The sequence below is a fragment of the Clavibacter sp. A6099 genome (genome assembly GCF_021919125.1).
Classification (GTDB): domain Bacteria; phylum Actinomycetota; class Actinomycetes; order Actinomycetales; family Microbacteriaceae; genus Clavibacter; species Clavibacter seminis.
Genome location: NZ_CP083439.1, coordinates 2379992 through 2437662 on the forward strand (window position 1 = coordinate 2379992; position 57671 = coordinate 2437662).

Consider the following 57671-nt stretch of genomic DNA (forward strand, 5'->3'; position numbering starts at 1 on the left):
GCGCTTGGGGACGGACAGCTTGTAGAAGGCGCGGTCCTCCTCGTCGCCGACGCTCTCGGCGCTGGCCTGGCGGGCGTCCTGCACGAGGAGGTCGAAGAACCCGCGGCCGGCACGGTCGTCGGCCTCGGAGGCTGCAGGGGACCCGGCGTCGGCGCGTCGGGTGTCGGGCCCGACGAGCTGCGCGATCCCCGTGCTGCTCGTGCCGGCGCGGGAGCTCTGCGGCGGGAACATGCCGATCATCGAGATGTAGCCGCCGAGCGGGATGGCCTTCACGCCGTACTCGGTCTCGCCCTTGCGGCGGCTGAAGACGGTCGGCCCGAAGCCGATCATGTACTGCGTGACGCGCACGCCGAAGAGCTTGGCGGGCACGAGGTGACCGACCTCGTGGAGGCCGATGGACACGGCGACGCCGACCACGATGATGAGCACCCCGAGGATGTAGAGGAAGACGCCGTCCATGGTGGGAGAGGCTACCTCCCGCACCCTGGGCGGACGCCGCCGTGGCGCGGATCCGCAGGCTGGCCGCCGACCCGGCCGGGCGGGTGTCGCCCAGGAGCCCCGGGCTAGTCTGGGAGCCCGTGACGAGAGGTGCGCCCATGCCCGGAGAACGGCCCGACCCACTCGCCGGCACGCTGCTGGCCGGTCGCTACCGCATCAGCGGGCTGCTCGGACGCGGCGGCATGGCCACCGTGTACCGCGCATCCGACGAGACGCTCGGCCGTGAGGTGGCCGTCAAGGTCTTCGCGACCGACTCCGCCGACCCCGGCGAGGTCGAGCGCCAGGAGGGCGAGGTGCGCATGCTCGCGGGGCTCAGCCACCCCGGCCTCGTGACGCTCTTCGACGTGGGCGACGACGTCGTCGCCGACCGCGCGCTCGCCTTCATCGTGATGGAGATCGTCGACGGATCGACGCTCGCCGACCGCATGAAGGAGGGGCCGCTGCCCGGTCCCGAGGTGGCGCGCATCGGCGGGATCCTCAGCGACGCGCTCGGCTACATCCACCGCCGCGGAGTCGTGCACCGCGACGTGAAGCCCGCCAACGTGCTGCTCGCGCGCCCCGAGGAGGACGACGAGCCGGCGGTCGCCAAGCTCACCGACTTCGGCATCGCCCGGCTCGTGGACGGCACGCGCCTCACGTCGACCGGATCCATCATCGGCACCGTCAGCTACTTGAGCCCCGAGCAGGCGCTCGGCGAGGAGGTGGGCGCGCCCACCGACGTCTACGCGCTCGGCCTCGTGCTCCTCGAGTGCCTCACCGGCCGCCGCACCTTCCCGGGCACGGCCGCGGAGTCGACCATGGCGCGCGTGGTGCGCGACCCGGAGATCCCCGCCCGGCTCGGCGCCTCGTGGGTGGACCTCCTCTCCCGCATGACCCGCCGCGATCCCGCGACCCGGCCGACCGCGCGCGAGGTCGCCGCCGAGCTGCGCACCGGACGCGCACCCGAGTCCGCGGTGGATGCCCCGACCGCCACCTCGACGCGGGTGATGCCCGCTGCGGCCGCTGCCGGGTTCGGCGCGGCCGGGGCCGGGGCTGCTGCTGCCGCGCCGTCCGCGGATCCCGATGCCCGGACCGAGCGGTTCGCGGCCTCGCCGACGACGCCTCCCGCGCGCGGCGCGGACCCCACCTCCCGGACCTCCACGGTCGCCGCCGCGGATCGCGCCCCCGCGAAGCGCCGCGGCAACCGGGCGCTCAGCGTCGGCGTCGTGTCCGTGCTCATCGCCGCGGCCGCCGTCGTCGGAGTAGTGGGCGTCCAGGCGCTGCAGACCCGTGACACCTCGTACCCGTCCGTCCCCGGACCCCTCGGCGCGAGCCTCGAGGAGCTGCAGAAGAGCGTGGAGGACGCCCCGTGATCCGCACATCGACCCGCCCGACCGACGGTCCCCGGCAGCGCTCCCTCCGCGGTCGCGCCGCCGTGGGCCTCGCGGCCACGACCACGGCCGTGCTCCTCCTCGCCGGCTGCGCGGGATCGTCCACTCCGGAGGACCGCGCGCTCGACGACCTGCAGCAACGCACGCTCTCGGTGACCCAGTCGTCCGCGGACGGCGACTACGCCAAGGCGCTCGCGCAGCTCGAGGAGCTGCGCACGGCGGTCGAGGCCGACCTCGCCGACGGGTCCATCGACCAGGCGCGACGCGACGAGGTCATCGCGCGCATCGACGCGGTGCGCGCGCAGCTCGAGGCCGCCCGCGACGCGGCGGAGACGACGCCGACGCCGTCGCCGTCGCCGTCCGCGAGCCCCTCGCCGTCGCCGTCGCCCTCGCGGACGGCGACGCCGTCGCCCTCGCCCAGCCCGAGCCCGAGCCGCACGGCGACGCCCGCTCCCCCGGCCAGCCCGAGTCCGGCTCCGGGCGGCGGGAACGGGAACGGGAACGGCGGAGCCGGCAACGGCAACGGCAACGGCGGTGGGAACGGCGACGGCGGAGCCGGCGACCCCGGGAACGGGAACGGGAACGGCTGACCCGAGGGGCGGATCGACGTCCGGCCGCCTCGGCAGGATGTGCGGGATCGCCGCGGTCGACCTGGTCCCGACGGTCGAGGCGGTCGCAGCCCTCGGCGACGGTCAGGCCGGGAGGGTCAGACCCCGAGCACCCGGTCGGCCTCGGCGCGCGCCCAGCGCTCGGCCTCGGCCAGCGACTCGCGCGTGAGCGGCCCCGACGCCGGCTCGTGGGCGTCGACGACGCGGCGGATGGTGTCCACGATGTCGAGGAACCCCGCGCGCCCCGCGTGGAACGCCTGCACCGCCTGCTCGTTCGCCGCGTTGTAGACGGCCGGGTACGTGGATCCGGCGACGCCGACCTGCTTGGCCAGCAGCACGGCCGGGAACGCCTCGTCGTCGAGCGGCTCGAAGGTCCACGTCGCCGCGCGGGTCCAGTCGATGGGCACGCCGACGTCGTGCATGCGGTGCGGCCAGTTCAGCCCGAGCGCGATGGGGAGGCGCATGTCCGGCGGGGACGCCTGGGCGAGCGTCGACCCGTCGATGAACTCGACCATGGAGTGGACCATCGACTGCGGATGCACGACGACGTCGATGCGCTCGTAGGGCACGTCGAACAGCAGGTGCGCCTCGATGACCTCGAGGCCCTTGTTCACGAGGGTCGACGAGTTCGTGGTGATGACGAGGCCCATGTCCCAGGTGGGGTGCGCGAGCGCCTCGCGCGGCGTCACGTGCTCCAGCTCGGCGCGCGTGCGCCCGCGGAACGGGCCGCCGGAGGCCGTGACGACGAGCCGCCTGACCTCCTCGGCCGTGCCGCCGCGGAGCGCCTGCGCGATGGCGGAGTGCTCCGAGTCGACGGGGACGAGCTGGCCAGGCGCGGCGAGGGAGCGCACCAGCTCGCCGCCGACGATGAGGGACTCCTTGTTGGCGAGGGCGAGGGTCCGGCCCTCCTCCAGCGCGGCGAGCGTGGGGCCGAGCCCCACGGATCCGGTGATGCCGTTGAGCACGACGTCGGCGTCGACCGAGCGGATGAGCTGCTCCGCCTCGTCCGCGCCGAGGGCCGTGTGCTCGACGCCCGCGACGCGCGCCTGCTCGGCGAGCGCCTCGCGCTTGCTGCCGGCGCCGAGCCCCACGACCTCGAACAGCTCCGGGTGCCGGGCGATGACCTCGAGGGCCTGCACACCGATGGAACCCGTGGATCCGAGGATGATGACCCGGCGCACGGCTCGCCCTACTGGCCCGCGGCGGCGGGCTGGGTGCCGAGGATGTCGACGACGAACACGATGGTGTCGGTGCCGCCGATGTCGGCGCCCTGGCCCTTGTCGCCGTAGCCGTCGGCGGGCGGGATGATCGCGATGACCTGCGAGCCGACCTTCTGGCCGACGAGCGCCTTCGTGAACCCGGGGATGACCTGCGACGTGACGAAGGTCGCGGACTGGCCGCGGTCCCAGCTGGAGTCGAAGACCTTCTTGGTGTTCCAGTTGATGCCCGTGTACTGCACGGTGACGCTCGCGCCGTCGGCGACCTCGGCGCCGTCGCCGACCTTCAGGTTCGCGATCTTCGTCTCCGTCGGCGGGGCGGCGTCCGGGATGGTGATGGTGGGCGCGCCGTTGTCCGCGAGCGTGACGGCCGGGAAGCCCTCCGGCGCGGGCTGGTCGACGCCGTCGGCGCGGGTGGCGGCCTGGCTCAGCACGTCGACCACGATGACGATGGGGTCGTCGGCGCCGAGGCCGAGGGTCGTCGCCTGCTCGGCGGCGAAGCCGTCGGCCGCGGGGACGACCGCGACGATGCGCGATCCGACCGTGGTGCACTCGACCGCGCGGACGACGCCGGGGACCAGCGCGCCGTCGTTCATGGTGGCGGGCAGCGGCGAGTCGGCGTTGTAGGCCAGCTGCGCGATGGCCTCGCCGGTCTTCCCGTTGTAGGCGGCGAGCGCGATGTTCGCGGTGGCTCCTGCCGCGATCTCCGCGCCGTCGCCCTCCGTGACGATGGTGCGCTCGGTCGTGTCGACCGTGAGCGGACCGTCGACCGTGACGTCGGGTGCCTTGCCGAAGTCGCCGGAGACCTTGACGGACTTCGACGCGTCACCCGACGGGGTGTCGATGCAGGACGCCCCCGCGGTGCGTGCGCCGGCCGTCGGGCTCGCGGACGGATCCGCGTTCGGCGTGCCGCTGCCGGAGCAGGCGGACAGCGCCAGGACGGCGGCCGCGGCCAGGGTGAGGGGGATGCGTCGCTTCACGTGAGTCGCTTTCATCGGCGCGGCGGACGCACCAGGTATGTGGGAGGGACTCGCACAGTCTGCCCGAACCGGCCGGGGACCGCCTGACAGGGCGCGAGCCGAGCCCGGGGTCAGGCGCTCGCGGCAGCCGCGGGGTCCGCGGGGGCCGCGAGCACCGTGCGCGGCTCGTGGTGCACGGGGAAGTTGACGGAGCTCGCGATGAAGCAGCGCTCCGAGGCGCCCCGGTGCAGCGACGTCGCGAGGTCCACGTGCGCGGGATCCCGCACGGTGACGACGGGTCGCAGCGTGACCTCGACGAAGTGCCCGCCCCCGTCGTCCGTCTGCCGCATCGTGCCGGTGGGCTCGTCGCTGTAGCCCACGACCACGACGCCCGCCATGGCGGCGGCGTGCAGGTAGCTGAGCAGGTGGCACTGCGCGAGCGCGGAGATGAGGGTCTCCTCCGGGTTCCAGCGGTCGACGTCGCCGCGGAACGGGCGGTCGGCGGATCCCAGGAGGTCGGGCTTGCCGGCCGCGCGGACGACGTGGTCGCGGCCGTAGGAGCGGTAGTCGGACGTGCCGGATCCGCGGTCGCCCGTCCACTCGAGGGACAGGGCGTACCGGTGCTCGATCTGCATGGGATCACGCTAGCGAACGGCGCCGCGGCCCTTCCGGATCCCGCTGCCCGCGCGGGTAAACTCGCCGGATCATGACAGACACCCTGGACTCCGCCCGCGTCGGCATCCCTGCCGGCTCCGCCTCCGACTCCCCCGCCGCGTCCGCCCGCGACGCGCGCCCGCAGGTGCCGCAGGAGCGACGCATCGTGACGGAGATCCCCGGCCCGCTCTCGCGTGAGCTGCACGAGCGCCGGAAGCGCGTGGTGCCGCCCGGCGTCTCCTCCCTGCTCCCCGTCTACATCTCCCGCGCGCACGGCGCGATCGTGGAGGACGTGGACGGCAACCGCTTCATCGACCTCGGCGCCGGCATCGGCGTGACCACGGTCGGCCACACGCGCCAGGAGGTCGTGGACGCGGCGACCGCCCAGCTCGGCGACGTGATCCACACCCTCTTCACCGTGACGCCGTACGAGGAGTACGTGCGCGTGGCGGAGCTGCTCGCGGAGCACACTCCCGGCACCCACGAGAAGCGCACGGTGCTCGTGAACTCGGGCGCCGAGGCCGTGGAGAACGGCGTGAAGATCGCGCGCAAGCACACGGGCCGGCGCGCGGTGGCGGTGCTCGACCACGGCTACCACGGCCGCACCAACCTCACGATGGCGATGAACTACAAGGCGTCGCCCTACGGCACCGGCTTCGGGCCCTTCGCCGGCGACGTCTACCACGCGCCGAGCTCGTACCCCTATCACGACGGCCTCTCGGGCGCCGAGGCCGCGGCCCGCACCATCTCGTACCTCGAGAAGCGCATCGGAGCGACCGACCTCGCCTGCGTCGTGGCCGAGCCCATCCAGGGCGAGGGCGGCTTCATGGTGCCGGCCGACGGCTTCCTGCCCGCGCTCCAGGAGTGGTGCACGGCGAACGGCGTGGTCTTCATCGCGGACGAGATCCAGTCGGGCCTCGCGCGCACCGGCCGCTTCTTCGCGAGCGAGCACCTCGGCCTCGTGCCCGACCTCGTGCTCACGGCCAAGGGCATCGCGGGCGGCCTGCCGCTCGCGGGCGTGACCGGCCGCGCCGAGATCATGGACTCCGCGCTCCCCGGCGGGCTCGGCGGCACGTTCGGCGGCAATCCCGTCGCCGCGGCCGCCGCGGTGGCCGTGTTCGAGGCCATCGAGACGCACGGGCTGCTCGACGAGGCCACGCGCATCGGCGACCACCTGCACCACGCGCTCGCGGACCTGCAGGAGGAGCACGACATCATCGGCGACGTGCGCGGCATCGGCGCGATGGTCGCCATCGAGCTCGTGCAGCCGGGCACCGGATCCACCACGAAGGAGCCGAACGCGGACGCGGTCGCCGCCATCGCGGCGTACTGCCACGCGCACGGCGTGATCATCCTCACCGCCGGCACGTACGGCAACGTCCTCCGGTTCCTGCCGAGCCTCGCGATTTCCGAGGAGCTGCTCGACGACGCGCTCGGCGTGATCGCCGACGCGTTCCGGGCGCTCTGATGGCGGCGGCCGTCCAGACGATCCCCGTCCAGGGCGCCGTGGAGCTCGCGGTGCTCGAGCGGAGCGGCTTCGTGGAGTCGCGTCACATCGGCGCGGCCGTCGTGCTGTCGCCCGAGGGCGAGGTGCTGCGAGAGGTCGGCGACGCGACGACGCCCGTGTTCCCGCGCTCCAGCATGAAGCCGTTCCAGGCCCTCGCCGTGCTGGCGAGCGGGGCGGAGCTCACCGAGGAGGAGCACGTGCTCGCCACGGCCAGCCACGCCGCGACCGCGCGTCACGTGGAGGTCGTGCGGGGGATCCTCGCCAAGGCCGGGCTCGACGAGTCCGCGCTGCGCTGCCCCGCCGACTGGCCGCTCGACCGGGCCGCGCGCGACGAGCTCGTGCGCGCCGGGATCCCCGCCTCCCCCGTCCACATGAACTGCTCCGGCAAGCACGCCGCGATGCTGCTCGCCTGCGTGACGAACGGGTGGTCGACCGAGGACTACCTGCACCCGGACCACCCCCTGCAGGTGCGGATCCGCGACGTGGTCGAGCGCTTCACGGGAGAGCGGATCGCCACGACGGGCGTCGACGGGTGCGGCGCACCCGTGCACGCGATGTCGCTGACGGCGCTCGCGCGCGGGATCCACCGCATTGCGACATCCGCGCCCGGCTCGCCGTTCGCGCTGTACCGGCACGCGGCAGCGCTGACCGCTGCGGTGCGCGCCCACGGCTGGGCGATCGACGGCCCTGGCCGCGCGAACACCGTCGTGATCGAGCGGCTGGGCCTCTTCGCCAAGGGCGGGGCCGAGGGGATCATGATCATGACGGCCCCCGACGGCACGACGGTGGCCTCGAAGACGCTCGACGGCAGCCTCCGGGCGTCCACCATCGTGGCGCTCGAGCTCCTGGCCGAGGCGGGCGCGATCACGCGGGACGACGTGGAGCGCGTGCGCCCCGAGCTCGACCTCCAGGTGCTCGGCGGCGGGGTGCCGGTGGGCGAGATCCGGGTGTCGCCGACGCTCATCGGCTGATCCCGGCGGGCTGCGCGCGTCGCGGCGGGGCGGCGGGGCGCGCTGCGGGCAGCGCAGCTTCCGCGGGCAGCACGGGCACCGCGGGCGCCGCCCCCTGCGCCGGCGCGTCGGGCTGCCCCGCCGTCGCCGGCGGCCACGAGCAGCGGCGCACGTCGCCGTCGGGGGCGACGAGCCAGGCGCGCCCGGCGATCGGGGCGAGCGGCGGCGGCACCGCGCGGACGCGGAGCAGCGTGCGGGCGTCCCGCGGGGTGCAACCCTCCAGCACGACGTCGCCGGCGCGGCGGATGTCCGCGAGGAGCGGACCGCGCATCAGCCAGGCGTCGGGATCCCCCACCACGACCCGGGGACACGCCGCGCGGCCTCCGCCTCCGTGAACGCCGCGGCCGACGGCGGCCCGCCCCGAGATCCCGCTCCCCTCCGCTGCCGCACCGGGGAACGGCTGGTCCGCGGACCAGCCCGGCGGGATCCGGGCGGCCTCGATCGCGTCGACGCCCCGCTCGCGGAGTCGCGCGACCGCGGCGACGGGCGACGGCGTGACGAGCGCGTGGACGGCGTCACCCGAGAGGACCACGATGGGCGCGGGGTCCGCCTGCCCCGGCGCACGGGAGCCCTCCGCGTGCCGGGTGGACGCGCTCTCGACCTCGGGCGGCGTGGCCACCTGGATCCGCTCGCCGCGCCACTCCCCCGCTCCGGGCATCGCGCGGGCATCGAAGAGGCCGCTCTCGCCGCCCGCCAGGACGTGCTCCTGCCTGCTGGGGAGCGGGAGTAGCACGGGCGGTCCCGAGGCGGTCGCGACGCACTGGAGCGGCCCGCCCGCCCGCCGGCCGGCGACGGCGAGCGCCACCCCGGCGTGCGGCCCCTCGCGGACGATGGCGCCCAGCCCCTCGAGCAGGGCGGCCTGGTGCTCGGGTCCCAGGCGGGAGACGGCGACGTCGAGGTCGTCGGCCAGCACGACGAGCGGATCCCACGGGCCGTGCGGGTCGCGGATGCGGGCGACGACGCCGGCGACCGCGTCCCAGCAGCCCTCCGCGTCCGCGGGCATGTGGATCACCTCGACGCCGGCCACGGCGGCGGACGCGGCGATGGTGCGCAGGCACGTGCTGCGGCCGGATCCCGGGCCGCCGACGACGAGCAGGTGGCCGTCCGTCGCCGGGCACCACACGGCGGTCGCCCGCCGCTGCTCCGCGGGCAGGTCGACGAGGGCGAACGGGATGGCGGACGCGCCGGGTGCGGGGATCGCGGATCCGCGCCGGGAAAGGGGCGGCACCGCGTCGAGGTCGGCGAACGGGATGGACGCGGGCAGCGGATCCAGCCACGGCCGCCGCACGAGGACCGGCGTCGCGCGCACGGCGGCGACGCGGGCGAGGTCGTCAGCCGTCGTGACGGCCACCTGGAACGGTCGCGTGGGCGCGCCGTGCGCCCCCACGAGGCACCGGCCCGCGGGCGCGTCGGCGAGGCGCGCCGCCTCGCCGGTGCCGAGGAGCGCCCGGCTGTCGGCCTCGTTGTTGACGCGGAGCGAGAGGCGGAGGTCGCAGTTGGCGAGCACCGCGTCGCGCACGACGCCGGCCGGGCGCTGGGTGCAGAGCACGAGGTGCATGCCGAGCGAGCGGCCCCGGGCGGCGATGTCGGCGACGACCTCGTGCAGCCCGTACTGGTCGGCGAGGAGGGCGGCCAGCTCGTCGACGACGATGACGAGGCGCGGCAGCACGCCCGCCGCGGCGGGGTCGTCGACGTCGCGGGCGCCGGCCTCGCGGAGGACGCGCTCACGATGGCGGATCTCCGCGCGGAGGCTCTCGAGCGCGCGGCGCGCGCCCTGGCCGTCGAGGTCGGTGACCAGGCCGACGGCGTGCGGCAGGACGAGCAGCGGGTCGAACGCCGCGCCGCCCTTGAAGTCGACGAGCAGCACGGTGACCTCGTCGGGCGGGTGCGCCGCCGCGAGCGCCGCCATCCACGTGACGAGGAGCTCGCTCTTGCCGCTGCCCGTGGTGCCGGCGACGACCGCGTGCGGGCCGTCGGCGACGAGGTCGACCGACACGGGACCGTCGTGCCCGACGCCGATGACCGCCGCGAGCGTGCGCGGACGGCGGGGGTGCGGCAGGCGGTCCCGCTCCGTGACGGATCCGTCGCCCGCCGCGACCCCGTGAGCCGACGGGGCCGGGTCGCCCGCGGCCGGCTCGTCGACGTCCGGCGGCTCCGCGAAGTGCAGATCCGCGAACGGCACGCGCGACGGGAGGGGCGCCCGCGCCGCCGCGAGCCCGCGCCGCCGCGCGAGGTCGGCCAGCTCGTCCGCGAGGCGCTCCACCTCCGTGAGGGACACGAGGTCGGGATGCACCAGGCCGGTGCGGGTGAGGCGCGGAGCCGGGATGCCGTCGCCGTCGGGTGAGAGGACGGGCGCCGCGGGATCCGCGGAGGCGCCGGGGCCGAGGGCGGCCGGGGCGTCGGGCGCCGGGTCGGCCGCGAGGATCCGCGCCGTGCCGGGGCTCCGGACGTCGAGCACCGTGCGGCACGCGGCCGGGAGCGACTCGACCCGCGGCGCCGCAGCGAGCACGACCTCCCGACCGCCGAGCGCGAGCCGGATCGCCCAGGCGCCCGGCTCGCCCGTCGCGGTGACCTCCGCGGCCGATCGGTCGGCGCCGGCCCGCTCCTCGCGGAGCCCGTCGGTCGCATGCGGGAGCCGCTCGAGCCAGTCCCACTCGGGCCCGGCCGGGCGGGACGCGATGCGCAGGTCGTCGGGCGGGAGGGCGTGCACGAGCTGGACGACGACGCCCCGGAGCACGGGCGCGACCAGGGCGGAGGCGCCCCGCACCCCGAGGCCGCCGGTGACGGAGACGAGGACGGGCCCGTCGGGGACCCAGCGGACGAGATCCGCCCACCGCGCGGGGTCGTGCGGGGAGGTGACGGAAGCCGAGCGCGCGCCGGCGGAGACGCGACGGGCACTCCGCCGCAGGATGCGCAGGAGCGGACGGCGCAGCAGCGTGCCGCGCCCGTCGCGGGCGTCGGAGTCCGGCACCCGCGCGTCCGGGTCGCCCCGCCAGACCATGCCGCTCGGCACCTCGCCCGTGCCGAGCGCCATCGGGAGCGGGCCGGCACCGCCCGGATCCGCCCGCCAGAGGAGCGCGGGGTTGGCGCTGCCGTCGAGGATCTCGCGCGCGGACGGCGCCCGCGACCGGAGGGCGACGCGGACGGCAGCGATCCTCGCCCGCACCTCGGCGTGCAGGTGCGCGACCGCGGCGCGGGACTCGCGCTCCGCGCGGCGGGCGGAGCGCCGGCCGGAGATGCGCTGGTCCGCGACGCCCGCGACCGCGACCACGGGCCCGAGCGCCGCGAACAGCAGCGCGTACGGCGAGCGCGTGACGGCCCAGACGGCGACGCTGACGACGAGGGGCGCCGCGACTCCGAGCACGGGGAACGGGGGCGGCGGCGCGGGAACGGGTGACGGGGGCGGGGAGATGTCCACCGGGCGAGGACACCACGGACGTCGTGCCCCCACGGGGCAGCGCCCGCACCTCGTGGACGCCGCGCGCGACGGGATCCTGGGGAGGAGCCGTCAGGGGCGCGGGCGGCGAGGCCGGGCACGCGCTCCCGAGGAGCGCGCGCGGCCGTCGCCATCGCCGCCCGCGGCGCGCCCGCGCCCGCGCCCGTGACGCAGCGACGCCAGCGACACCATCGCGCGGAGCCGCTGCCGCCGGGTCCGCCCCGCGTCCATGCGCGCCGCCAGCTCGTCGACGCGGCGCCAGGAGGCGTCGGCGAGCGCATCCGGCACGTCGCCCGGCGCGAACGCCGACTCGTCGGCGACGTCTGCGAGCCCGCGCGCACCGCCCACGCCCACGCGCCGCGCCACCTCGCGCCGCGTGGCCGCCACGGGCGGCACGAGGCCGCGGTCGAGCGCGCCGTCGCGGAACTCATCCCACGCGCCGCCGACCCGGTCGCGCGCGGCGGCCGCCCCGCGACGTCGACGCCGCCGCGTGGCCTTCGCGCCCACCACGGCGAGGAACGGCGACGCCGCGAGCCCGAGCCCGAGCAGCGACCAGCCGGCCACGCGCACGGCGGCGAGCACGGCCTGGAGCGCGGGATCCGCCTCCGGCCGGTCGTCCCGGCTCGCGTCCGGGGGCGTGCGGTCCTCGGGCTCGGCCTGCTCCTCGACGGGCGGCGGCAGCACCGTCTGCGGGCGGGCGACCTCGGTGGGCTCGTCGGGCAGCGCGTCCGGCACGTCGCGGACGGGCGGGTTCGGATCCACCGCGACCCAGCCGGAGGACGCCGTGTCGACCTCGATCCAGGCGGTGACGTCGGATCCCCGGATGGGCACTGGCCCGCCGAGCGCCTCCCGCACGGCCGCCTCTCCGGGCGCGAAGCCCATCACGACGCGGACGGGGAAGCCGAGGTCGTCGGCCATGAGGGCGGCCGCGACCGCGTACTGCTCCGCGTCGCCGAGCATGGGGCGGGTGGTGAGGAGGTCGGCGATGCGCTCGGCCGAGTGGCCCGACCTGCTGAAGGGCGCGTCGCCGACGCCGTGGCTGACGTACCCGTCGGCGCGGAGGGCGGAGATCGCGGCGACGAGCTGCGCGCCGGGCGACGCCGAGGTGCCGGCGCCCGCGTCCGTGCCGCCCGCGGTCGCGCCGTCGGGTGCGGCGGTGGACGCCTCCACGCGCGCGGCGACCTCGTCGGGCACGCCCGTGGGCCGCGGGGCCACGGCGTCGCCCGGGCGCTCGTCGGCGAGCGCCTCCAGCGGCGGCGTCGACGCGACGACGGCCTCGATCTCGTACGCGTCGCCCGCGGTCAGCCCGCCGATCACGGCGCCGGTGGCGGTCGCGTCGTCGTAGTAGAAGGAGTCGGCGAGGCGTCCGCCGTCGTCGCCCGCGAACGCGATGCGCTCGAGGCGGCCCGCGCCCGGCAGCCACACGCCGCGGTAGGCGTCGACGACGACGTCGAGGGTGACGTCGTCGCCGGGGACGCCCGTCTGGTCGAGCCGGTACGGCACGCGTGCGAACGTGCCGGAGGCCTGGCCCGTGCGCGACGCGTCGACGCTGCCGCGCGCGCCGCCCGTGCCGTACACGACGCCGTCGTAGGTGTCGAGCGCGGCGAGGCGTACCCGGCCGCCGACGGGCAGGCCCGCGACCGTGAGCAGCGTCTCGTCGGCCGTCGGCGTCTTCCAGTAGGTGCGGAAGGACGAGAGCGGGCTGACCTGCTCGCGCGGGTCGAACGGCTGCTCGACCGTGGAGCGGAGGCCGGCGCGGGACGCCTCGGGCGGGGCGGTGCCCGTGGCGGCGACGCCGGCGGCCAGGGCGGCCGCGAGCACGACGACCGCGGAGACCCCGGCGCGCGTGCCCGAGCGTCGCCGGTCCGACGCGGACTCCACGGGGATCCCCGCCTGCCGGCCGAGGCGGCGGACCGCGCGGTGGCGTCGGCGCCAGCGGCAGCGCGCGATCCAGAGCAGGGCCGTCGCGAGCCAGGCCAGCGCGACCGGGACGAGGAGGCCCGCGGCGTCGGGCGCGTCGGGGCCCTGGCTGCGGTCGGGGCCGAGGGCGGCCGCGGCGACGAGGATCACGAGGGAGGGGATCACCGCGAGCTCGGGCCGCCGGGAGCGCAGGGCCACGGAGACGCCGATCACCGATCCCAGCAGCACGAGCGCGAACGCGGGCACGAGGAGCGCCTGGTAGTCGCCGACCGGGAGAGCGATGGTCACGAGCCGCACGATGCCGAGCGACGCGCCCTCGACGAGCTCGCCGAGGCCCGCGAGCGTCGGGCGCCAGCCGTCGACCGCGCCGGAGGGCACCGCGAGCGGCACGCCGAGCGCGAGGAACGCCACGAGGATCGCGGACGCCACCACCGCGCTCCCCCAGCGGAACCGGGCGCCCGCGACCGCGACGAGCGCGCCGACGACCAGCGTGATCCCCGCCATCCGCACGAACGACGCGTCGCGGTAGACGGGCCAGAACGCGGCCGCGGCGAGGCCGGTGAGGAGGGCGATCGCGAGGACGGGGACGAGGGTGCGGCCGGGGTCGCGGGATCCGGCCGGGATCCGGGGGCGGGCGGCGGCGCGACCGGGAGCCGCGCGGCGGGCGACGCGGGCGCCGGCGGAACCCCGCGCGCTCACGTCGCGCTCCGCTGCAGGGCGCCGCGCAGGTCGTCGAGGTAGCCGATCGTGAGGACCGACAGGTCGCCGAGGCGGCGGAGGCCCGGCTCGACCTCGGGGTCGCAGACGACCGCGACCACCTGCACGCCGGGCGGGAAGCCGACGGCGGCGGCGCGGATCGCGGCGGGTGTCGCCCCGGTGCCGCACACGAGGAAGACGACGGACACGCCCGCGACCTCGTCCGCGGCCGCGCGGGCCAGCTCACCGAGCGACGCCGCCCGGTCGGAGGCGCCGATCTCGGCGAGGTCGTCGAGGAGGCGGTCGCGCGTGACGGTGGCGAGGCGGCGGAGGCGGGCGGACCGGGATCCGGGCGGGCCCTGGCGCGCGACGGTGCGGGCGAGCCCGGGCAGCGTGGGCGCGGTCGGGAGGCGGCGCGTGCGGCGGCCCGCCCGGTCGGCGCTCGCGACGACCTGGAGGGTGCGCGCGTCGACGATGGCGCGGGCGCCCAGGGATCCGACGACGCTCACGGCCAGCTCGAACTCGGCGTCGGCGGTGGATCCGGCGAGCGCGCCGGCCGCGGATCCGGCCGCGACCGTGGTGCCGCCCGCCGGGATCGCCGCCGCGTCCTCGACCGGGCCGGGTGCGCCGCCGCCGTAGTCGCCCGCGTGCAGCGACAGCGCGACCATGATGTGGCTCCGCCTGGTCTCCTCGAACCGCCGCACCATGTGCACGCCGGTCTTCGCGGTCGAGCGCCAGTGGATGTGCCGCACCGGGTCGCCGGGCACGTACTCGCGGAGCGACTGGAACGACACGTCGCTGTCGGTGAGGTCGCGCGTGGCGCGTCCCTCGAGGTCGCGGACGAAGCCCGTGCTCGTGCTGGGCATCGCGAGCGTGCGCGGGTGCACGAGCAGGCGGGTAGCGGCGGCCTCGGCGGACTCGCGGCGCACCAGCCCGATCGGGTCGCCGCGGACGATGCGCGCGGGGCCGAGCGCGATCACGCCGCGGCGCGAGGTGGGCACGACGAACACGTCCTCGTGCGAGTGGCCGTGCGCGAGGGAGGGCACGTGCACCTCGGCGAGACCGGATCCGACGGGCACCTCCACCGTGAGCCCCACGGCCCGGCGGCGCAGCGGGTTCCGCACGGCGACCGTCGCGGGCGCGCGCTCCCCCGCGACCACGCGGTCGCGAGGCAGGCGCAGCGACACCTCGACCCCGGAGGATCCGACGAGGTGCAGCAGCGCGATGACCCAGAGGGCGGCGGCGGTCCAGGCGACCGCGACCAGCTCGCGCCAGCCGAGCGCGTAGCCCAGGGCGCCCGCGACGACGGCTGCCAGCGCGACCACGCGGCCGAGCGGCGTGACGACACCGACGAGGCGCGCGATCGCGTGGCGCGGCGGGGCGGTTTCGGGTTCGAGCGGGGACGCGACGGCGGCGGGATCCGGGGCGGCGGCCGCGCCGCGCGTCCCGACCGCGCTCATCCGCCCGACCGCGCGCCGGCGGCGGAGGGCCCGGCGGCGGAGGGCCCGGCGGCGGAGGGCTCGGCGACGTGCGACCCCGCGGCGGCCCGGGCGCCCGACGCCCCCGCGTGCCCGTCGCGCGGCGGCGCGGTCTCGATGAGGATCTGCGACAGCACGCTCGTGGGCGTCACGCCGTCGAACTCGGCCTCGGGATCCAGCAGCAGGCGGTGCGCGAGCACGGGCTCGGCGAGCGCCTTCACGTCGTCGGGCACCACGTAGTGCCGGCCGTCGGCGGCGGCCCAGGTGCGGGACGCGCGCACGAGCGCGAGGGCGCCGCGCACGCTCGCCCCCAGCCGCACCTCGGGCGCGGTGCGGGTCGCGTCGACGAGGCGCACCACGTAGTCGGCCACCGCGGGATCCACGTGCACGGTCCCCGCGCGCTCCTGCAGCGCCCGCACGGCGGCGGCCGACGCGACGGGCGCGAGCGTCACGTCGTGCGCGCTGACGGAGGCACCCTGCAGGATCCGCAGCATCGACTCGTGGTCCGGGTACCCGATGGAGGTGCGCAGCAGGAACCGGTCGAGCTGCGCCTCGGGCAGCGCGTAGGTGCCGGCCTGCTCGATGGGGTTCTGGGTGGCGATGACCATGAACGGGTGGCCCACCTCGTACGGCGTGCCGTCGACCGTGACGCGGCCCTCCTCCATCACCTCGAGGAGCGCGGACTGCGTCTTCGGGCTCGCGCGGTTGATCTCGTCGGCCAGCACGATGCTCGCGAAGACCGGCCCGCGGTGGAACTCGAACTCGCCCGTGCGCTGGTCGTAGACGCTGACGCCCGTGATGTCGCCGGGCAGCACGTCGGGGGTGAACTGCACGCGGCTGTGCGTGCCGTCGACGGTCTGCGCCATGGCGCGGGCGAGCGAGGTCTTGCCGGTGCCGGGCACGTCCTCGAGCAGCAGGTGGCCGCCCGTGACCATGGCCGTGAACGCGAGGCGCACGACGTGGGACTTGCCCAGCAGCACCTGCTCCACGTTGCGCACGAGCCGCGCGAACTCGTCCTGGAAGGCGCGGGCCTCGTCGGCGGTCATCGTCATGGGTTCGTGCCTCTCGGGTGCGGCCTCGGGTCCGGCGTCGGAGCCGCGGGAACGGCCGTCATCCACGGTGGGCGTACGTGTACAGCGTGCCCGAGTTCGCGGTGACGCGCACCTCGAGGATCCGCTCGCCGCCGGCCGGGACCGTGCAGGACCCGGCAGCGCCCGAGGACGCGTCGGTCCACGCGCCCTGGCCGCCGCAGCGCCACTCGCTGCGCGCGTACCCGCCGCCGTCGGCGACGCGCGCGCCGCGTCCGGCGGCCGGCGGCATCGAGGTCCACGAGAAGGTCGTGACGCCCGCGTCGTCGGTGGCGGACCGCACGTCGCCCGCGCGCGCGTCCACCGCGGTGCCGGCGGAGACCGGATCCGACCAGCCGCTCGAGCGCGGGCGCCCGTCGCCCGAGTCCTCGACGACGCGGACCTGGATCGTCGCGCCGACCCCGGTGCGCGGCAGCGTGAGGGCCTGGCCGACGCCGATGGGAACGCCGTCGCCCTGGCCGTCGACCCGGTACAGCAGCTGCGCGGACGCGGACGCGCTGCCCGGCCGGTAGCGCGCGTCGGCGAGCACCGCGCGGAAGACGCCGTCGCCCGGCCGGTCGGGGCTCGGCAGGTCGACGCGGACGACGGGCGTGGACGGCGCGGTGCGCGGGGTCAGCTGGCCGGCCTCGACGACCGTGCAGCCCTGGCTGTTGGCGGCGAGCACGGCGAACGCGACGGGCTGGTCGGTGGCGAGGCCGGTGAAGACGTGGCTGGTCGCGCCGCCCACCTCGACCGCGGGACCGTGCTCGGCCGACCACGGCGACACGCCCTCGGTGGGCACCGTGCAGCCGGGCGCGGATCCCGGGGCGTACGCGGCGACGAGGTAGCGGATCCCGTCGACGCCCTGGCCCTGGAACGCCGGCCACGAGACGGTGACGCGCGTCTCGTCGGCCGCGTCGGCGACCGCGGCGGGCGCGCCGGTGGCGGTCGGGGCGCCGCGCGGCGTGCCGGTCGCGGTGGCGGCGAGCCACGCGGTCCCGTCCTGCACCTGGGCGCTGTTGCGCGCGGCCACCGAGACCGCGACGGGCACCTCGGCGACGAGCGACGGATCGCGCACCTCGACGCTCGTGGCGTCGGAGGCGACCTGCCGCGTGAGGCCGCCCACCCCCACGACGTACTGCGTGACCGGGCTCGACGACGACGGCACGGCCGACGGCTGCCACGAGAGGCGCAGCCCGTCGACGAGCGGCTCGACCGCGAGGCCCGCGGGCGCGGCCGGGAGCACGTCCGACCACAGGCCCGAGATCGAGACGGGGTCCGAGGTGCCCACGCCGTTCACCGCGGAGACCTCGACCTGCACCGGGTTCGCGGGCCCGTTGCCGGGGGTCGGCACGGTGCAGGTCGTCGACGGGCAGGTGACGGTCGCGGTCGCGGTGCCGCCGCGGAGGACGCGCAGCTGGTAGCCCGTGATGGCGGATCCGTTGAAGGCGCCCGGCTCGAACGCCACCGTCAGCGACCGGTCCGCGAAGCCGGAGGCGCGGAGGGCCGAGACCGGTCCCGGGCGGTCCTGCACGTGGATCACGACGGTGCCGAACGCGGCCCGCCCCGCGTCGCCCGTGGCGTCGCGCACCTCGTACTGCACGCGCACGTCGCCGGGCTCGGCGTCGGCGGACGCGCTCACGGCGAGCGTCGCGCGGTCGGCCGACGGCGTGACGGTGACGCCCGCGGGGAGGCTCGCGCCGTCGGCACCGCGGATGGACGCGACCGTGAGCGGCGTGCCCGGGAAGGGGTTGCCGGCCTGGTCGTTGGCGAGCACGTCGACGGAGGTGGAGGATCCGCGCGTAACGGTGCCCTCGTCCGTCGCGGGCTGCGCGAGCGGGCGCGTCGACGGCACGACGCGGAGGTCCACTCGGCCCGCGCGCCCGGTCTGCGTGGCGTCGCGCACGCTCACCGGGAACGACGCGGCCTGCCCCGTCGCGACGCCCTCGTCGGCGGATATGCGGAGCGTGCCGCCGTCGACGGACGCGCGGAACCCGGCGGCGACGGATCCCTCCAGCGCGAAGGCGAGCTGCCCGCGGTCGTCCTGGTACGGGTAGGTGGTGAGGCGGCCGAGGTCGACGTCCTTGGACTGACCCGGCTCGAGGTCGATGACCGCGCCCGTGAAGACGGGCGGCTGGTTCTCGGTGGGCGTCACGGTGATCGGCAGCACGAGCGCTGCCGTGCGCCCGCCCGCGCCCGACCCGTCGGTCACGGTGAAGGAGATCGCCGCCGGCCCGAAGTACCCCGGCTCGCTGCGGTACGCGATGGTGTCCTCGTCCACGAGCTCCACGGGCCCGTCGGCGTGCGTCGCCGACAGCGAGTTCGGATCCGCGATGCGCACGGCCCGGCCGCCCGCCGCGACCACCTGCCGGTCGAGCTCGACCACGAGCCGCTCGCCGCTCGGCACGGTCGGCCGCGGCTCGCCCACGCGCAGCTGCGGCAGCGTGTCCTCGAAGCCCGGCACCCAGACGAAGGCCGTCGCGGAGACGGACGGGTCGTCGGGCTGCGCCACCGTGAACGGGACGATGCGGCGCTCGTCGCCGACCTCGACGCGGATCCGGCCGTCGCCCGTCACCAGCGCCACGTCCTCGTAGCCGGCACCGACGGCGAGCACGAGCGACGACGCGTCGCCCTCCGCGGAGAAGACGTTCCGCATGACGTCGACGTCGACGCTCGACCGGTCGAGCACGTCGGAGAGCTGGAGCACCGTGTCGCGCGCGATCGGGCGGGTGGGCGGCGCGGCGGGATCCACGATCACGGTGAGGAACGCCTCGTCGCTGCCGCCGCGCGCGTTGCGCACGCCGTACACGAAGCCGTAGCGCCCGGCCGCGTCGGGCGCGACGACGCGCACGGTGTCGCCGTCGAGCCCCGCGACGAGGCCCTCGGCCTGCGGCTGCACCGAGACGAGCGAGAGCGCGCCGCCGTCGGGATCCGTGTCGTTCGCGAGCACCTGCACGCGGAGCACGCGGCCGGGCCGCACGGTCACGGTGTCGGCGGTGGCGACGGGGTTCCTTGCGCCCTCGACGCGCGGGCTGATTCCCACGCGGATCGTCCCGGTCGCCCGCGCGCCCAGCCCGTCGACGACGGCGTACGCGAACGCGTCCGTTCCCGTGGAGTAGTCGCCCGCCTGGTAGTCGATCCAGTCCGGGCCCACCTCGACGACCTGGCCCTTCTCGGGCCCGGTGTCCTGCCCGAGGAGCCGCACCGAGTCGCCGTCGGGGTCGATGCCGGTGAGCGGCACGGGGATCCGCACGGTCTCCCCCGCGAGCACTCGCGCCGTCAGCGGTCGCGGCACGGGCTCGGCGTTGGTCGCCACGTCGGCCTCGCGCACGGAGACGGTGAGCGTCGCGGTCGCCCACTGCCCGTCGGGCGCGACCGCGCGGTAGACGGCGGTGTAGTCGCCCGTGCGCTCGGGCGCGAGGTAGCGCAGGCGGTCCTCGCTCGCGAAGAGGAGGCCGGCGCCCTCGGGCAGCGGATCCACGAGCACGGGGTCGAGGCGCAGCCGGTCGCCGTCGGGCTGCTGGTCGTTGGCGAGCACGGGGATGTCCACGGCGTCGCCCACGCGCACGGCCACGCGGTCGTCGGTCGCGACGGGCGGCTGGCGCACGGCGGGCTCGGGCACCTCGATCACGGTGATCACGCCGGTCGCCTCGGCCACGCCGTTGCTCACGCGGTACTCCACGTCCACCGGACCGTCGAGCGGCCTGGTCAGGCTGATCCGCACGAGCCGCTGCCCGACGACCTCCGCGCGCACGCCCACCGCCTCGTCGGGCGCGACCGCGCCGGTGATCACGAGCACCCCGCCCGCGGGATCGAAGTCGGTCTGGAGCACGTCCACGTCCTGCGCCTGGAGGGCGCGCACGAACACGGTGTGCGGCACCGTCACGGGCCGGCCGTCGGACGCGGGGGCGCCGCGCACCTCGACGCGCACGACGCCGGTCGCCGTCGTCCGCCCGTCGGTCACCGTGTACTCGAGCAGGTGCGTGCCCGCCTGGCCGCCCTCGAGGCGGAAGGTGCCGGCCTCGAGGTCGGGCGTGATCTGCAGGCCGGCCCGCGCGGGCACGGCCGCCAGCCGGATCGCGCCGCTCCCGCCGCGCGCGTGCGTCAGCGGCTCGACCGTGATCTCGCGCCCGATCGCCGCCTGCACGACGAAGCCCTCGGCGACGAGCGGCACGTCCCCGGCGCGGCGCACCGTGACGACCAGCTCGCCCGAGCCCTCCTCGCGCCCGTCGGACACCTGCAGCGCGACGGTCCGCGTGTCGCCTCCCGCCCCGGCGTCCGTGTAGACGACGCGCCCCTCTGGCTTCCAGCTGACGGCGTCGGGCGCGGGGACGCTCGCGCGCGTGAGGTACATCGGATCCCCGTCGGGGTCGTACCAGCCGCCCAGCACGTCGGTCTGCAGCCGGTCGCCCTCCGCGACCGTGCCGGTCGCGGGCCGCGCCTGCTCGGGCGGCGCGTTCTCGTCGGCCCCGCGCACGGCGACGCGGACGTCGGCCGTCGCGGTGCCGCCGCGTCCGTCGCTCACGACGTAGGAGAACCGCACGGTGCCGGATGCGCCCGCGGCGAGCGCGAGCTGGAGGCCCTGGCCCTCGTCCACGATGTCGACCGCCCCGACCGCGGCGTCCACGGGCGTGACGGAGTCGATCACGAGCACGTCGCCGTTCGGGTCGTGGTCGTTGAGGAGCACGGGCAGCGCGGTCGTGCGGCCGGGGCGCGCGCCGAGGTCGTCGTCGACCGCGACGGGCGGCTGCTGCACGCGGTCGGTCTCGGGCGGGGTGTCCGCCGTGTTCTGCTCGACGACGGTGTCGGAGCGGTCCCGGTCGATGAGGTCGGCCCAGTTGTCGATGAGGCCCGCGTCGCGCTGCACGGCCCATGCGGTGCCGCCGCGCATGTCGTTGAGCACGACGCGCGTGCCGTCGACGAGGAAGCGCAGGGCGGCCTGCTGCGGCATGGATCCGAGGTCGCCCGTGGCGCCCGCCGTCGTGCGCCTGGCGTCCCGGTCGCCGTCGCCCCCACCCGCGAGGACCGCGGGCGCGAGGCAGCGCTGCCAGCCGGATCCGTCGGCCCAGCCCGCGTACTCGCAGCCGGCGACGCGGACGGGACGCGCGGGGTCGCCGCGGACCGCGTCGCTCACGACGACCGGATCCCCGCCCGCGACCGGCACCTCGACCAGCCCGCCCGAGTGCGCGACGAGCACGCCGCCGGCATCCGACGACGCGCGCTGGAGGGCGACGCGCGCGTCCGCGGCCACGGATCCGGCGAGGTCGACCGTCCGCCCGTCGACGAGGAGGGCGCGCGCGTCGGCGTCGTACAGCGCCCACCGGCCGTCGACGGACGTGAGCGCGAGGCGCTGGCCGGCGGGGCGGCCGGGATCCCCCGCCTGGACGGTCTCGCCCGCGACGGCCGCCGCGGGGTCGGCCGGTGTGTCTGCCGCGGCGTCCACGGGCGCGCCGACGGGCCCGACGTCGACCGTCTCCCGCACGGTGTCCTCGGTCGCGGCCTGGATGCGCGACAGCGTCCCCGTCGCGGCGGAGTACACGAGCAGCGTGCCGTCGTCGCCCATGGACGCGACGGCGTCGGCCCCGAGGATGAGCGTGGGCGCGCTCGCGGCGTCGAACGCGGAGAGGCCCGCGACCGGCACGAGCCACAGCTGGCCCGTCGCCGGCACGAGGATCGCCGCGCGGGACCCCGCGAGCATGACCTCGGCGCCCGCCGGCAGCGGCGCCGTGTCGACGACCTGGCTCGTCGCGTCGTCGACCACGTCGAGGCGCGAGCTGCCGCGGTCGGCGAGCAGCACGGTGGATCCCGTCTGCAGCACGTCGATGTCCTCGCTGCGGGAGTCGACGACGCTGTCGAGCTCGAGCACGGCCGTGTTGGCGCGGCCGATCGCCTGCTGCGCGGAGTTGACGACCCACACGGATCCGTCGTCGAGGTCGACGCGCTGCGCCTGGTAGCCGTCGGAGACGAGGGCGAAGCCCGTGAGCAGCGCGAGCACGACGGCGCCGCCGGTGACGGTCGTCGCGGCCTGGCGGTGGCGGCGGATCCACTCGCGGATCATCGCGGGAGCTCCGCGCACTTCTCGGTCGATGCGTCCCCGGCGATGCCGTCGCGCGTGACGGTGACGCGGATGCAGGCGCGGCCGTCCGCTCCGGCACCCGCGGTGCCGCCCGATCCGGACGTCACCCGGAAGGTCGTGTCGCGCTGGGTGCTCGGCAGCCCGCCATCGCGCACCACCTGGTACGCGTCGTCGGCGCCGAGGCCGGGGTCGCTCCAGGAGAACAGGACGCCGTCGGCGGCGGCGGACGCCTGGATCTCGCCCACCACCGGGATGTCGCGCGTCGCGGTGCCGCCGCCCGACCCGCCGAGCAGCACGCCCACGCCCACGCTCGCGGCGATCGCGCCGGCGGCGGCCGCCGCGAACGCCACGCGGTGCCGTGCGAGGAACGCGCGCCGGCCGGCGACGGCGGGCCGGGCCGGGGCGGAGAGGCCGACGGGCCCGGAACCGGACCGGCCGAGGGAGGTGGACGCGGATCCCGCCCGCACCTGATCGGACGCGGTCGCCGGGGAGCCGGGACGCGCCGCGCCCGCCGTCTGCCGCGCCACCGCGGACGTCGCGGGTGCCGCCTTCCGCCGCGCGCGCCGGACGCCCGCCGCGCCGCGCGCGCCGCCCGGCCCGGTCGTCCCCGGATCCACCTGCGCGATGCCGCGCACGCGCGTCGGGTCGTCGTCCTCGTCGACGCCGGCCGCCACGGCCGACGCCCACTCCTCGCTCGCGACCTCGAGCGGCGTCTGCGCGAGCCGCAGCTCCGCCTCCACCGCCTGCAGCTCGCGCACGAACGCGAGCGCCGACTCCGGCCGGGCGTCCGGCTGCCGCGACATCGCGCGGCGCAGCACCAGCTCGAGCCGCTCGGGCACGTCGGCGCGCCCGGTCGGCAGGGGCCGCGCCCGCTGGATCCGCGCCACGAGGTCCGCGGGCGCGTTCTGCCCGCCCGGCACCTCGAAGGGGCTGCGGCCCGCGAGCAGCGAGTACACGGTCGCGGCGAGCGACCACACCTCGCTCCGCACGGTGCCCGGGCTCTCGTCGGCGAGCACCTCGGGCGCCGACCACGGGATCGACAGGCCCACGGCGTCGGTCGCGGCGGCGTCCTCGAGCGTCGAGGCGATGCCGAAGTCGCTGAGCACGGGGTGCCCGAACGCGGTCGTGAGGATGTTCGCCGGCTTGATGTCGCGGTGCAGCACGCCCGCGCGGTGGGCGGTCTCCACGGCGCTCGCGATGCGGATCCCCACGCGCAGCACCTCCGCGACGCCGAGCGGCTCGCGGCGGTACCGGTCGCTGAGGCTCGACGAGCACAGCTCCATCACGAGGTACGGGCGGCCGTCGGCGGCGACGGACGCCTGGTGCACGGTGAGCACCGACGGGTGCGCGCTCAGCTGCGCCATGAGGTCGGCCTCGGCGCGGAACATGGCGCGGAGTCGCTCGGTCACGATCTCCGCGAGCATCACCTTCACGGCGACCTGGCGGCGCGGCATGTCCTGCTCGTAGAGGAACACGTCGGCGAAGCCGCCGGAACCGAGGACCGTCACGTAGGTGAACCCCGGCAGCACCGGCGGGGCGGACGGCAGGCGTCTGGCCATGGCCCCCTCTTCGGGTCGGGACCGACGGCAGGGGCTGTTGCGGGCGGCGGATGGATCTCTCGCTGTGAGACGAGTCTAGGTCGCCGATCCGCGCGGGTACACGGGTCGGCGACCTCCGGACGCCCCCTGTTCGGGAGCGACGGTCGTGCTGGTCGGGCTAGTCGCGCGGCGGCAGGTCGCGCGCGGGCCGGCCGATGTAGAGCTGCTGCGGGCGGCCGATCTTGGTGGCCTGGTCCTCGTTCATCTCGCGCCAGTGCGCGATCCAGCCGGGCAGGCGCCCGATGGTGAACAGCGCCGTGAACATGCGCGTGGGGAAGCCCATCGCCTTGTAGATGACGCCCGTGTAGAAGTCCACGTTCGGGTAGAGCTTCCGCTCGATGAAGTAGTCGTCCGCGAGGGCGACCGCCTCGAGCTCCTTGGCGATGTCGAGCAGCGGGTCCTGGATCCCGAGGGCCGCGAGCACCTCGTCGGCGCTCTCCTTCACGAGGCGGGCGCGCGGGTCGAAGTTCTTGTAGACGCGGTGCCCGAAGCCCATGAGGCGGACGCCGTCCTCCTTGTTCTTCACGCGCTCCACGTAGCGGTCGACGCCCTCGCCGGAGTCGCGGATGCGGCCGAGCATGGCGAGCACGGCCTCGTTCGCGCCGCCGTGCAGCGGGCCGAAGAGCGCGCCGATGCCCGCGGAGACGGAGGAGAACATGTTCGCCTCGGTGGATCCGACGAGCCGCACGGTCGACGTCGACGCGTTCTGCTCGTGGTCCTCGTGCAGGATCAGCAGGCGCTCGAGCGCGCGGCTGACCACGGGATCGACCTCGTAGCGTTCCGCGTTGTTGCCGAAGTTCAGCCGCAGGAAGTTGTCGACGAAGCTCAGCGAGTTGTCCGGGTAGAGGAACGCCTGGCCGAGGCTCTTCTTGTGCGCGTACGCCGCGATGACGGGCAGCTTCGCCAGCAGGCGGAGCGTGGAGATCTCGACCTGCTCGGGGTCGTGGACGCTCAGCGAGTCCTCGTAGTAGGTGGAGAGGGCCGAGACCGCGCTCGAGAGCACCGACATGGGGTGCGCGTTCGTGGGCAGCGCGCGGAAGAGGCCCTTGAAGTCCTCGTGCAGGAGCGTGTGGCGACGGATGTCGTCCTCGAACCCCGCGAGCTCGTCGCTCGTCGGCAGCTCGCCGTGGATGAGGAGCCAGGCGACCTCGAGGTAGCTCGACTGGCGCGCGAGCTGCTCGATGGGGTAGCCGCGGTAGCGCAGGATCCCCTGCTCGCCGTCGATGTAGGTGATGGCCGAGCGGGTCGACGCGGTGTTGACGAAGCCGTTGTCGAGCGTCGTGAGGCCCGTCTTCTTCGTGAGCGCCGAGATGTCGATGCTGGACGCGCCCTCGACCGCGGGGAGGATGGGGAACTCCACCCGTCCGCCCGGGTACGTCAGGGTCGCCGTGGGCTTCTGCTCCGCCTGGGGCTCGTCCGCCTTCGGCCGGTCGTCCGCCTGCTGCCCGCCATCGGTCACGGCGCCTCCTCGAGTGTGTGGTGGATGACCCGGGGGGATGCGCGCCGTCGAGCGCTCGTGGCGCCGTCGCGGCGTCGGGATCCGAGCCGACTACAGCCTAAAGGGCTGACAGGGACACTGTCGCCTCCGCCAGCATCCGGCCGGATCCGTTGGAGGTCGCGCTACGCGGTGGAGGAGGCGCGGAGCCGGGCGGCGGCTTGCGCGATGCGCTCGTCCGTCGCCGTGAGCGACAGGCGCACGTGCTCGGGAGAGGCGTCGCCGTAGAACGGGCCGGGGCCCGCGAGGATCCCGATGTCGGCGAGCTCCGCGATCCCCTCCCAGGCGTCCCGGCCGCGGGTCGCCCAGAGGTAGAGGCCCGCCTCGCTGCCGTCGATGCGCCAGCCGGCGTCCTCGAGCGCGGGCCGGAGCGCGTCGCGGCGGGCGCGGTACAGCTCTCGCTGGGCGCGCACGTGGTCGTCGTCGCCGAGCGCCACGGTCATGGCGTGCTGCAGCGGCGCGGGCGGGAGGAGCCCCGCGTGCTTGCGGACGCGGATCAGCCGGGCGATGAGGTCCCGGTCGCCCGCGACGAGGGCGGCCCGGTACCCGGCGAGGTTCGACTGCTTGCTCAGCGAGTAGAGCGCGAGGACGCCCGCGTGGTCGTCGCCGACGACGCGCGCGTCGAGGATCGAGGGCGTCGGGCCCGAGGCCCACTCCCCGTCCCAGCCGAGCTCGGCGTAGCACTCGTCGCTCGCGATGACGGCGCCGAGCTCCCGGGCGCGGGCCACGGCGGCGCGCAGCGCGTCGACGCCGAGCACGCGGCCGTCCGGGTTGCTGGGCGAGTTCAGCCAGACGAGGCGCGTGGACGCGGGCCACTCCGCCGGGTCGTCGGCCGGCACGCTCTCGGCGCCGGCGAGCGCGGCGCCGATCGCGTAGGTGGGGTACGAGACGCGCGGGTGCACGACGGCGTCGCCCTCGCCGAGCCCGAGCATGAACGGCAGCCAGGCCACCATCTCCTTGGAGCCGATGGTCGGCAGCACCTGGTCGACGTCGAGCGTCGCGTTCCGGCGCCGGGCGTGCCAGTCGACCATCGCCCGCCGGAGCTCAGGCGTGCCGACCGTCGTCGGGTACGCGTGCGCGTCGGTCGCCCAGGCGAGCGCGTCGCGGATGAGCGTGGGCGTCGGATCCACGGGCGACCCGATGCTGAGGTCGACGATGCCGTCCGGGTGCCGCCCGGCCCGCTCGGCGTACGGGGCCATCTGGTCCCAGGGGTAGTCGGGGAGCTCGCCGAGGGCCACGCGCGTCAGCCGTTCTGGACGGGGAGCGCCGCGATCACGGGGTGGTCGCCCGCGGTGACGCCGACCTTGGTCGCGCCGCCCGGGGATCCCATCTCGGCGAAGAACTCGACGTTGGCCGTGTAGTAGTCGGACCACTTCTCGGGCAGGTCGTCCTCGTAGTAGATGGCCTCGACCGGGCACACCGGCTCGCAGGCGCCGCAGTCCACGCACTCGTCCGGGTGGATGTAGAGCGACCGCTCGCCCTCGTAGATGCAGTCCACCGGGCACTCGTCGATGCAGGCGCGGTCCTTGACGTCGACACAGGGCAGGGCGATGACGTAGGTCACTTCGGGCGGGTCCTTCCGGGAGCGGTGCGGCCCGACGAGTCTACGCGGCGCGCGAGCCCGTCCCGGCCGGGGCCGGGGCGTCGGATCCCGCGGCGGCGGCGGGATCCGGGCGGGCGTCGGCGCCGGGCGCGCGCGTCGAGAACCGGGGCCACACGACCACGGCCGCGACGAGGATCGCGGGCGCAACCGCCCACACCTGGCTCAGCCCGTCGTCGGGGAACAGCACGGATCCGCTCGGCCCGCGCGTGCCGAGGACCGCGACGGCCGCGACCACGCCGAGCCCGAGGCAGAGCGCGTGCAGGCGGTCGACGAGGAGCAGGCGGAACGCGACCAGCAGGCACGCGAGCGTCGCGAGCGCGAGGACGAGGCCGACCGGCAGCGCGATCCCGCCCACCGGCAGGGTCGCCCGGTGCGCGGCCGTGCCGACCGCGCCCACGAGCAGGCCGAGCACGAGCGACGCGACCGCCGTGCCGATCCGCTGCGCGCCGCGCGGGGGACGCGGGGTCCCGTCGGCGGCGGCGGCGCCGGCCGGCCGGTGCAGCCGGAACAGCTCGACGGGCGCGATGGGCGCCCCGATGCCGTGCGAGAGCGCGAACTGGTCGCCGTCGACGACGGTCTGCGTGCGGTGCGCGGCGATCGCGCGGATCTTGGCGTCGAGCACCTCGGACGCGTCCACGGCCAGGTCGACCTGGTCGTCCGCCAGCACGAGCGTCCCGGCCGGATCCGCCTCGGGCGCGGGGAAGCGCCCCCGCGCGGCCACGAGCTCGTGCGCCTCGCGCGCCGAGGACGCGGTCGTGGTGATGAGGTACGCGGGGATCCCCGCCTCCTCGGCCGCCCAGGTCGCGATGACGTGCGTGCGCACGTGGTCCGGGTGCCCATAGCCGCCGTGGTCGTCGTAGGTGATGACGCTCGTGGCGTCCGTGTCCGCGATGACCGCGAGCACGTCGCGCGCCTCGTCGGCCTCGTCGCCCGCGCACAGCGAGTCGGGATCGAGCGGCCGCAGCGCCACGGGCACGCCCTCGTCGCCCCACTCCATGCCGGAGTCGACGTAGCGGCGGGGCTCGAGGCCCTTCCAGCGGGCATCCGGATCCCCGAGGAAGCGGTGGTCGGTGACGCCGAGCGCGGCCATGGCGTCGGCCAGCTCGGTCTCCCGGTGGTCGGCGAGCGCGCGCAGGTCGCCCTCCAGATGGCGGAGCTCGTCGGGGATCACGTCGCCGCGCTCCCCCCGCGTGCACGTGAGCACGGTGACGGGGACGCCGTCGCGCACGAGCCTCGCGATGGTGCCGCCCGTGACGATGCTCTCGTCGTCGGGGTGGGCGTGCACGAACAGCACGTGCTCGCGCTCGGGACGGGCGGTGCGGGCGGCCCGATCGGGGCGTCGGGACGTGCCGGAGGTCATCCGGCGATCCTAGCCGCGGGCCGCGGGCCGCTCCCTGGGCACCCGCCCGGGACGGTCGACTGGACGCGATCCCGCCCCCGCGCTACTGTGCACGAGGTAAGGCAAGCCTCACCTACATTTCCCCACACTAGCAATAGGGCGCGTCCCGTCGCGTCCGCCGCCCGGAGAGGCGCACGCGTGTTCGCGAACTACCTGATCGGCCTGCGCGAGGGCCTCGAGGCCGCGCTGGTCGTCACCATCCTCATCGCCTACGTCGTCAAGATCGGCCGCCGCGACGTGCTCGGCCGGCTCTGGCTCGGCGTCGGGCTCGCCGTCCTCCTCGCCCTGTCCGTCGGCGCGATCCTCACCTACGGCGCCTACGGCCTCACCTTCGAGGCGCAGGAGGCCATCGGCGGTTCCCTCTCCATCGTCGCGACGGGCCTCGTCACCTGGATGGTGTTCTGGATGCTGCGCACCGCGAAGGACATGCGCTCCGAGCTGCAGGGCGCCGTCGACCGGGCCATCGCGGGCGCGGCGTGGGGCCTCGTCGCCGTGGCCTTCCTCGCCGTCGGCCGCGAGGGGATCGAGACGGCGCTGTTCCTCTGGTCGGCCGTGCAGGCCACCGGTGCCACCACCATGCCGCTCGTCGGCGCGGGCCTCGGGCTCGTCACCGCCGTCGCGCTCGGCTGGCTCGTCTACCGCGGGGTGCTCCGCATCGACCTCGCGCGCTTCTTCACCTGGACGGGCGCGCTCCTCATCGTCGTGGCGGGCGGCGTGCTCGCGTACGGCGTGCACGACCTCCAGGAGGCGGGGATCCTGCCCGGGCTCGGCGCGCTCGCGTTCGACGTCTCCGGCGCGGTCCCGCCCGGATCCTGGTACGGAACGCTGCTCAAGGGCACCGTCAACTTCTCCCCCGCCACCACCTGGCTCGAGGCGATCACGTGGGTGCTGTACGTCGTGCCCACGCTCACCGTCTACCTCCGGCTCGCGCGGCGAGGACAGCGGGCGCGCCCGGCACCCGTCGCCTCCGCTGCTCCCGCCGCCTACCCCGCCCGCGTCGCCGACGCGCCGGCCGCCCGCTGACCCGTCGGCTCCCCCGCACCTCCCGCTCTCCTCCCCATCCACCGCCCGGCACCGCCGGCCCGCTCCCCCGAGGACACATGAAGCGCTCGACCCTCCCCGCCGCCGCCCTGCTCGCCGGCGCCGCCCTCGCCCTCTCCGGCTGCGTCGCGAACACCCCGACCGGATCCGCCGACGCCGGCGCAGGTGCCGCGTCCGCCGACTCCGGCGTCACGCAGCTCACGGTCGACAGCTCCGCCGACGCGTGCACGGTGTCCGCCGCGACCGCCCCCAGCGGCACGGTCTCGTTCCACGTCACGAACTCCACCGACCAGGTGACCGAGTTCTACCTGCTCGCGGACGACGGCCTGCGCATCGTCGGCGAGGTCGAGAACGTGAGCCCCGGGATCGAGCGCGACCTCGTGCTCACCGCCCAGCCCGGCAGCTACTACACCGTCTGCAAGCCCGGCATGGTCGGCGACGGCGTCGGCCGCGCGCCCTTCACCGTCACGGGTGACCAGGTCGCGCTCGCGGGCGACGCGGAGCAGCAGGGCCAGGACGCGGCCGCCGCGTACCTCGCCTACGTCAAGGACCAGGTGGGCCGCCTCCTCCCGGCCACGCAGGAGTTCGCCGCCGCGTACCTCGCGGGCGACGACGACAAGGCGCGCGCGCTCTACCCCACTGCCCGCGCGTACTACGAGCGCGTCGAGCCCGTGGCGGAGTCGTTCGGCGACCTCGACCCGGAGATCGACTTCCGCGAGGCCGACGTCGAGCCCGGCACCGAGTGGACCGGGTGGCACCGCATCGAGAAGGACCTCTGGCAGCCATCGCCCGACGCGAACGGCGGCGACGTCTACACGCCGCTCGCCGCGGCGGACCGCGCGCACTTCGCCCAGGAGCTCACCGCCGACACGCAGAAGCTCTACGACGCCGTCCACGCGGACGGCTTCTCGGTCGACATCTCCACGGTCTCCAACGGCGCCGTCGGGCTGATGGACGAGGTCGCCTCCGGCAAGATCACCGGCGAGGAGGAGATCTGGTCGCACACCGACCTCTGGGACTTCCAGGCGAACCTCGAGGGCGCGCGCGTCGCGTACGAGGGCGTCCGCGACATCGTCGCGCCCAAGGACCCGCAGCTCGTCGCCACGCTCGACGCGCAGTTCGCGTCGCTCGAGAAGGACCTCGCCGCCTACGGATCCCTCGAGAAGGGCTTCACGACCTACGACGAGCTGACCACCGAGCAGGTCAAGGGCCTCGCGGACGGCGTGAACGCGCTGGCCGAGCCGCTGTCGAAGCTCACCGGCGCGCTCGTCGGCTGATGACGGACCACGAGACCACCACGGCCGCCGACGCCCCCGCGACCCCGGCGTCCGCCGGCATCTCCCGCCGCGGGATCCTCGGCCTCCTCGGCGCGGGCGCGCTCGGCGGCGGCCTGGTCGGCTCCGCGGGCGGCGTCATGGCCGATCGCGCCTTCGCGGGCGCGCGCCAGGCCGCGGGCGGCGCCACGTACGCGTTCCACGGCGCGCACCAGGCGGGGATCACGACGCCCGCCCAGGACCGCCTGCACTTCGCCGCGTTCGACGTCGCCGACATCGACCGCGCCGGCCTGATCTCGCTCCTGCAGGACTGGAGCGCCGCGGCCGCGCGCATGACGGCAGGCGGATCCGCGGGCGCGCTCGGCGCGGTCGACGGACCGTACGACTCCCCGCCCGACGACACGGGCGAGGCGCTCGACCTGCCGCCCGCCGGCCTCACGATCACGTTCGGCCTCGGCCCGTCGCTGTTCACGACGGCGGACGGCGTCGACCGCTTCGGCATCGCCGACCGCCGGCCCGCCGCGCTCGTCGACCTGCCGCGCTTCCCGGGCGAGGCCCTCGTCCCGCAGGCCACGGGCGGCGACCTCTGCATCCAGGCCTGCAGCGACGACCCGCAGGTGGCCGTGCACGCGATCCGCAACCTCTCGCGCATCGCGTTCGGCCGGGCCTCCATCCGCTGGTCGCAGCTCGGCTTCGGCCGCACCTCGTCGACGAGCCGCGCGCAGGTCACGCCGCGGAACCTGTTCGGATTCAAGGACGGCACCGCCAACGTCAAGTCCGAGGACACGCGCCAGGTCGACGACCACGTCTGGGCCGACGCGGGATCCACCCCCGCCGAGGCGTGGATGCAGGGCGGCTCCTACCTCGTCGCCCGCCGCATCCGCATGACGATCGAGACCTGGGACCGCTCGTCGCTCCGCGAGCAGGAGCGCGTGGTCGGCCGCACGAAGGGATCCGGCGCGCCCCTCAGCGGCGGCACCGAGATGACCGCCCCCGACTTCCACGCCACCGGGCGCGCGGGCGCACCGCTCATCGATCCCGCGTCCCACGTGCGCCTCGCGCACCCGGACGCCAACGACGGCGCGGTGCTGCTCCGCCGCGGCTACAACTTCGTCGACGGCAACGACGACCTCGGCCGCCTCAACGCGGGCCTGTTCTTCCTGGCGTTCCAGCGGGATCCGCGCACGCAGTTCATCCCCATCCAGCGGAGCCTCGCCCGCGACGCGATGAACGAGTACCTGCGGCACGTCGGCGGCGGGATCTGGGCGGTTCCGCCGGGCGCCTCGCGCGACGGCTACGTCGGGGAGACGCTCCTCGCCTCCTGATCCGGCGCTCGCCGCCGGGCTGGCCCTGGGGCCCCCGGTCTCAGCCCGCGGGCATCACCACGTACGTGGCGACCGGGGATCCGAGGTCGGCCGAGACCGTGACGATGACGGAGTACGCGTCGGTCGTGAACCGCCCGTAGCCGCTCTGCGCGTCGCTCGCGATGTCGCTCGACGCGTAGCCGGCGGCCTCGAGGCGCGCCCGGGCATCGGTGAACCCGCCCTCGACGTCCGGCACCGCGACCTGCGCCACCCAGCCGGCGTCCTCGGGGGCCGCTCCCCCGCCGAGCAGCTTCCCCTCGGCGAAGGGCACGGCGTCTGAGGGGAACGAGTCGGGGACGTGGCCGTCCGTCGACACCTGGACCTTGCCGAGCGTGTCGCCGATCACGTCCTCGACGCTGTGCCGCACCTGCTTCACGCCCTCATGCGCGGCGTCGCGGACGACCTCGCCCACCTGGCTGCATCCGGTGAGGACGAGGGCGGGGACGAGGACGAGCCCGGCCGCCAGCCCCCTCGTGCGGAGGGACCTGGTGGACGGGCTCGTCGGGGTCATGCTGCGCTACGCGTTCTGCTTCTTCAGTCGCGACGTCTTGCGCTGTCGGGCGTTCGCGTCCAGCTCGACCTTGCGGATCCGCACGAACTCGGGCGTGACCTCCACGCACTCGTCCTCGCGGGCGAACTCGAGGCACTCCTCGAGCGTCAGGCGCCGCGAGGGCGTCATGCGCTCGAAGGAGTCGGAGGTCGACTGACGCATGTTGGTCAGCTGCTTCTCCTTCGTGATGTTCACGTCCATGTCGTCGGCGCGCGAGTTCTCGCCCACGACCATGCCCTCGTAGACCTCCTGGGTCGGCTCCACGAAGAACGACATGCGCTCCTGCAGGGCCACCATGGCGAACGGGGTGGCGACGCCGGAGCGGTCCGCGACGATCGAGCCGTTGACGCGGGTCGTGATCTCGCCCGCCCACTGCTCGTAGCCGTGCGACACGGCGTTGGCGATGCCCGCGCCGCGCGTGATCGTGAGGAACTCCGTGCGGAAGCCGATGAGGCCGCGCGACGGGACGACGAACTCCATGCGGACCCAGCCGGTGCCGTGGTTGCTCATGCCCTCCATGCGGCCCTTGCGGGCGGCGAGGAGCTGCGTGATCGCGCCGAGGTACTCCTCGGGCGAGTCGATGGTGAGGTGCTCGAAGGGCTCGTGCACCTTGCCGTCGACCTGCTTGACGACCACCTGCGGCTTGCCGACGGTGAGCTCGAAGCCCTCGCGGCGCATCTGCTCCACGAGGATCGCGAGCGCGAGCTCGCCGCGGCCCTGGATCTCCCAGGCGTCCGGACGACCGATGTCGACCAGCTTGATGGAGACGTTTCCGATGAGCTCGCGGTCGAGGCGGTCCTTGACCATGCGGGCGGTGAGCTTGTGGCCCTTGACCTTGCCGATCATCGGCGAGGTGTTGGTGCCGATGGTCATCGAGATGGCCGGGTCGTCCACCGTGATGGTGGGCAGCGGGCGGACGTCGTCCGGGTCGGCGAGCGTCTCGCCGATGGTGATGTCCTCGATGCCGGCGACGGCGACGATGTCGCCGGGGCCCGCGGACTCGGTCGGGAAGCGGTCGAGCGCCTTCGTGATGAGGAGCTCGGTGATCTTCACGTTCTTGACGGTGCCGTCGTGCTTGACCCAGGCCACCTGCTGGCCCTTCTTGATCGTGCCGTTGAAGACGCGGAGGAGGGCGAGGCGGCCGAGGAACGGCGACGCGTCGAGGTTGGTGACGTGGGCCTGCAGCGGGTGCTGGTCGTCGTAGGTGGGCGCCGGGACGTGGTCGAGGATCGCCTTGAAGAGCGGCTCGAGGTCGTCGTTGTCCGGCAGCGTGCCGTTCTCCGGCTTGTTCGCGCTCGCGGCGCCGTTGCGGCCGGAGGCGTAGACGACGGGCACGTCGAGGATCGCGTCGAGGTCGAGGTCCGGGTGCTCGTCCGACATGTCGGAGGCGAGGCCGAGGAGCAGGTCCTGGCTCTCGGCCACGACCTCGTCGATGCGCGCGTCGGGGCGGTCGGTCTTGTTGACCAGGAGGATCACGGGCAGCTTCGCCTCGAGCGCCTTGCGGAGCACGAAGCGCGTCTGGGGCAGCGGGCCCTCGGACGCGTCGACGAGGAGCACGACGCCGTCGACCATGGACAGGCCGCGCTCGACCTCGCCGCCGAAGTCGGCGTGGCCCGGGGTGTCGATCACGTTGATGACGATGGGCGAGCCGTCCGCGTGCTTCCCGTTGTAGAGCACCGCGGTGTTCTTCGCGAGGATCGTGATGCCCTTCTCGCGCTCGAGGTCGTTCGAGTCCATCATGCGGTCCTCGCCCTCGAAGTGGGCGTCGAACGAGTTCGTCTGCTTGAGCATGGCGTCGACGAGCGTGGTCTTGCCGTGGTCGACGTGGGCCACGATGGCCACATTGCGGAGGTCGTTGCGCGCGACTAGCGCCATAGTGCTGTCCTTCAGTGGAGAGGGTGCCGGCCTTGTCATCAAGGGAGGAGGGCGAAGAGCCGCCGTCTGCTATTCCCAGCGACCACCAGCCTACCGTGCCGATGCAAACCGGGTCAGGGAGCGTCGCGTGACAGCGTCCAGCGCCAGGCGTCGTCGAGGATCCCCGCCTGGTGCGGCGACACCTGGACCCCGCCGATCCCGTCGCGCACGGCCGCGAGCGCGGGCAGCTGGTACAGCGGCAGGCCGGCGCGGTCGCCGTACATGCGGCGGTCCAGGCGCAGGAGGAGCTCGTCGCGCGCGTCGGCGTCCTCGGTGCGGCTGAGCGACGCGAAGAGGGACGCGACGTCGGGGTCGGCCGTCGCCTGCCCGTCGCGGGCGTCGGCGCGCGACTCGTGCGCGGCGCGGATCCCGGCCACGGACGGGTACGCGTCCTGGGAGGACAGGAGCGCGACGTCGTAGGCGCCGGGCTGGTCGAGCACGCTCTCCCACTGCGGGGTCGAGCAGTCGGTCACGACGAAGCCGGCCTTCTCGGCGGAGTCCCGGATGGCGTCGAACGCGGCCACGCGGCGGGGGTCGGCGGGGTCGTAGAGCACGCAGACCTCGGGCGCCGTGCGGCCGACCGACGCGAGCAGCTGCCGCGCCTCGTCGATGTCCACGTCGTCGAAGCGGCTGGATCCGTTGGCGCGCACCTGGTCGTCGTAGCCGTCGGATCCGGGAGCGAGCACGAACGAGTCGCGCGTCGTGGCGTCGGGATCCGCCGGCAGCGCGGCCTGACGGACGATCGTGTCCCGCGGCACGGTGGAGAGGAACGCGGTGCGGACCGCGACGTCCGACATGGCCGGGTCGCGTGCGCCGAGGGTCTGCAGGTCGAGCCGCTCCCAGGTGTCTGAGGATCCGCGCACGACCTGCACGCCGGCGATCCCGGACAGCGCGTCGGACACCTCCGCGTCGGCCGCGGGCGCGATGACGTCGACCTCGCCCGCCTGGAGGGCGGCGACGGCGGCGGCGGGATCCTCGATGGCGGACACGACGATGCGCTCGACCGACGGCCGGTGCAGCCCCGTGTAGAAGCGGTTGGCGCGCAGCGTGATGGAGGTCCCCGGGTCGATCGACTCGATGGCGTACGGGCCGGAGCCCACGGCGCGATCCGGGTGCGCGGCGATCTCGGCCACGCCGAACCCGCGGTTCCACGCGTCGGAGATGGGCGAGAGGAGCTCGGGCGCGCGATCCTGCACGGCGTCCACGAGCGTCTGCTTCGCGCGGCCCGGGCTCGACATGTCGAGCGCGAGCTGCACCACGCTGTGCGCGGGCAGGCCCACCTCGAAGGCGAGCCGCCAGTCGGGCGCGTACTCGTCGAAGACCATGGTGATCGACCGGCCGCCGTCGCCGATCTCGGGCGTGCGGGTGACGTGCGAGAGCGTCTCGTCCGCGGCTGCGTCGAAGTAGACGGTCTGCTCCGGCAGCGGGCCCGTGTAGCCGCCCGTCGTCTCGTCGACGTACCCGGACGGGTCGAAGCCGGGGGTGTCGAGCGCGCCGGATCCGGCGGCCCAGGCGAGCAGGAGGTCCGCCGCGTCGACGGGCTCGCCGTCGGACCAGCGGACGCCCTCGGCGACGGTGTACTCCACCGTGAACGGGTCGCGCGAGACGACCTTCGCGGTCCCGAAGCCCGGGTCCGCCGCGACGGTGCCGTCCGCGGCGACCTCCGAGAACCGTGAGTTCGTCGCGTGCACGATCTCCTCGTTGCCCACGGTGCCCCCCGTGCGCGACGCCGCGTTGTAGGAGGTGAAGGAGGTGGGGACCGCGGCGCGGATCTCGGTGTCGGCCACCATCCCGGTGGTCGGCGAGCAGGCGGCGAGGCCGGCGACGAGCGCCAGCGCGACGGCGGCGGACGCACCGCGGACGGCCCGGCGGATCCCTCGCGGGCGCCGGGCTCGAGCGGCCCCGGGGCCTCGCGTGTCGCTGTCCATCGCCGTCGATCCTACGCGAGCGGCACGACGAGGCCCGCCGCCCGCGCGCCCCCGCGAGGGGGTGCGTCGGACGGCGGGCCGGGTCGTGCGGGCGCGGATCAGGCCGCGGGCGGCTGCTGGTCGCGCAGCGCCTCGCGGAGCTCGCGGCGCTCCTTCTGCTGGTCGGGATCCGGCAGCGGGACCGCGGCGATGAGCTTCTGCGTGTACGGGTGCTGCGGGTTCCGGAGGATCGACTCCGTCGGCCCCTGCTCCACGATCTTGCCGTGGTTCATCACGACGATGCGGTCGGCGAGGAGGTCGACCACCGCGAGGTCGTGGCTCACGAACAGGCACGCGAACTGGAGCTCCTTCTGGATCTCCTGCAGCAGCGCGAGCACGCGGGCCTGCACCGACACGTCGAGCGCCGAGGTGGGCTCGTCGGCGACGAGCACCTTGGGCCGCAGCGCGAGCGCCCGCGCGATGCCGACGCGCTGACGCTGTCCGCCGGAGAGCTCGTTCGGGTACCGGTTGCGGAAGCTGCGGGGCAGCTCGACCTGCTCGAGGAGCTCCTCGACCCGGTCGCTCTGCTGCTTCTTCGAGAACTGCCCCGAGAGCTCGAGCGGCTCGCCGATGCTCTGGCCGATGGGCCAGCGCGGGTTCAGCGAGGAACCCGGATCCTGGAACACGATGCCGATCTCGCGGCGCACGGCCCGGAGGTCCTTCGCCGAGATGCCGGTCATGCGGCGTCCGGCGACCGTGAGCTCGCCGCCCGCGACGGGCAGGAGGCCGACCGCGGCGCGCGCGATCGTGGTCTTGCCGGATCCCGACTCCCCCACGACGCCGACGACCTCGCCCGGGTGGATGTCGAAGGACGCGCCCGAGACCGCCCGGAACGCCGGCACGCGGCCGAGCTTCGGGTAGTCGATGTCCACCTCCTTGAGGGAGATGGCGGGTTCCGTCGTGCGCTCGACGACCTCGACCTGCGTCGCCTCGCCCGTGCCGAGGTGGGGCACCGACGCGAGCAGCTGCTTGGTGTACGGGTCCTTCGGCGACTGGAAGATCTCGCGCACCGAGCCGCGCTCGACGATGCGGCCGCTCTTCATGACGATGACGTTGGTCGCGAGGTCGGCGACCACGCCCATGTCGTGCGTGATGATCACGATCGCGCTGTTGAGGCGCTGGTGGAGGCGGCGCAGCAGGTCGAGGATCTCGGCCTGGATCGTCACGTCGAGCGCCGTCGTGGGCTCGTCCGCGATGAGCATGTCGGGGTCGCACGACAGCGACTGCGCGATCATGGCGCGCTGGCGCTGTCCGCCGGACAGCTGGTGCGGGTAGGAGTCGAACGCCTTCTCCGGGTCCGGCATCTCGACGAGCTTCAGGAGCTCGAGCGCGCGCACCTTGGCGGCCGACGGGATGATCGAGTTGTGGACGCGCAGGGCCTCCACGATCTGGAAGCCCACCGTGTAGACGGGGTTGAGCGCGGTCATGGGCTCCTGGAAGATCACGGCGATGTCGTTGCCGCGCGCCTTCCGCAGCGTGGCCTGGTCGGCGCCGACCATCTCGACGCCCTTGAGCTTCGCGCTCCCCCGCACCCGGCCGTTCTTGGGCAGGAGGCCGAGCAGCGACATCGAGCTGACGGACTTGCCGGAGCCGGACTCGCCCACGATCGCGAGCACCTCGCCCGGGTTGACCTTGTAGTCGAGGTCGATGGCCGCGGGGATCCACTCGTCGCCGACCCAGAAGTCGACGCCGAGGCCGGAGACCTCGAGGATGGGGACGATCTCGTCCGATCCGTTCGCGTGAGCGGTCATGCTGCGGCCTCCTGGCTGCTGGAAGTGGGGATGTCGAGGGGGGTCCACGCGGGCCGTGGGACGATGTGGCCATGGATCAGCCCGTCGTCATCCGCCCGTCGTTCGGACGCCTGCTGACCGTGATCGTCTCGGCGATCGCGGTCCTGGTGCTCGTGAGCACCGTGGTCGGGGGTCGGGCCGACCTCCTGCCGACGGCGGTGTGGGGCCCGGTCATGCTGGCCTACGCGTCGTGGCTCGTCTTCTGGCACCCGTGGGTGCGCATCGCGACCGAGGGCGTGCAGATCCGCAACGTCTTCCGCACGCATGACATCTCGTGGCCCGCGATCCGGGACGTGGACACCAAGTGGGCCCTGAACATCACGACCGCGCACGAGCGCGTCACGGCCTGGGCCGCTCCCGCGCCCGGTCGACGCTCCAATGCCTACATCACCACGAAGGAGGAGAAGATCCAGCCGTACCTCAGCGCCATGATGCAGGACGCGCGCCGCGGCGACCTCCCCCGCACCGACTCCGGCGACGCGGCCACGGTGATCCGCCTGCGCCTGGCCGAGCTCCGCGAGGCGGGCCACCTGGGCGGTCCGGTCGAGGAGGAGGGCCGGCGCGTGCGCACGCACTGGGCCGAGATCGCCGTGCTCGCGGTGCTCGTCGTGGCCACGGTGCTGACCGGCCTGATCTGAGGCACGACCTGCGGCGGTCCCGCGGCTGAGGGCCCGGCTCGCCGCCGGGACCGTCATCGGCCGTCCGTGCTGTCGGGCGCCTGGCCGTCGGCGGGACCGTCGGCCTGTGCGTCCGGTCGCGAGGAGCCGACGGGCGGCGGGACGCGGACGCCCTCGGCACCGGAGCCGGTCGACGGACCTGCGTCGCGGCGGGTGCGCCCGGTGAGCATGGCGAACATCTGCTTGTAGGGGCCCTGTCCACCCGGCATGCGGCGCTGGCGCGGGTCGAACGCGTCGCGCAGGCCGTCGCCGATGAAGTTGATCGACAGCGCGATGATGATGATGAAGAGGCCCGGGAACCAGAACAGCCACGGTCGGGTCGCGAAGGCGCCCTGGTACTCGTTGATGATCTGGCCGAGCGAGACGTCGGGCTTCACGATGCCGAACCCGAGGAACGACAGCGCCGCCTCGAGCAGGATGGCCGCGCTCATGAGCAGGGTCGTGGAGACGATGACCACGCCGATGGCGTTCGGCAGGATGTGCCGGAACACGATCCGGCTGTTCGAGGCTCCGGCGACCCTCGCGGCGTCCACGAACTCGCGCTCGCGGAGGCTCAGGAACTCGCCGCGCACGAGGCGGGCGAGCGACGGCCAGCCGATCAGGCCGAGGACGATGCCGAGGACCACCGCGCCGAGTCCGCCGAAGGTGCGGCCGAGGACGGCCGCGATGACGATCACGGGGATCACGATGATGAGGTCCGTGAAGCGCATCAGCAGGGAGTCGATGCGGCCGCGGAAGAAGCCGGCGACGGCGCCGACCACGATGCCGATGAACGCGGCGATGATGCCGTAGAGCACCATCACGACGATGGACTGCTGCGTGCCGCGCATGACGCGGGCGAAGATGTCGCGCCCGATCTCGTCCTGGCCGAAGGGGTGCACGCCGAACTGGAACGGCAGGGTCCACGTGGGGTTGCCGCCGTTGACGATGGGCGCGACGTCCTCGTAGTTCCACATCCACCAGCCGGGGATGCGGAATCCGAAGAACTGGATGCCGACGGACGAGTACACGAGGAGCGCCATCAGCAGCAGCACCACGAGCGCGGTCATCGCGCCCTTGTGGCGCAGGAACCGGCGGCGGACGACGGTGCCCTGGCTGAGGCCCTCGACCTCCCGCTGCTCGATCGTCAGCTCGGAGTTGGCTCCGCCCTCGGGCAGGCTCGGGTCGTTGTGGGGGTCGATGGGGTTCCCCATCAGTGCGTTGGACATGTGTCAGCTCACCCGGATTCGAGGATCGAGGACCGAGTAGAGGATGTCGGCCAGCATGTTGAAGATCACGGTGAGGATGCTCGTGATCAGGATGAATCCCATCAGCGGGTTGAGGTCGGTCTTGGTCAGGGCGTCCTGGAACACGGAGCCCATGCCCTTCCAGGCGAAGATCGTCTCGGTGATCACCGCGCCGCCGATGAGCCCGCCCACGTCGAACGCGATGACGGTGGCGACGGGGATCATGGCGTTGCGGAACGCGTGGCGCATGATCACGGTGCGCTCGGTGAGGCCCTTGGCCCGCGCGGTGCGCACGTAGTCCTGGTTCATGACCTCGAGGAGGCTGGCCCGCGAGTAGCGCGAGTAGCTCGCGACGGAGATGAGGAGGATCGCGATGGTCGGCAGCAGGAGGTGGGTGTAGCTGTCGAGCATGCCCTGCCACACGGATCCGTTGAGACCCGGCGTCACGGCGCCGACGGTGGCGATGGGGCGGCCGCGGGTGTTGGTCACGTAGTCCGGCCACACCTGCATGACGCGGTCGACGATGATCAGCAGCGCGACGAGGCCGCCCGTGATGCCGGCGCCGCGGGCGACGATCGGCTTGTCGTTCTGTCCGACGACGTAGCCCACGACCACGCCGACGACGACGAAGGCGACGATGAGCACGATGGTGATCCACCAGGGAGCCGAGACCGTCAGCACGAACTGCAGCGGGTACCAGAGCGCGGCGCCGAGGACGGCCATGGCGAGCGCGGAATAGAACGCCCGACGGTTGCGCAGCCCCGTCGAGAGCGACGTGATGAGCACCGCGACGAGGGCGCCGAGCGCGGCGATGAGCAGGATGCCGAGGCCGGGGCGCGAGAACCAGTCCGTGGCGAGCAGGTAGATGAGCACGACCGCGGTGATGACCACGGCGGAGCCGAACACGATGAGCCGCGGCTTCGGGTCGCCGCCGATGATGCTCATCCAGACGAAGCCCGAGACGAGCGACAGGACCACGATCATGATCGGCGGGATCGACGGGTTCACGAGGAAGTCGTTGAAGCCGATGGCGACGTACTGCTTGAGCAGCACGGCGACGAAGAAGATCGGCAGCGAGAAGAAGAGGAACGACGCGAAGGTGACCGTGTAGTCGTAGCCGCTGTACTGGCGGAGCGCCGTCGTCATGCCGATGGAGACGCCGATGAGCACGGCGATGATCGTGGCGATCGTCACCAGCTGGATCGTCTGCCCGGCGGCGTTGGCGATGATCTCGTTGACCTCGCGGCCGTCGATGGCCTTGCCGAGGTCGACCTGGCCGATGAAGACCTTGAACACCCCACCGAGCCAGATGAAGTACCGCAGCGGCGACGGCACGTCGAGGTCGAGGAGGTCGACTCGAGCGGCGATGAGCGCATCGCGGTTCGGCGACGGGTTCTCGCGCAGATCCTGGAGGGGATCACCGGAATTGGCCGCCAGGTTGTAGATGATGAAGCTGGCGCCCAGGAGGACGAAGAACGACGCGACGAGACGTCTCAAGACGAAGGTAATCACAGGGCGACGACGTCCCTTTCTGTGTTCGGCCAGGGCTCATGACCCGGCCCGACGAGAGCATACGCGGCCGGATCCGCGGATCACGAATCGGCAACGGACATGGAGAGGGTGCCGAAGCCAGAAGACCTCGGCACCCTCGCACCCTCCCGTTCAGGGGACGGCGCTCACTGCTGTCGCGCTACTGCGCGGCTGCCTGGGCCGGAGCCCACTCCCAGTAGTTCCAGAACCAGTTGGGCGACAGGAACGCGGGCTTGACGCCCGACACGGTGTCGCTCCAGGCGGTGAGGCCCGGGAACTGGTAGATCGGCGTCGTCCAGCCCTGCTGCTGGATGAGGGTCTCGGCCTGGATGACCAGCGCGAGCTGCTTGTCCTTGTCCGTCTCCGTGTCCAGCTGCTTGAACAGCGAGTCGATCTCGGGGTTCGACCAGCCGTAGTAGTTGTTGATGCCGCCGGTCTGGTAGTTCGGGCCGGACTCGCCGACACCGAGGCTCACCGACTGCCACCCGAAGAGGGCGATGTCGTACGAGCCCGTCTTGCTGGACAGGTCGGCACCCCACGTCGCGCTGTTCACGTCGATCAGGTTGAAGCCGGCCTGGGCGGCCGACTGGCGCATGAGCTCGAACTCCTGCTGGCGGCGCGTGTTGCCCTGGCCGTAGATGACGCGGGCGTCGATCGGGCCGGACACGCCGGCCTGGGCGAGGAGCGCCTTGGCGCCCTCGATGTCGACCGCCTGGTCCTTGTAGCCGTTCTTCTCGACGGACTCCTTGTACTCCGGCGTGCCGGGCACGTAGACGTTCGAGTTGCGGAGCTCCGCGTCCTCCTGCAGGGGCTTGATCAGCTTGTCGAGGATCTCCTCGCGCGGCAGCGTCTTGAAGAACGCCTGGCGCACGAGCTTGGCCTTGTCGGCGTCGCCGCCGTACTTCGCGGGGTCGAACGGGCCGCCGTTGGTGACCTGGAGGTCGACGTGCTCGTACGTGCCCTCGGCCTGTCCCTTGTACTCGATGCCGCTGAGTCCCTGGACCTGCTGGAGGAGGTCGGCCGTGGGCTGGCCGGACGCGATCTGGACCTCGCCGTTGGAGAGGGCCTGGATCTGCGCCTGCGGGTCCGCGATGAAGCGGACCGTGATCTTCTCGTACTTCGGCTTCTTCGTGCCGGTGTACTCGGGGTTCGCCGTCAGGGTGACGTACTGGTCGGCCTTGAGGTCGGTGATCGTGTACGCGCCGTCGCCCAGGGTCTTCTGCGGCTCCGTCGGCATGTCCGAGTAGCGGTAGCCGTCGTTCCAGATCTTCGACACCGGGGCGAGGACGCTGGCGTCCTTGTCCTGGATGGCCGTGATCAGCTTCTTCTTCGCGTCCTCGGGCGAGAGGTTCTCGTCGGGGAACGCGAGCTGCGTGGTGCCGTGCGCGGAGACGCCGACGCCGTTGCCGGTCGCGATCTCCCAGTCCACGTAGGGCTGGTCGTACGTGTACGTGAGGCTGCGGCCGTCATCGCCGATCTCGGGGGTCTTGGTGACCAGTCCGAGGCGGGTGTCCGGCACTGCGCCCGAGTTGAAGAAGACCTGGTCGTCGCCGACCGTCGCCGCGCCGCTGTCGTCCTTCTTCACGGCGTCGTCGGCCACGGTGTTGACGTTGGTGGTGTTGGCAGCCCAGTTGAGGAGCATGTCCGCGGCGTCGACGGGGGTGCCGTCGCTCCACTTGACGCCCTCCTTGATCGTGAACTTCACGACGAGCGGGTCGTCGGAGACCTTCTCGTAGGTGCCGAAGTCGGTGTTCTTGACGAGGGACGGGCCGTCGTCGTAGTAGTTGAAGGACTGGTTCGTCAGGTACACGATGTTCGTGTTGGCGGACGCGTTGCCGGTCGCCGACGCGTTGTTGTACTCGAGGAACGGGTCGTTCCAGGCCACGGTGATCTCAGTGCCGGCGATGACCTCGGACTCCTGGGCGGGCGCAGAGCAGCCGCTGAGTACGAGGGCACCGGAGACGATGACGGCACCAGCCGCTGCGAGGCGTCTGATTTTCAAGGTTCCTCCTGTGCATGGGAATGGCGCGGACCCACCGTGCGTGCGGTCGACCGCGCAGATAAGAATGACCCTAGGTACGGCTGGGAGTCTTTGCAAAAACTGGGCCCAAACGTTACACACCGGTAACGCGGACGCGCGGATCCACGCGTCGCGGTCCGGATCCGTGCGTCTCGACGGTCGGGATCGCGCGTTCCTGCCACCCGCGGCGACGGATCGCGTCGTCAGGGCCCTCACCGGCCACGTCCGGTGCGCGGACGGCCGTTCGGCATCCCGCGCCTAGGATCGGCCCGTGCCCGACGCTCCCGCCCTCGCCCGCGCTCCACGACCGCCGCTGCGGCGCGCCATGCGGACGCGGCTGCGGTGGGAGATCGCCATCGTGCTCGGGCTCTCGCTCGGGGCGAGCGCCGTCTACTCGGTGCTCCGGATCGTCGACCTGTCCACGCGGCCGGAGGCCCTCGGCTCGCAGAGCGCCACCATCAACCGGAGCCTGAACGACCGGCAGGTGTTCGACCTCCTGTACCAGCTGCTCGACATAGCGACCGCGCTGGTGCCCGTGGTCCTCGTGCTCTTCCTGCTGTGGCAGCCGGGACGGAGCGCCTTCCGACGGATCGGGCTCGACCTCGCGCGTCCGGGGCGCGACGTCGCCGCCGGGTTCGGGCTGGCCGCGCTCATCGGGGTGCCCGGGCTCGGGCTGTACTTCGCCGGCCGCGCGCTCGGGATCACGGTGGACGTGGTGCCGACCGCGCTCGACTCGTACTGGTGGACCGTGCCGGTGCTCGTGCTCGTGGCCCTCCGTGCCGCGCTGCAGGAGGAGGTGATCGTGGTCGGCTACCTCTTCACCCGGCTGCGCGAGCTCGGCTGGGGGCACGGGCGGCTGGGTGCGTGGAGCATCATCCTGTCGGCGGCCGTACTCCGCGGGAGCTACCACCTGTACCAGGGCTACGGGCCCTTCCTCGGCAACGTGGCGATGGGCGTCGTGTTCGGCTGGTGCTACGTGCGCTTCGGCCGCACCGCGCCGCTCGTGGTGGCGCACCTGATCCTCGACGTCGTGAGCTTCGTGGGCTACCCGGTCGCGCTCGCGCTGCTGCCCGGGCTGTTCGGCTGACAGGCGTTCCCGCGTCGGCCGGGGGCGCGGGTCTGGCGCATCACCCGCACCTGTGCCTAACCTGGGAGCGCCGCACGACGATGTGCGGCCGAATCTCGAGGAGATCCCATGGGCGACGCCGCTCATCCGTCCGGGGGCCCCCGGCCGGCCATCGACTACCTGGAGGTCGAGGACTCGGCCCGGTTCCGCGAGCTGAAGCGCGAGCATCGCAGCTTCGTCTTCCCGCTGGCCGTCGCCTTCCTCGTCTGGTACTTCGCGTTCGTGCTGCTCTCGGACTACGCGCATGAGCTCATGTCCACGCCCGTCATCGGGAACGTGAACCTCGGGATCCTGCTCGGGCTCGGGCAGTTCGTGACGACCTTCGCGATCACCACCTGGTACGTGAGCCGCGCGAACTCGCGGTTCGATCCCATCGCGGCGGAGATCCGCGCCGACCTGGAGGAGCGGGAGCGCGTCGCGCTCGAGGGGCCGCGCGGATCCACGCCGCCGAAGCGCCGCAAGGGCGGCCGACGGTGATCGCGCCGAGCACGGCCGTCATGGCGACGACGCCCACGACCGACACGGGCGATCCGGTCCTCAACATCTCGATCTTCGGGGCGTTCGTGGTCATCACGCTCGTGATCGTGTTCCGCGCGAGCCGCAACAACTCCACGGCTGCGGACTACTACGCGGCCGGCCGCTCGTTCACCGGCCCGCAGAACGGCACGGCGATCGCGGGCGACTACCTGTCGGCGGCGTCGTTCCTCGGGATCGTCGGCGCCATCGCCATCAACGGGTACGACGGATTCCTCTACTCGATCGGGTTCCTGGTCGCGTGGCTCGTGGCGCTGCTGCTCGTGGCGGAGCTCATGCGCAACACGGGCAAGTTCACGATGGCCGACGTGCTGAGCTTCCGGCTCAAGCAGCGGCCCGTGCGGCTGGCGGCGGCGACCACCACGCTCGCGGTCTGCTTCTTCTACCTGCTCGCGCAGATGGCGGGCGCCGGCGGGCTGGTCTCGCTGCTGCTCGGGATCGACGACCGGCTCGGGCAGTCGCTCGTGATCGCCGTGGTCGGCGCGCTGATGATCGTCTACGTGCTCGTCGGCGGGATGAAGGGCACGACCTGGGTGCAGATCATCAAGGCGTGCCTGCTCATCGCGGGCGCCGCCGTGATGACCGTGTGGGTGCTGGCGATCCACGGCTTCAACGTGTCCGACCTGCTGGGCGCCGCGGCGGCCGCGACCGACAAGCCCGTGCTCGAGCCCGGCAACCAGTACGGGCTCACCGGGATCACGAAGCTCGACTTCCTGTCGCTCGCCCTCGCGCTGGTGCTCGGGACGGCGGGCCTCCCCCACGTGCTCATGCGCTTCTACACGGTGCCGACCGCGAAGGAGGCGAGGCGCAGCGTCGTCTGGGCGATCTGGCTCATCGGCGTCTTCTACCTCTTCACCCTGGTGCTCGGGTACGGCGCCGGCGCGCTGCTCGGGAGCGAGCGGATCCTCGCGGCACCCGGCGGCGTGAACTCCGCCGCTCCCCTGCTGGCGCTCGAGCTCGGCGGGCCGATCCTGCTCGGGATCATCGCGGCGGTCGCGTTCGCCACGATCCTGGCGGTGGTCGCGGGCCTCACCATCACGGCGGCGGCTTCCTTCGCGCACGACGTGTACGGCAGCGTCATCAAGAAGGGGCAGGTCTCGGCCAACGGCGAGGTGCGGGTCGCGCGGATCACGGTGGTCGTGATCGGCATCGTCTCGATCATCGCGGGCATCGGCGCCAACGGGCAGAACGTCGCGTTCCTCGTGGCGCTCGCGTTCGCGGTGGCCGCGAGCGCGAACCTGCCGACCATCCTGTACTCCCTCTACTGGCGGCGGTTCTCCACGCGGGGCGCGGTGCTCAGCATGTACGGCGGGCTCGGGACGGCGCTCGTGCTGATCGCGTTCTCGCCCGTCGTCTCGGGCGGGGAGACGTCGATGATCCCGGGGGCCGACTTCTCGTGGTTCCCGCTGAGCAACCCGGGGATCGTGTCGATCCCCGTCGGGTTCCTGCTGGGCTGGATCGGGACGGTGACCTCCACGCGCAAGGAGGATCCGCTCGTGGCGGCGGAGATGGACGTGCGGTCGCTCACCGGGCACGGCGCCGAGAAGGCGACGGAGCACTAGGCGGCGGGCGGGGCGGGCGTCCCTGTCGGGTCGCCCGCACCGCCGTCAGTCGCTGAGCGCGTCGCTGAGGATCGCGAGGACGCCCGCGCGGGTGTCGACCGCGGCCTCGCCCAGGCGGTCGGCGACGATCTCCACGAGCGACTCCAGCACGATCACGTGCGGGATGCGCGAGGTGTGCTCCACCTCATGGCGGAAGCCCGCCTTCGCGGGCGCGACGACGAGCGCGACGTCGGCGAGGGCACCGATGGGCGAGGTCGCGAACGACGTGACCACGACGATCCCCGCGCCCGAGGCCCGGGCGGAGCGCGCCGCCCGCAGGCTCAGCTCGTTCGCGCCGCTGCCGCTGATCACCAGCACCACGTCCTCCGCGCCCAGCCGGCTTACGGCGATCTGCTGGCCGATGGGGTCGGCGACGTGCTCGGCCGGTCGTCCGACGGCGGTGAGGCGCATGGAGAGGTCGAGGGCGAGCGGCGAGGACAGGCCGCTCGCGACGATCACGAGCCGGCGGGCGCCGACGACGCGCGTGACGGCGTCCTCCACCTCCGCCTCCGTGAGCACGCTCGCGACCCGCGGCAGGGCTGCGGCGAGCGCGTCGAGGTCGGAGCGGATCCGGCCGAGGGCGCCGGGCCCGTGCGCGTCGTCCCCCGCGGCCGTCGACGCACGGGCCGAGCTGCGGGCCAGCTCGCGGGTGAGCGCGACGCGCAGCTGCGGGTATCCGCGGTAGCCGAGGCTCTGACAGGAGCGCACGACGGTGGACCGGGCGACGCCCGCGCGGTCGGCGAGCTCCTGCGCGGTGATCTCCACGACGCCCTCGGTGTCGTCGAGGATGAGCTGCACGACCCGGCGCTCGCTCGGCTGCAGGGCGTTGACCACGGTCGCGATGCGCGTGGTGGGCCCGACGTCGTCACTCCACTGCACGGACCCTGGCTCCCTCGGTGATCCGGCGGCGGATCGCTCCGGAGATCGCGTCGATCGACATGGTGACCGCGACCACCACGATGAGGAGCACGCCGACGGTGGGCCACTCCCGGTACTGAGTGTAGGAGGTGAGCATGTCGCCGATCCCGCCGACGCCGATGAGGCCGAGCACGGCCGACGCGCGCACGTTGATCTCGAACCGGTACAGCCAGAAGGAGAGGAACTCGCCGCTCGCCTGCGGCCAGACGCCCCAGCGGATGAGCGACCAGGCCCCGCCGCCGGCCGCGCGCACGGCCTCCAGCGGGCCGCCGTCCACGCCCTCCACCGACTCGTAGCCCCACTTGCCGAGCGTGCCGACGCTCGAGACGGCGAGCGCGAGCGCGCCCGTGAGCGGGGTGAGCCCGGTGACGGACAGGATGATGATCGCGGTGATGATCTCCGGCACCGCGCGGATGGCGGAGAAGAGGATCCGCAGGGGCCAGCGCACGGCCGCGGGCGCGAAGCCGCGGGCCGCGACGAACGCGAGCGGCACCGAGACGACGATGCCGATGACGGTGCCCACCCAGGCCATCAGCACCGAGATCCACGTCTGCGCCAGCGCCTCGGGCAGCTTCGACCAGTCGGGGCTGGAGAACATGAGCCAGAGGTAGCGGACGACCTCGGCGGGCAGGTCGGCCAGGCGGTCCCACGCGATGTCGGCCGACCAGCAGGCGACCAGGACGACGACGGTGACGCCGGCCGCGGCGATCGCGCGCCCGGGACGGCGGGGGCGGACGGGCACGGCGAGGCTCATGCGATCCTCTTCCTGATCTCGTTCGAGACGAGGTCGATGACGATGACGATCACGAGGATCTCGAGCACGATCAGCGCGAGCTGGTCGTAGCGGTAGAAGGTGCGCACGGCGTCGATGAGGAGGCCGATGCCGCCCGCGCCGACGAGGCCGAGCACGGTGGACGCGCGCACGTTGAGCTCCAGCACGTAGAGCGTCTGGCCGACGAAGCCGGGGAGCACGTCCGGGAGCGCCACGGCGCGGTCGACCTGCATGCGCGTGCCGCCCGCCGCGCGACCCGCCTCGAGCGGCCCGGCGTCGTTCGACTCGATGGCCTCCGAGACGAGCTTGACGATGATGCCGACGTTGAACAGGACGAGCGCGATGATGCCGGGCAGCGCGCCGACGCCCACCATGGCGACGAGCAGCGACGCGTAGAGCAGCTCGGGCACGGCGCGCACCACGTTGAGGAGCGCCCGGAGGATCCCGCGGCTGATCGGGTGCGGGTTCGTGAGCCGCGCGGCCCAGAGGCTGAGCGGCAGCGCGACCGCGGCACCCGCGACCGTCGCGACGACGGCCATGGCGAGGGTCTCGAGCATGGGCGCGACCGTGCGCGGGAAGAACGCCCAGTCGGGCTGGACCAGCCGGACGAGCTTGTCCGCGCCGTTGCGCCAGTTGCGCGCGATGGCGTCGAACCCGAACGCGACGCCCAGCTGCGGGCTCATCGCGATCGCGGTGATCGCGAGCACCACCGCGAGCGCGAGCCACGGCTTCCAGCGTCCGGCCGGCCGGGGCGGCAGCTCCCTGACGCTCATCCGAGGGTGTCCTCGGGCCGGATCCTGCGGCCGTAGATGGCCTCGAACACGTCGTCGCCCGCGGTCGCGGCGGGGCCGTCGTAGACGACCTCGCCGGCGCGGAGGCCGATCATGCGGTCGCCGTACTCGCGCGCGAGGTCGAGCAGGTGCAGGTTCGTGAGCACCGTGATCCCGAGCTCGCGGTTGATGCGACGCAGGTCGCCCATGACGCCGTGGGCGGTCGGCGGGTCGAGGCTCGCGACGGGCTCGTCGGCGAGGACGAGCCGGGGCCGCTGGGCGAGGGCCCGCGCGATGGCGACGCGCTGCTGCTGTCCGCCCGAGAGGGTGGAGGCGCGCGCCCACACCTTCGGCAGGATCCCGACGCTCTCGAGCGCCTGGAACGCGATCTCGCGGTCGGCCGCGGCGTGCATCCCGAGGAAGGTGCGCCAGCCCGGCGTGTGCGCGAGCCGGCCGACGAGGACGTTGTCGAGCACGCTCGCGCGCTTCGCGAGGTTGAAGCCCTGGAAGATCATGCCGATGTCGCCGCGGAGGGCGCGCAGCCGGCGACCCGCGAGGCCGTCGACGCGCGTGCCGCCGACCTCCACCTCGCCGGAGGTCACGGGGACGAGGCCGTTGATCGTGCGGATGAGGCTCGACTTGCCGGATCCCGACAGGCCGACGATGGAGACCATCTCGCCGCCGGCGATGTCGAGGGAGACGTCCTTGAGCGCGACGACGCCGTTCGGGTACCGGACCGTGACGCCGGCGAGGCGGACGGCCCACGGCGCGGAGGCCGGCGCGAGCGCGCCGGCCTCTGCGAGGGAGCGGGTGGCGGGCACGGGCTACTGCAGACCGAGCGACTCGGCGGCGCGGGCCACGACGTCGAGCGAGGACGGGTCGGCGGGCGCGAGCTTGGTGATGGAGTAGACGGCGGTGAGGGCCGCGGATCCCTCGGGCGTGGCCGAGTAGTCGGCGAGCGCCTTCGTGATCTTGTCCTGCAGCTCCGGCGAGAGCGAGCCGGAGACCGCGACGCCGTCGTTGGGGATCTCGTCCGTCATGGCGAAGACGACGACCTTCTGGCCGACGTCCGGCTTGTCCTTGGCGACGATGGTGCGGGCGTCCCAGAAGCTGAAGCCGACCTCGGCGTCGCCGTTGTAGACCGCGAGCACCGAGGCGTCGTTGGCCGTGACGGGGATCTGCTGGATGTCGGAGTCGATGTCGAGCCCGGCGTCCTTGAGCGCGAGCATCGGGTAGATGTAGCCGGCGGGCGACCCCGGGCCGAGGACGGCGACCTTCGCGCCCTTCACCTTGGTGATGGAGTCGAGTCCCTGGGGACCCGAGAGGGCGTCGGCGCCGTTGCAGAAGAGCATGCCGTCGCGCTCGACCGGGGTGTCGTCGCAGTACTTGTCGGGGTCGTTCGTCATGAACTGCGCGGGGTAGGTGATGTTGCCGTTGCGCTCGGTCTGCAGCACGACCTTCGCCTTGTACATGTCGCTCGCCTGCCAGAGCTGGAGCGACGGGAGGAAGCCGATCTGCGCCTGGTCGGCGCCCATCGCCTCGACCGCGGCCTGGTAGTCCTTCGACACGACGCCGGTGACGGGGATGCCGAGCGCCTTCGTGAGCATGTCGGTGAGGGGCGCTGCGGTCTCGACGAGGCCGTCCTGGTCCTGCGACGGGACCAGCGCGAGCGTGAGGGAGGTGGGATCCGCGGCGGGCGCGGGCGTGCCGGACGCGTCGGAGCCGGCGCCGGCGGAGCAGCCGGTGAGCGCGAGGGCGGCGACGGCTCCGATGACGAGGAGCGGGAGGGCGGGCTTCTTCATGCGTGCATCTGCTTTCCGTGGGGAGCTGCGGAGGTGGGGACGGGAGGAGAGGAGGGGACTGCGTCGAGCCAGGCGTCGATGTCGTCGTAGAGGTCGGCCACGGTGGTGGCGCGGAAGGTGGGGCGGGCGTCGTCGGACGAGCCGGGGCCGACGAGCGCGGTGCTGAAGCCGCGGGCGTGGGCGGGCTCCAGGTCGTTGACCCAGAGGTCGCCGACGCTGAGGAGCCGGGCGGCCGGGAGGCCCGCGGCGGGACCCGGGTCGACGCGGTCGAGGACGGCGGCCATCCCGGCGGGCTTGCCCGCTCCGGTGACGACCTCGTCGAAGGCGTCGTCGAGGCCGAGGGCGGCGAGCGCCTCCGGGATCCGGCAGGCGGGCGAGTTGGTGACGAGGACGCGGCGGACGCGACCGGCGATCCCGATGAGGAAGGAGGCGAGGCCGGCGGGCGGGAGGACGGGCGCGTGCGGGCCGCCGAGCTCGGCGCGGCTCGCGAGGAAGGCGGCGGACAGCAGCCGGGCGGGTACGCCGTGGTCGGCGGCGAGGCCCTGCACGAGCGCGTAGCCGTCGATCGCCCCGGAGGTGCGGCCGACCTGCCGGAGACCGGCGGCCACGGCGGCGGCGAACCCCGGACGGGCGTCGACCGCCAGCGTCTCCGCCACGTGGTGGGCGTAGCGGAGCACGGGGCCGTCGCCGAGGGAGACGGTGCCGTCGAAGTCGAACACGATGGTCCGGCCGGGGGTGCTCACGGGTGGCGCTCGTCTCCGCGCCCGGTTCCCCGGATCCCGCGTCGGGATCCTGTGGACGCTGCGTCCACGATATGCAGCCCGCATCGACGGAATGACCCTCCGGCGGTGAACGGCACGTGAACGCGCGCGGGCGGGACGCGACGAGGGCGGCGGGACCGGTGGGTCCCGCCGCCCTCGCGGTGGTGCGGTGCGGCGCCGGAGCACCGCGGATCAGCCGATCAGCGGATCAGGCGAACGCCTCCGGCGGCGGGCAGGCGCAGAACAGGTTGCGGTCGCCGTACGCCTGGTCGATGCGGCGCACCGGCGGCCAGTACTTGTCGCGCACGAGGGTCGACACCGGGTAGACGGCGCGCTCGCGCGTGTACGCGTGCGTCCACTCCCCCGCGATGACCGACTCGGCCGTGTGCGGCGCGTTCCGCAGCGGGTTGTCGTCGGCCGGCCACTCGCCCGCGGCGACCGAGCCGGCCTCCTGCTTGATGCCGATCATCGCCGCGATGAAGCGCTCGACCTCGGCGAGGTCCTCGCTCTCCGTCGGCTCGACCATGAGCGTGCCGGGGACCGGGAAGCTCATGGTGGGCGCGTGGAAGCCGTAGTCGACGAGGCGCTTGGCCACGTCGTCCACCGTGATGCCGGTCGCGGCGGTCAGCGGACGCAGGTCGAGGATGCACTCGTGCGCGACGAGGCCGTCCTCCCCCGCGTAGAGCACGGGGTAGTGGTCGCGGAGGCGCGCGGCGATGTAGTTCGCCGAGAGGACCGCGGCACCGGTCGCCTGCTTGAGCCCCTCCGCGCCCATCATGCGGACGTAGGCCCAGCTGATCGGCAGGATGCTCGGGGATCCGTACGGAGCCGCCGACACCGGGGCGCCGCCGTGCTCGATGGTCGAGACGACCCCGTCCTGGACGAGCGCGTGCACGTTGCGCTGCGCCTGCGGGTGGCCGGGCAGGAAGGGCGCGAGGTGCGCCTTCGCCGCGACCGGGCCCACGCCGGGTCCGCCGCCGCCGTGCGGGATGCAGAACGTCTTGTGCAGGTTGAGGTGCGAGACGTCGCCGCCGAAGTCGCCGAACCGGGCGAAGCCGAGGAGCGCGTTGAGGTTCGCGCCGTCGACGTAGACCTGGCCGCCTGCCTCGTGCACGGCCTGGCAGATCGCGCCGACCTCGTGCTCGTAGACGCCGTGGGTGGAGGGGTACGTGATCATGAGGCCCGCGAGCTCGTCGCGGTGCGCGGCGATCTTGGCGCGCAGGTCGTCGAGGTCGACGTTGCCGAGCTCGTCGCACGCGACGACCACGACGCGCATGCCGGCCAGCACGGCGCTGGCCGCGTTCGTGCCGTGCGCGCTCTGCGGGATGAGGCAGACCGTGCGCGCGTCGTCGCCGTTCGCGAGGTGGTAGCCGCGGATCGCGAGGAGGCCCGCGAGCTCGCCCTGGCTGCCGGCGTTCGGCTGGAGGCTCACGGTGTCGTAGCCCGTGACGTCCGCGAGCCAGGTCTCCAGCTGGAGGACCAGCTCGAGGTAGCCCTCGACGTCGTCAGCCGGCGCGAAGGGGTGGATGGCCTGGAACTCGGGCCAGGTCACCGCCTCCATCTCGGTCGCCGCGTTGAGCTTCATGGTGCAGGAGCCGAGCGGGATCATGCCGCGGTCGAGCGCGTAGTCCTTGTCGGAGAGGCGCTTGAGGTAGCGCATCATGCCGGTCTCGGAGCGGTGCGTGGAGAACACGGCGTGCGTGAGGTACTCGCTCGTGCGGATCGACGCCTCGGGAATCGAGGACAGGTCGCCGGCCGCGCCCTCGTCCTCCGCGAGCTCGGCGCCGAACGCGCGCGCGACGACCGCGAGGTCCTCGGGGCGCGTGGCCTCGTCGACGCTGAAGCCGATCGTGTCGGCGTCCACGCGGAGCAGGTTGACCCCGCCATCCGCGGCCGCCGCGAGGATCTCGTCGGCGCGGCCGGGCACGGAGACGCGCACGGTGTCGAAGAACGCGGCGTGGACGGGCGAGACGCCGACGGTCGCGAGCGAGCGGACGAGGCGGCGGGCGCCCCGGTTCGCCTGGCGCGCGATCACGCGGAGGCCCTTCGGCCCGTGGTAGACCGCGTACATCGAGGCCATCACGGCGAGGAGCACCTGCGCGGTGCAGATGTTGCTGGTGGCCTTCTCACGGCGGATGTGCTGCTCGCGCGTCTGCAGCGAGAGGCGGTATGCGGGGTGGCCGGCCGCGTCCTGGCTGACGCCGACGAGGCGGCCGGGCATCTGCCGCTCGAGTCCCGCGCGCACGGCGAGGTAGCCCGCGTGCGGACCGCCGAAGCCCATGGGCACGCCGAAGCGCTGCGAGGTGCCGACCGCGATGTCCGCGCCGAGCTCGCCCGGCGAGGTGATGACCGTGAGGGCGAGCAGGTCGGCCGCGACGACCGCGAGGCCGCCGGCCTCGTGCACGCGCGCGATGACGGCGCTCGGGTCCCAGACGCGGCCGGAGGCGGCCGGGTACTGGATGAAGGCGCCGAACGCGTCGGGCAGCTCGGCCGGATCCACCGTGGCGAGGTCGTGCGCGACCAGCTCGATGCCGACGGCCGCGGCCCGGCTCTCGAGGAGCGCGCGCGTCTGCGGCAGGGCGTCGGCGTCGATGAGGAACACGTCCGTCTTCGCCTTGGAGGCGCGGCGCGCGAGCAGCATGCCCTCGACGACGGCCGTGGCCTCGTCGAGCATGGACGCGTTCGCGGTCGCGAGCCCGGACAGCTCGGCGACCATCGTCTGGAAGTTGATGAGCGCCTCGAGGCGGCCCTGCGAGATCTCCGGCTGATACGGCGTGTACGCCGTGTACCAGCTCGGGTTCTCGAGCACGTTCCGGGTGATCACGGCGGGCGTGATCGTGTCGTGGTAGCCGAGGCCGATCATCGACGTGCGCACGCGGTTGCGGCCCGCGATGCGGCGGAGCTCGGCGAGGGCGTCGCGCTCGGTGGCGGCCTCGGGCAGAACGGAGTCGCCCTCGGTGCGGAAGCGGTCGACCTGGATCGTCTCGGGCACGGCCTTCGCGAGGAGGGACGGGATCGAGTCGTGACCGAGGACGCCGAGCATGGTGGCGCGGGCCTCGGAGTCGATGCCGATGTGGCGGGCGCCGAACGCGCCGGGCGCGAACGTCGAGGACTCCTCCGCGATGTCGGGTGCGGAGGCGGGAGCCGGGGTGGCCGGGCGCGTGCCGGCGTCGACGGCGGTCACTCGCCCACCAGCGCGACGTACTCGTCGTGGCTGAGGAGCGTCGGGAGCGCCTCGAAGCGCACCTTCACGAGCCAGCCGGCGCCGAACGGGTCGCTGTTGACGAGGTCGGGCGAGGCCACGACGTCGTCGTTGACCTCGGTGACCGTGCCGTCGATGGGCGCGAAGAGCTCGCCGACCGACTTGGTCGACTCGATCTCGCCGACGACCTCGCCGCCCGCGAGCTCGTCGCCCACCGCCGGCAGCTCGACGAAGACGACGTCGCCGAGCTTGTCGGCGGCGTAGGAGGTGATGCCGACGGTCGCGACGTCGCCGTCGACCTGCACCCACTCGTGCTCGGCGGTGTACTGGAGGCTGGTCTGGTCGGTCATGCGAGGGCCTTTCGCGAGTAGAAGGGGAGGGTCACGACGGTGGCGGGCACGCGCGTGCCGCGGACGTCGACGGCGAGGCGCGTGCCGGGGGCGGCGAGCGAGGGATCCACGTACGCCATGGCGACGGGGTGGCCGAGCGTGGGCGACAGGGCGCCGCTCGTGATGATGCCGACGGGCGCGACGGCGCCCTCGGTGGCCTCCATCACGGCCTCGAGGGCCGCGGCGGAGTCGCCCGCGGCCTCCTCGGCGTAGACGGGGTAGTCGGCGCGGGGCGCGCGGCGGCCCTCGGTGACGAGGCCGACGAGCACGCGGGCGACGGGATCCGGCCCTTTCTCCACGGCGGCGCGCCCGCGGAAGTCGCCCTCCTTGCCGAGCGCGACGACCTTGCCGAGGCCGGCCTGGACGGGCAGGGTGTGGAGCCCGAGCTCGTGGCCGTACAGCGGCATGCCTGCCTCGAGGCGGAGCGTGTCACGGCAGGCGAGGCCCGTGTTCAGGAGGCCGAGCGGCGCGCCGGCCGCGACGAGCGCCTCCCACAGGGCGACGGCGTCCTCGGTCGCGACGTACAGCTCGTAGCCGTCCTCGCCCGTGTAGCCGGTGCGGGCGACGAGCACGTCCTGGCCCGCGAAGCGCGCGGCCGTCGCGCGGTAGTAGCGGAGCGCCTCGAGCGGCGTCTCGGTCTCGAGGCCGGCGGTGGCCTCGAGGATCGCGCGGGACACCGGGCCCTGCACGGCGATGAGCGCGACGTCGTCGCTCGCGTCGTCGACCTCCACGTCGTCGAGGCCTCGGGCGGCCTCGGCGAGGACGGCGAGCACGGGATCGTGGTTGCCCGCGTTGGCGACGACGAGGAAGGACTCCTCGCCCGTGCGGTAGACGATGAGGTCGTCGACGATGCCGCCCGAGGGGTCCAGCAGCAGCGTGTACTTCGCCTGCCACTCGGCGATGGCGGAGAGCTTGCCCGCGAGCACGGCGTCGAGGAACGCGGCGGCGCCCTCGCCCTCCACGGCGATCTCGGCCATGTGCGAGATGTCGAAGATGCCCGCGGCCTCGCGCACGGCGCGGTGCTCGGCGAGGTCGCTCGTGTAGCGGACCGGCATGAGCCAGCCGGCGAAGTCCGTGAAGGAGGCGCCGGCCGCCTCGTGCACGTCGTGCAGCGGGGATCGGCGGGGCGGGGCGCCGGCCGCCGCGTCGGGCGCGGTGCCGGCCGGTGCGGTTCCTGCGGGTGCGTCGGGCATGGAGTCCTCCGGTCGTGACCGACGCGGACGCCGGATGCGGGACTCCCCCTCTGTCATGTGCCTGAGAGCTTCGCGCCGTCCGAGGACGGTGCTTTCACCGTGGGCGAGCCGTGCGGGACGACTGCTTTTCAGAGTGGCCAGTGCATCGCGGTACGTGGACCTGAGAGATTGGCGGGGAGGCTTGCTCCTTCGGTGCTCCCGGAGGAGCTCTCCCGCGATGCGTGCGCGGCCGTGTTACGCGTCCCAGCATATCGAGCGGGACGTTTCCGCCGTGTGACGATTCCCGGTCGATCGCCCTGCGCCGGACACGACGACGCCGCCGCGTCCGGGTGGATGCGGCGGCGTCGGATGGTCGGGTCGACCCGACGGGTCAGATCGCGTCGGGCGAGGGCGATGCCGGTGCCTGCGGCGCGCCGTCCTCGTCCTGGTCGATGACGCGGCGCACGTCGTCGGCGAGCTGCGCGACGCCCTCGGGCATCATCTCGAAGCCGTCGGTGGTGCCGACGTTGATGACGAGGCCGGTGCCCTCGGGGATCGCCTGCACGAGCTCGGCGGCGGGGATGGTGGCGACGTGGTCGGCGACGCTCGTGACCTTCTCGTCGATGCGGTCCTCGTGCGTGAATGCGGCGAGCATGGGCACGCCGTCGCGGTCGAAGAGG

The 57671-nt window shown here is 74.0% G+C and carries 42 protein-coding genes and 2 riboswitches (2 of these 44 running past the window's edge); of the genes, 11 read left to right on the forward strand and 31 right to left on the reverse strand.

Annotated elements, in window-relative coordinates; translation table 11 throughout:
• A protein-coding gene (locus KYT88_RS11235; protein ID WP_182480758.1) for a M50 family metallopeptidase crosses the window boundary here: on the reverse strand, window positions 1-459 show its start. Its footprint begins 960 nt before the window's first position; 459 of the gene's 1419 nt are visible here — the first part of the coding sequence; its start codon is at window positions 457-459; the stop codon falls past the left edge of the window.
• Between the two features lie 137 nt (window positions 460-596).
• On the opposite strand from KYT88_RS11235, the gene KYT88_RS11240 reads away from it, so the two are divergent.
• Together KYT88_RS11240 and KYT88_RS11245 are read left to right on the forward strand one after the other, a co-directional pair.
• Window positions 597-1850 carry a serine/threonine-protein kinase gene (locus KYT88_RS11240; protein ID WP_043582640.1) on the forward strand — a complete coding sequence of 418 codons (1254 nt, stop codon included), beginning with the start codon at window positions 597-599 and terminating at the stop codon, window positions 1848-1850.
• Window positions 1847-2458, forward strand: a complete 612-nt coding sequence (locus KYT88_RS11245) for a hypothetical protein (protein WP_043582637.1) — start codon at window positions 1847-1849, stop codon at window positions 2456-2458. Before KYT88_RS11240 ends, KYT88_RS11245 begins: the two co-directional genes overlap by 4 nt.
• A 116-nt stretch (window positions 2459-2574) precedes the next feature.
• On the opposite strand, the gene KYT88_RS11250 is transcribed toward KYT88_RS11245, so the two are convergent.
• The 3 genes from KYT88_RS11250 to KYT88_RS11260 all read right to left on the reverse strand — a co-directional run bounded on the left by KYT88_RS11250 (window position 2575) and on the right by KYT88_RS11260 (window position 5287).
• Window positions 2575-3657 (reverse strand): 1-deoxy-D-xylulose-5-phosphate reductoisomerase, encoded by a 1083-nt coding sequence (locus KYT88_RS11250; RefSeq protein WP_043582635.1) that lies wholly within the window; start codon window positions 3655-3657, stop codon window positions 2575-2577.
• A gap of 8 nt (window positions 3658-3665) precedes the next feature.
• Window positions 3666-4673 carry an FKBP-type peptidyl-prolyl cis-trans isomerase gene (locus KYT88_RS11255; RefSeq protein WP_237583651.1) on the reverse strand — a complete coding sequence of 336 codons (1008 nt, stop codon included), beginning with the start codon at window positions 4671-4673 and terminating at the stop codon, window positions 3666-3668.
• A gap of 110 nt (window positions 4674-4783) precedes the next feature.
• The gene (locus KYT88_RS11260; protein ID WP_043582632.1) at window positions 4784-5287 is read right to left on the reverse strand and encodes an OsmC family protein; all 504 of its coding nucleotides are present in this window, start codon (window positions 5285-5287) and stop codon (window positions 4784-4786) included.
• Window positions 5288-5358: 71 nt separating this feature from the next.
• Between KYT88_RS11260 and gabT the strand changes: the two genes are divergently transcribed.
• Together gabT and KYT88_RS11270 are read left to right on the forward strand one after the other, a co-directional pair.
• Complete coding sequence (gabT, locus tag KYT88_RS11265; protein ID WP_043582630.1) at window positions 5359-6774, forward strand: 4-aminobutyrate--2-oxoglutarate transaminase; 1416 nt, start codon at window positions 5359-5361, stop codon at window positions 6772-6774.
• Entirely contained in the window at window positions 6774-7784 is a 1011-nt protein-coding gene (locus tag KYT88_RS11270) for an asparaginase (RefSeq protein ID WP_043582628.1), read from the forward strand. The genes gabT and KYT88_RS11270 overlap by 1 nt, the downstream gene beginning before the upstream one ends.
• Here the strand turns inward: KYT88_RS11270 and KYT88_RS11275 are convergent.
• The 10 genes from KYT88_RS11275 to KYT88_RS11330 form a co-directional block, all read right to left on the reverse strand.
• Window positions 7774-11187, reverse strand: coding sequence for an FtsK/SpoIIIE domain-containing protein (locus KYT88_RS11275; protein ID WP_237583652.1), 3414 nt, complete (start codon window positions 11185-11187; stop codon window positions 7774-7776). The genes KYT88_RS11270 and KYT88_RS11275 overlap by 11 nt on opposite strands.
• 144 nt (window positions 11188-11331) lie before the next feature.
• A complete protein-coding gene (locus KYT88_RS11280) occupies window positions 11332-13878 on the reverse strand; it encodes a transglutaminase family protein (RefSeq protein WP_304522700.1) in 2547 nt (848 codons plus the stop codon).
• Window positions 13875-15335, reverse strand: a complete 1461-nt coding sequence (locus tag KYT88_RS15955; protein ID WP_304522701.1) for a DUF58 domain-containing protein — start codon at window positions 15333-15335, stop codon at window positions 13875-13877. The genes KYT88_RS11280 and KYT88_RS15955 overlap by 4 nt, the downstream gene beginning before the upstream one ends.
• Window positions 15332-16405 carry an AAA family ATPase gene (locus tag KYT88_RS11300; protein ID WP_237583654.1) on the reverse strand — a complete coding sequence of 358 codons (1074 nt, stop codon included), beginning with the start codon at window positions 16403-16405 and terminating at the stop codon, window positions 15332-15334. The genes KYT88_RS15955 and KYT88_RS11300 overlap by 4 nt, the downstream gene beginning before the upstream one ends.
• A 58-nt stretch (window positions 16406-16463) precedes the next feature.
• Window positions 16464-22496: an Ig-like domain-containing protein gene (locus KYT88_RS11305; RefSeq protein WP_237583655.1), complete on the reverse strand. Its 6033-nt coding sequence runs from the start codon at window positions 22494-22496 to the stop codon at window positions 16464-16466.
• The gene (locus tag KYT88_RS11310; RefSeq protein WP_237583656.1) at window positions 22475-24055 is read right to left on the reverse strand and encodes a serine/threonine-protein kinase; all 1581 of its coding nucleotides are present in this window, start codon (window positions 24053-24055) and stop codon (window positions 22475-22477) included. The genes KYT88_RS11305 and KYT88_RS11310 overlap by 22 nt, the downstream gene beginning before the upstream one ends.
• Window positions 24056-24212: 157 nt before the next feature.
• On the reverse strand, window positions 24213-25553 hold the full coding sequence (locus KYT88_RS11315) for a citrate synthase (RefSeq protein ID WP_081841007.1): 1341 nt from the start codon (window positions 25551-25553) through the stop codon (window positions 24213-24215).
• Between the two features lie 161 nt (window positions 25554-25714).
• On the reverse strand, window positions 25715-26827 hold the full coding sequence (gene dapC, locus KYT88_RS11320) for a succinyldiaminopimelate transaminase (protein ID WP_043588498.1): 1113 nt from the start codon (window positions 26825-26827) through the stop codon (window positions 25715-25717).
• A gap of 5 nt (window positions 26828-26832) precedes the next feature.
• Window positions 26833-27153 carry a ferredoxin gene (gene fdxA, locus KYT88_RS11325; protein ID WP_012038863.1) on the reverse strand — a complete coding sequence of 107 codons (321 nt, stop codon included), beginning with the start codon at window positions 27151-27153 and terminating at the stop codon, window positions 26833-26835.
• A 40-nt stretch (window positions 27154-27193) separates the two neighbouring features.
• Window positions 27194-28552, reverse strand: a complete 1359-nt coding sequence (locus tag KYT88_RS11330; protein ID WP_051629444.1) for a PIG-L family deacetylase — start codon at window positions 28550-28552, stop codon at window positions 27194-27196.
• 177 nt (window positions 28553-28729) lie between these two features.
• On the opposite strand from KYT88_RS11330, the gene efeU reads away from it, so the two are divergent.
• From efeU to efeB, 3 genes are all read left to right on the forward strand, one after another.
• On the forward strand, window positions 28730-29614 hold the full coding sequence (efeU, locus tag KYT88_RS11335; RefSeq protein ID WP_043588500.1) for an iron uptake transporter permease EfeU: 885 nt from the start codon (window positions 28730-28732) through the stop codon (window positions 29612-29614).
• A gap of 77 nt (window positions 29615-29691) precedes the next feature.
• The gene (gene efeO, locus KYT88_RS11340; RefSeq protein ID WP_043588503.1) at window positions 29692-30909 is read left to right on the forward strand and encodes an iron uptake system protein EfeO; all 1218 of its coding nucleotides are present in this window, start codon (window positions 29692-29694) and stop codon (window positions 30907-30909) included.
• Complete coding sequence (gene efeB, locus KYT88_RS11345) at window positions 30909-32231, forward strand: iron uptake transporter deferrochelatase/peroxidase subunit (RefSeq protein WP_043588506.1); 1323 nt, start codon at window positions 30909-30911, stop codon at window positions 32229-32231. The genes efeO and efeB overlap by 1 nt, the downstream gene beginning before the upstream one ends.
• 40 nt (window positions 32232-32271) lie before the next feature.
• Here the strand turns inward: efeB and KYT88_RS11350 are convergent, their stop codons facing one another.
• From KYT88_RS11350 to KYT88_RS11365, 4 genes are all read right to left on the reverse strand, one after another.
• Complete coding sequence (locus KYT88_RS11350) at window positions 32272-32781, reverse strand: hypothetical protein (RefSeq protein ID WP_043588508.1); 510 nt, start codon at window positions 32779-32781, stop codon at window positions 32272-32274.
• 6 nt (window positions 32782-32787) lie between these two features.
• Window positions 32788-34695 (reverse strand): translational GTPase TypA, encoded by a 1908-nt coding sequence (gene typA, locus KYT88_RS11355; RefSeq protein WP_043588510.1) that lies wholly within the window; start codon window positions 34693-34695, stop codon window positions 32788-32790.
• Window positions 34696-34808: 113 nt separating this feature from the next.
• Entirely contained in the window at window positions 34809-36662 is a 1854-nt protein-coding gene (locus KYT88_RS11360) for an ABC transporter family substrate-binding protein (protein ID WP_043588511.1), read from the reverse strand.
• Between the two features lie 98 nt (window positions 36663-36760).
• Entirely contained in the window at window positions 36761-38452 is a 1692-nt protein-coding gene (locus tag KYT88_RS11365) for an ABC transporter ATP-binding protein (RefSeq protein WP_043588512.1), read from the reverse strand.
• Between the two features lie 71 nt (window positions 38453-38523).
• Here KYT88_RS11365 and KYT88_RS11370 point away from each other — a divergent pair, with 71 nt between their 5' ends.
• Window positions 38524-39129 carry a PH domain-containing protein gene (locus tag KYT88_RS11370; protein WP_043588513.1) on the forward strand — a complete coding sequence of 202 codons (606 nt, stop codon included), beginning with the start codon at window positions 38524-38526 and terminating at the stop codon, window positions 39127-39129.
• Between the two features lie 53 nt (window positions 39130-39182).
• On the opposite strand, the gene KYT88_RS11375 is transcribed toward KYT88_RS11370, so the two are convergent.
• The 3 genes from KYT88_RS11375 to KYT88_RS11385 form a co-directional block, all read right to left on the reverse strand.
• Entirely contained in the window at window positions 39183-40376 is a 1194-nt protein-coding gene (locus tag KYT88_RS11375; protein ID WP_043588515.1) for an ABC transporter permease, read from the reverse strand.
• Window positions 40377-40379: 3 nt separating this feature from the next.
• A complete protein-coding gene (locus KYT88_RS11380) occupies window positions 40380-41906 on the reverse strand; it encodes an ABC transporter permease (protein ID WP_043588518.1) in 1527 nt (508 codons plus the stop codon).
• A gap of 178 nt (window positions 41907-42084) precedes the next feature.
• Window positions 42085-43926: an ABC transporter family substrate-binding protein gene (locus KYT88_RS11385; protein WP_043588520.1), complete on the reverse strand. Its 1842-nt coding sequence runs from the start codon at window positions 43924-43926 to the stop codon at window positions 42085-42087.
• Window positions 43927-44215: 289 nt separating this feature from the next.
• Here KYT88_RS11385 and KYT88_RS11390 point away from each other — a divergent pair, with 289 nt between their 5' ends.
• The 3 genes from KYT88_RS11390 (at window position 44216) to KYT88_RS11400 (ending at window position 47166) form a co-directional block, all read left to right on the forward strand.
• Window positions 44216-45031 (forward strand): CPBP family intramembrane glutamic endopeptidase, encoded by an 816-nt coding sequence (locus tag KYT88_RS11390; RefSeq protein ID WP_043588522.1) that lies wholly within the window; start codon window positions 44216-44218, stop codon window positions 45029-45031.
• Between the two features lie 108 nt (window positions 45032-45139).
• Complete coding sequence (locus KYT88_RS11395; RefSeq protein WP_043588524.1) at window positions 45140-45547, forward strand: DUF485 domain-containing protein; 408 nt, start codon at window positions 45140-45142, stop codon at window positions 45545-45547.
• Window positions 45548-45567: 20 nt separating this feature from the next.
• A complete protein-coding gene (locus tag KYT88_RS11400; protein ID WP_182480717.1) occupies window positions 45568-47166 on the forward strand; it encodes a monocarboxylic acid transporter in 1599 nt (532 codons plus the stop codon).
• Window positions 47167-47211: 45 nt separating this feature from the next.
• Here KYT88_RS11400 and KYT88_RS11405 read toward each other — a convergent pair whose 3' ends face one another.
• The 10 genes from KYT88_RS11405 to KYT88_RS11450 form a co-directional block, all read right to left on the reverse strand.
• Window positions 47212-48084 (reverse strand): MurR/RpiR family transcriptional regulator, encoded by an 873-nt coding sequence (locus KYT88_RS11405; protein ID WP_043588529.1) that lies wholly within the window; start codon window positions 48082-48084, stop codon window positions 47212-47214.
• Window positions 48071-48877: a phosphonate ABC transporter, permease protein PhnE gene (gene phnE / locus KYT88_RS11410; RefSeq protein WP_043588532.1), complete on the reverse strand. Its 807-nt coding sequence runs from the start codon at window positions 48875-48877 to the stop codon at window positions 48071-48073. The genes KYT88_RS11405 and phnE (KYT88_RS11410) overlap by 14 nt, the downstream gene beginning before the upstream one ends.
• Complete coding sequence (gene phnE, locus KYT88_RS11415) at window positions 48874-49668, reverse strand: phosphonate ABC transporter, permease protein PhnE (protein WP_043588534.1); 795 nt, start codon at window positions 49666-49668, stop codon at window positions 48874-48876. Before phnE (KYT88_RS11415) ends, phnE (KYT88_RS11410) begins: the two co-directional genes overlap by 4 nt.
• Window positions 49665-50486, reverse strand: a complete 822-nt coding sequence (gene phnC / locus KYT88_RS11420; protein ID WP_043588536.1) for a phosphonate ABC transporter ATP-binding protein — start codon at window positions 50484-50486, stop codon at window positions 49665-49667. The genes phnE (KYT88_RS11415) and phnC overlap by 4 nt, the downstream gene beginning before the upstream one ends.
• Window positions 50487-50489: 3 nt before the next feature.
• Window positions 50490-51467 carry a phosphate/phosphite/phosphonate ABC transporter substrate-binding protein gene (phnD, locus tag KYT88_RS11425; protein ID WP_043588538.1) on the reverse strand — a complete coding sequence of 326 codons (978 nt, stop codon included), beginning with the start codon at window positions 51465-51467 and terminating at the stop codon, window positions 50490-50492.
• Window positions 51464-52210 carry an HAD family hydrolase gene (locus KYT88_RS11430; protein ID WP_043588540.1) on the reverse strand — a complete coding sequence of 249 codons (747 nt, stop codon included), beginning with the start codon at window positions 52208-52210 and terminating at the stop codon, window positions 51464-51466. Before KYT88_RS11430 ends, phnD begins: the two co-directional genes overlap by 4 nt.
• Window positions 52211-52436: 226 nt before the next feature.
• On the reverse strand, window positions 52437-55412 hold the full coding sequence (gene gcvP / locus KYT88_RS11435; RefSeq protein WP_043588543.1) for an aminomethyl-transferring glycine dehydrogenase: 2976 nt from the start codon (window positions 55410-55412) through the stop codon (window positions 52437-52439).
• Window positions 55409-55780, reverse strand: a complete 372-nt coding sequence (gene gcvH, locus KYT88_RS11440) for a glycine cleavage system protein GcvH (RefSeq protein ID WP_043588545.1) — start codon at window positions 55778-55780, stop codon at window positions 55409-55411. The genes gcvP and gcvH overlap by 4 nt, the downstream gene beginning before the upstream one ends.
• Window positions 55777-57012 carry a glycine cleavage system aminomethyltransferase GcvT gene (gene gcvT, locus KYT88_RS11445; RefSeq protein WP_043588548.1) on the reverse strand — a complete coding sequence of 412 codons (1236 nt, stop codon included), beginning with the start codon at window positions 57010-57012 and terminating at the stop codon, window positions 55777-55779. The genes gcvH and gcvT overlap by 4 nt, the downstream gene beginning before the upstream one ends.
• Window positions 57013-57055: 43 nt before the next feature.
• Window positions 57056-57149: riboswitch (glycine riboswitch) on the reverse strand.
• Between the two features lies 1 nt (window position 57150).
• A riboswitch (glycine riboswitch) is annotated at window positions 57151-57237 on the reverse strand.
• 145 nt (window positions 57238-57382) lie between these two features.
• A protein-coding gene (locus KYT88_RS11450; RefSeq protein WP_043588550.1) for an SseB family protein crosses the window boundary here: on the reverse strand, window positions 57383-57671 show its 3' portion. It continues 167 nt past the right edge of the window; the window shows 289 of its 456 coding nt (coding positions 168-456); its start codon lies beyond the right edge, outside the window — the gene reads right to left on this strand; it ends in the stop codon at window positions 57383-57385.

Excerpts from the sequence above, each read along its gene's own strand:
- KYT88_RS11240 (WP_043582640.1), top strand. The coding sequence starts at position 597 with ATGCCCGGAGAACGGCCCGACCCACTCGCCGGCACGCTGCTGGCCGGT.
- KYT88_RS11260 (WP_043582632.1), bottom strand. The coding sequence starts at position 5,287 with ATGCAGATCGAGCACCGGTACGCCCTGTCCCTCGAGTGGACGGGCGAC.
- gabT (WP_043582630.1), top strand. The coding sequence starts at position 5,359 with ATGACAGACACCCTGGACTCCGCCCGCGTCGGCATCCCTGCCGGCTCC.
- KYT88_RS11270 (WP_043582628.1), top strand. The coding sequence starts at position 6,774 with ATGGCGGCGGCCGTCCAGACGATCCCCGTCCAGGGCGCCGTGGAGCTC.
- KYT88_RS15955 (WP_304522701.1), bottom strand. The coding sequence starts at position 15,335 with ATGAGCGCGGTCGGGACGCGCGGCGCGGCCGCCGCCCCGGATCCCGCC.
- KYT88_RS11300 (WP_237583654.1), bottom strand. The coding sequence starts at position 16,405 with ATGACGATGACCGCCGACGAGGCCCGCGCCTTCCAGGACGAGTTCGCG.
- KYT88_RS11310 (WP_237583656.1), bottom strand. The coding sequence starts at position 24,055 with ATGGCCAGACGCCTGCCGTCCGCCCCGCCGGTGCTGCCGGGGTTCACC.
- KYT88_RS11330 (WP_051629444.1), bottom strand. The coding sequence starts at position 28,552 with ATGACCTCCGGCACGTCCCGACGCCCCGATCGGGCCGCCCGCACCGCC.
- efeO (WP_043588503.1), top strand. The coding sequence starts at position 29,692 with ATGAAGCGCTCGACCCTCCCCGCCGCCGCCCTGCTCGCCGGCGCCGCC.
- efeB (WP_043588506.1), top strand. The coding sequence starts at position 30,909 with ATGACGGACCACGAGACCACCACGGCCGCCGACGCCCCCGCGACCCCG.
- KYT88_RS11350 (WP_043588508.1), bottom strand. The coding sequence starts at position 32,781 with ATGACCCCGACGAGCCCGTCCACCAGGTCCCTCCGCACGAGGGGGCTG.
- typA (WP_043588510.1), bottom strand. The coding sequence starts at position 34,695 with ATGGCGCTAGTCGCGCGCAACGACCTCCGCAATGTGGCCATCGTGGCC.
- KYT88_RS11360 (WP_043588511.1), bottom strand. The coding sequence starts at position 36,662 with ATGGACAGCGACACGCGAGGCCCCGGGGCCGCTCGAGCCCGGCGCCCG.
- KYT88_RS11365 (WP_043588512.1), bottom strand. The coding sequence starts at position 38,452 with ATGACCGCTCACGCGAACGGATCGGACGAGATCGTCCCCATCCTCGAG.
- KYT88_RS11370 (WP_043588513.1), top strand. The coding sequence starts at position 38,524 with ATGGATCAGCCCGTCGTCATCCGCCCGTCGTTCGGACGCCTGCTGACC.
- KYT88_RS11375 (WP_043588515.1), bottom strand. The coding sequence starts at position 40,376 with ATGTCCAACGCACTGATGGGGAACCCCATCGACCCCCACAACGACCCG.
- KYT88_RS11395 (WP_043588524.1), top strand. The coding sequence starts at position 45,140 with ATGGGCGACGCCGCTCATCCGTCCGGGGGCCCCCGGCCGGCCATCGAC.
- KYT88_RS11400 (WP_182480717.1), top strand. The coding sequence starts at position 45,568 with ATGGCGACGACGCCCACGACCGACACGGGCGATCCGGTCCTCAACATC.
- phnE (WP_043588532.1), bottom strand. The coding sequence starts at position 48,877 with ATGAGCCTCGCCGTGCCCGTCCGCCCCCGCCGTCCCGGGCGCGCGATC.
- phnE (WP_043588534.1), bottom strand. The coding sequence starts at position 49,668 with ATGAGCGTCAGGGAGCTGCCGCCCCGGCCGGCCGGACGCTGGAAGCCG.
- phnD (WP_043588538.1), bottom strand. The coding sequence starts at position 51,467 with ATGAAGAAGCCCGCCCTCCCGCTCCTCGTCATCGGAGCCGTCGCCGCC.
- gcvH (WP_043588545.1), bottom strand. The coding sequence starts at position 55,780 with ATGACCGACCAGACCAGCCTCCAGTACACCGCCGAGCACGAGTGGGTG.
- gcvT (WP_043588548.1), bottom strand. The coding sequence starts at position 57,012 with ATGCCCGACGCACCCGCAGGAACCGCACCGGCCGGCACCGCGCCCGAC.